A 57,671-nucleotide genomic window follows, 5' to 3' on the forward strand; every position below is an offset into this window, starting at 1 on the left:
GGGGCGCGGCGGGCGGCGGGGGGGGGGCCGGCGGCGGGGGGGGGGGGGGGGGGGGGGGGGGGGGGGGGGGGGGGGGGGGGGGGGGGGTGGGGGGGGGGGGGGGGGGGGGGGGGGGGGGGGGGGGGGGGGGGGGGGGGGGGGGGGGGGGGGGGGGGGGGGGGGGGGGGGGGGGGGGGGGCGGTGGTTTCACGTGAAACCCTAGGCCCGACGCAGCGGTCCAAGCGCCGATGTTGGGAGAAGGCAACTGCGGGTTTGGAACGGCCGCTGAGCCGCGCCGTGCCGCCGCCAAGTCGGCGTGGCCATGTGGGACGGCGGCCGACATAGGCAGGACAGGGATCTGCGCGCTTTCGCGGTGTGCTGGATGCCGGGACGTATGGATCGATCGCGCCGGCTCGACACGAGGGCGGTCCTAAATCAACGCCGTGGGCACGGTGTGCGCCGGGGTGAGGCGGCCTGGTCCTCGATGCGGCCGGCCCACTCTTCGACCGGGTTAGGGATGGCTGTCGCCCAGGTATGTAGGCGTCCCGCGTGGTTGAGGCGTAGGCGCTCGCCAGAGGAGCATGGCCAGGCCGAGCCGAAACTGTCTCGCTCCTGCGATCACTGTGGGGGCCGGGTTCGTGCGACGCCAACACGCTGTCGCCAGCCCGGTGGAGCGGTCCGTTGGTCACCCGTCATGCCGGAGCGAGTCGACTCCTCACCTACGCTCGCGCAATCTGGGAGCTGGTAGCAGTCGGACCTAGATCGCAAGCCATTGGCACCGGCGCCGATAGCCACGCCGACAGCGACGCCCAAGGCGAGGGACAGAGCCGAGGGGCAGGGCGAGGGGCTGAGCCGAGGAGCTGGGTCGAGGGGGCAGGGCGAGGGGCTGAGCCGAGGGGCTGAGCCGAGGGGCTGAGCCGAGGAGCTGGGTCGAGGGGGTAGGGCGAGGGGCTGAGCCGAGGGGCTGAGCCGAGGAGCTGGGTCGAGGGGGTAGGGCGAGGGGCTGAGACGAGAGGCTGATCCGAAGAGCTGGGTCGAGGGCTAAACCGAGGAGCTGAGACGAGAGGCTAAGCCGAAGAGCTGGGTCGAGGGGCTAAGCCGAGGAGCTGGGTCGAGGGGTAGGGCGAGGGGCGGAGCCGAGGGTGAGAGCGCCGCCTATGCCGATGGCGCTGGGGTTGCCGATGGAGGTGTGGTGGTTAGGCATGAAGAACTTCGACCCTCCAATCTCTCAGTCGAAGAGAGCGGCCGACCGACGGCAGTCCTCCGGCGTTGGCACTCCGGACGGTCGGCATCGGCGATGCTTTGAGGCGGCCAGTTCTGCTGGAGCGCCGACGTAGAGATCGGCGGACGGCAGTATCCACATGGTGTGCGCAACGCCTGTTGATGAGATGGCCTCCCTGGTTTCACGTGAAACGACGCCGATGTTGTGGGCGCTTTCCACGGCGGTATCCACAGGGCTCGCAAGCCTGCGACATGGTGTTTCACGTGAAACGGGGCGGGCTGTGGATAACTCTTGTGGATAACTTTGGGGAGCGGTGGGGCCCGAGGGACGGTGATCGACTTCTACGGGTGGGTGTTGCCTGAACGGTGGAGGTTGGCTTGGCGGGTTCGGTGAGAAATTGACCCGGGACAGTGCCGCGGTGACTGCATTAGGGTCAGCGTCGTGCCCGAGAACAGTCCCTCGCTACCCGACTTCACGCGCTGGCCTTCCTTTCCTTTCGAGGGCGACATGCGAGTCAAGCGCCTCGCTCCCCCCGTTGAAGTCGAGCCTCCTCGGAGCGGCGAGGACGCTGCCGACTGCGTCGCCTGCAATACGCCGGATGACGCGTACATCTGGGTCAGTGAGCGGTGGCGGGTCCGGGCCATGGACCGGCCCACCGGGCTGCCCATGGTTCTCATCCTGGAGTGCCGGTCGCACCTCGATCTGGGCGACCTTCCCAATCTCCTGGCGGCGGAACTCGGTGTCATGACGGTGCGCCTCGAGCGGGCGGTTCGGTCCCTCGACGGCGTCGCTCGGGTTCACGTGAATCGGTGGGGTGACGGCTCCGCCCACTTGCACATGTGGTTCCTGGCGCGTCCGTACGGGCGGCTCCAGCTGCGGGGCACGTTCCTCTCGCTCTGGGACGACATCCTGCCGGTGATTCCCGAGGAACAGTGGCGCGGGAACCTGGCCCTCGTCGCCGCTTGGCTGGCCGAGTTCGGAGGGCGGGCGATCGCCGAGCCGCCGCACATTCATTGGGAGGCGCCTGCCACCTTCGGAGATCAGCCGACGGTGGCTGCCCCAGGCGGCCTAGAGGAAGATGCCGATCCCACCGCCGACCTCGCTAACCGCGTTGACGTCACCGTATCCGGGCCGGCTACCGCCGGCGGAGGCAGCGCTGCCGCGGGCGGTAGCGAGCCGGAGAAACCGTCGCGGCCGGCTTCCGTTGCCGCCGTTGTTGTGAACGAGGCTGGCCCGGGCGGCGTTACTTCTCCAGCTGACGAGGCTTCCCGTGACGACGCTGAAGGACGTCAAGAGCCGGCAGACGTCCAGAGCAGCAGCAGGGACGAGTCGGCGGACGCCGGTGGGGACGCCGGTGACGTTGTGCCGGTCGACCCCGGCGAGAGCGCCGCCTCCCTTGCGACGGCTACTGCGGCAGAAGGCTTCGGACGAGCCGAACGGGGCATCGCCGGTGAGGGTGCTGGCGACGCCGGTTCGGACGTACGTGGTGAGGGTGCTGGCGGGGTTGTTGGGTCAGCTGCCGTTGAGCGCTCTGCTGGGGTCGAGCCGGTGGGTGCCACGCGAGACAGCGGCGGGCTCGAGCGAGACCTCCCCCCCGCTGAGGTGGGGCCGAGGGCTACGGACGGGGGTGCCGACGAGGTCCAGCAGAGCGAGCTTGAGGACGGGAGTCAGGTCGCCGGCCGACCTTCCGAGTCCGACGCCGGTCAACGCGCGGGCGAAGTCCGGCTGCCCGACGACGGGGACGGTGCAGAGCGAGGGGATGGCTCCAGCGACGGGGACGGTGCTGACGGCGGGGATGGCTCTAGCGACGGGGAGGGTTCCGGCGTCGCGGACGCCATGGTCGAGGAGACGGCCGACTCCGCCCGTGGCGGTCCGATGTTCCGTGAGACGAACGCTCGCACTTTCGATGACGGTGAAACGCGCGACCTTTCGGCGTATGCCAAGAAGCTGACGGGTACGGCGGATGAGCCGTCGCCGAGCGGCGTCGGCGACGGCAATGCTCCGCACAACGACACCAGCGAGGACGAGGACCTGGACAGCGCGGAGCTCGACGACGCGAAGAACATAGGCGGGAGTGGCGAGCCGGCGGGCCTTTCCGACGCCGTTCCGGCTGAGCCTGTTCCGGACCTCAGCGCGGATACCGGCGGTTCACCGGACGTCCCGCGTGGACCGCGCACCCTCCGGTAACTCGCACGAAGACGACCGCGCGGCGTGGAAGTCATGGGTTGGTGTTGGACGCGAGAACGAGTTCCACCGTGGCGGCTCGCCTGATGGGCATCGTGCCGGCTCGACCTGGACGGGCATCGCGGGTGTCTCAGCTTGGCGGCCCGGCTTGGACGGGCATCGCGGGTGGCTCAGTCGGCTTGGAAGACACGGGGCGGCCGGGCTTGCACGAACGCGGGAGTGACCAAGCCCGGACCGGCACGAGGGTGCCTCGGTGTTGACCAGGTCGAAATGGGTGACGCCGAAGGCGTGGCCGTCAGGCGCGATGGTGGAGCGCGCGTCCAAGCGACAGCGTCGCGGCTAGGTAGGCCCGCATTCACGCCGCGCCCACCGACCCCCCGGGGTCGGGCGGACCGGCTGTTCGGGCGGAGCTATACCGAAGGACCCCGCCCGAACGGCGTACCGGCTACGCGCTCCCGCGAGCCACGGCCCGCTCCACCAACGTCTCGAGCATCTTCCCGAAGTCCAGCCCCGCCGCCTGAACCGCCAACGGCAGCAACGACGTCTCCGTCATCCCCGGCGACACATTGACCTCGAGCACATGCGGCACCCCGTCCGCATCCACGATCAGGTCCACCCGCGAAAGGTCTCGCAAGCCCAACGCTTCGTGCGCCGCCAGCGCCGTGGCCGCCACCGATTCCGCCACTGGCGGTGTGAGGCGGGCCGGGGTGTGCCAGGTTGTCAGGCCTGCCGTGTACCGGGCCGCGTAGTCGTACACGCCGTTGCTCGGCACGATCTCCACGGCCGGCAGCGGGACCGGCCCCTCCCCCAGGTCGATGACCGACACTGCCACGTCCATGCCGGGGACGTAGCGTTCCACGAGGGCTGTCGAGTCGTACGCGAAGCAGCTCACCATCGCCGCCGGGAGGGCTGCTGCCTCCGGGACCACGCCTGCTCCCAGGCCCGAGCCGCCCTGGGCCGGCTTGACCATCAGGGGGAGGCCGAGGCGGTCGGCGATGCGGTCGAGCACCGCGACCGCCCCGAGCTCCGAGAAGCGGTCGTGGGGCAGTGCCACCCAGTCGGGGGTACGGATGCCGTTCTCGCGCAGCATCGACTTCGCCGACGGTTTGTCCCAGGCGAGGCGGGAGGCCGCTGCGGTGCAGCCGACGTACGGGACTCCGCACAGGTCCAGGACTCCGCGGAGCGACCCGTCCTCGCCGGTCGCCCCGTGGAGTGCGATCACCACCGCGTCCGGTGGGTCTTCCTGGAGCGTGGGGAGCAGGGTTACGTCCGCGTCACGCAGTTCCGCCGACAGGCCTACCGCTCGCAGGGCGTCGAGGACCCGGCGGCCCGAGCGCAGGGACACGTCGCGCTCGTAGGAGAGGCCGCCGGCGAGGACGAGGATGTGCGGTTCTGTGGACGTACCCATGGAGGTGATCATGCCAAGTCGGGGCCGGGAGCGTCCGCGGCGGCCGGGCCACGACGGTGGTGGGGAGTTGTCGGGCCGAAGACCGCGCGCATGGCGAGCTCCTGCTCCATGACGCCGGCGAGGCGGCGGACGCCTTCGCGGATGCGGGCCGGCGGCGGGAAGGAGAAGTTGAGCCGCATGTGGCCGGCGCCGGTGCCGTCCGCGAAGAACCCGGTGCCCGGCACGTAGGCGACGCGGGCGGCGATGGCGCGCGGCATCATCGCCTTCGAGTCGAGGCCTTCGGGGAGGGTGGCCCAGACGAAGAGGCCGCCTGCCGGGCGGGTCCAGGTGGTGCCCGCCGGCATCAGGTCGTGGAGGGCGTCGAGCAGGGCGTCGCGGCGTTCGCGGTAGATCTCGCGGTAGGACTTGATCTGCTCGCGCCACGGCATCGTCGACAGGTACTGCGTGACGGCGGCCTGGGAGAACGCGCTCGGGCACAGGATGGTCGCCTCGCTGGCCATGACGAGCTTCTCGCGTACGGCATGAGGGGCCAGGACCCAGCCCACCCGCAGCCCCGGCGCCAAAGTCTTGGAGAACGTGCTGATGTAGAAGACCCCGTCGCGGCGGCGGGCGCGCAGCGGTCGCGGCGCCTCACCCTCGAAGCTGAGCAGACCGTAAGGGTCGTCCTCGACCACCAGCAGCCCGTGCCGCTCGCAGATGTCGAGGATCTCCTCGCGGCGTTCCTCGCTGAGCGTGACCCCGGCCGGGTTCTGGTAGGTCGGGATCGTGTAGAGGAACTTGGCCCTCCCACCTGCTTCTGCTATCGCCGCCTCGAGGGCCGCCGGGATCAGGCCGTCGGCGTCCATGGCGACGTGCCGCACCTGTGCCTGGGCGGCCTGGAACACGCCGAGTGCGCCGACGTACGTCGGCCCCTCGGCGAGCACCACGTCGCCCGGGTCCAGGAACAGCCGTGCCACCAGGTCGAGCGCCTGCTGACCGCCGACGGTGACCACCACGTCGTCGGGGCTCGCGCCGTTGGACGCGTCGATGCCGGAGAGGGCCATGACCTCGCAGATGCCTTCGCGGAGCTCGGTCGTGCCCTGGCCGATGCCGTACTGGAGGCTGGTCGTGCCGAGCTCGGACCCGAGCCGCCCCATCATCTCGCCGACGGCGTCGAGGGGCAGCGCGGCGACGTACGGCTGGCCGCCGGCCAGCGACACCACCTCGGGACGGCTCGCGACGGCGAACAGGGCGCGGATCTCCGACGCGGCCATCCCCTGTACGCGCTTCGCGTAGCGATCGGTGTAATCGTCTTGAGTAGTGCCGGACATGCGGCTTCACCTCATCCGTGAACGGGACACATCGGCGTCCATGCTAAACAGCGGATGCATCGGGCCACCTCTGTAAACCAGCCAGCGGGACGGTGGTGGCACACCCGTTGGAGTCCGATCCGCTCCCGTTCAAGGCGAATGCGGCGTAGGATCCGTCCGGGGGCGCGGACGAGCACGTGAACAGGACCGTGCCGCAGAGTCCGGATTCGCACCGACTTCTCGAGGGGTCCCGCATGTCGCGACGCCTGGTCAACCTGACCCTCGACACGCTCGAAGACCTGCCCCGGCCATGCCGCGGCTGCGTCTTCTGGGAGCTGGATCCGGTCTCGGCCGAGCGGGCCTGCGCCACCGGCGACCCCGGGCTCGAGAAGGAGGCGTGGGTTTCCCAGACGCTGCTCGAGTGGGGCTCCTGCGGCAAGCTGGCGTACGTCGACGGCATGCCGGCCGGGTTCGTGATGTTCGCCCCGCCCGCGTACGTCCCGAGGTCGATGGCCTTCCCCACCTCGCCGGTGAGTGCGGACGCGGCCCTGCTGATGACGGCGCACGTGGTGCCCGCGTTCGCCGGGGGTGGGCTGGGCCGCATGCTGGTGCAGGGGGTCGCCCGTGACCTGACCAAGCGCGGGATCAAGGCGATCGAGGCGTTCGGCGACGCCAAGTTCGGCGAGGACGGCGAGGGCTGCGTGGCGCCGGTCGACTTCTTCCTGTCCGTGGGCTTCAAGACCGTACGCCCGCACCCGCGCTATCCGCGGCTCCGGCTGGAGCTGCGGACGGCGCTGTCGTGGAAGTCGGACGTCGAGTACGCGCTGGAGAAGCTCCTCGGCTCGATGAGCCCCGAGACGCTGCTCCGCCCGGTGCGGCCCGTCACCGCGACGACGTCGACCGAGAGCTAGGAGTTCCGGGAGGCGAGCGCGAGGCGCAGCTGCCGTACGTCGATCGACCCGGTCGGCACGTCGGCCTCCACCGGGAAGTACATCCGCTGCACCGCCGCGAGGATCGCCTCGACCATCTGCTCGCGGGACAGCGGGTCGATGAGCCGTTCGCGGTCGGCCGGCGAGGTCAGATAGCCCAGGTCGACCCGGACGGCCGGCATCTGGGTCAGGCGCAGCAGCTCCCACGTCTTGGAGTGGATGCGGCAGTCGCGCATGCCGGTGCGGACGACGATCTCGCGTTGGACCAGGTTGGCCAGCCGCTCCCCCACCGTCGACGTGGCGCCGTTGCCGGTGCCGTAGTGGTAGCTCGCCACCCCGTCGGCGGTCGGCGTCTCCTGGCCGTCCAGGTGCAGGGAGATCAGCAGGTCGGCACCGAGGCTGTTGGCGAGCGCCGCCCGCTCCTGACCCGTCATGGCCTGGGCCGGGGCGGGGCCGCGGGTGAGGTGTACGCGCATGCCGGCGGCGGCGAGGCGGCCCTCGAGGCGGGTGGCGATGTCGAAGACCAGGTCGGCCTCGGTCCAGCGCAGCTGCCCGTCCGGCACGACGACGCCGAGGTCGTCCGGGCCGCCGTGGCCGGGGTCGATGACGATCGTCTTGCCGACGAGGCTGGATCCGGACTGCCGGAACGCCTCGGCCTCGCGCAGCCAGTTGGGGCGGCCGCCGACGACCTTGCGGCCGAGCCGGCGCAGCGCCTTCATCGTGTGCGGGCCGCACGAACCGTCCGGGGTGAGGCCGACCTCGCGCTGGAACTGGGCGACCGCCCGGGCCGTGCGCGGGCCGTAGATGGCGTCCGCCCGGCCGGTGTCGAAGCCCATCTCGAGCAGGCGTTCCTGCAGCGCGCGCACATCCTCGCCGACCAGCGACGTCGGCACCGAGTGGAACAGGGTCCGCGCGCCGAGCTTCCAGCGGGCGCCGTCGAGCGCGGACCAGGTCTCCGGGCCGACGAGCCCGTCGACGCCCAGGCCGCGGCTCTGCTGGAAGGCGCGTACCGCGTTCTCGGTGACGGCGTCGAACTCGGTGCCGCCGGTCTCCAGGAGGTCGAGGCCCACCAGGATCGACCGGATCTCCTCGACCGCCGGTCCGGTGTCTCCACGTCGGATCGAGCGCACGCGCGGCTCCTAGAACGTCAAGGGTTGGGCAGAGGGCAACTCCCGGAGCGTACTCCTCGGCGTCGCGGGTGGCCCGGCGTCGATGTGCGCTCCGTGCGTCGCATCACGAAGAACAACGCCCCGCATCCGGGTGGATGCGGGGCGTTGCGAAAGTCGGTCAGAGGGCGGATTCGATGAAGTTCACCAGGGCGCCCTTGGGCTTCGCGCCGGCCACCGAGTTGACCGGCTCACCGCCCTTGAACAGGGTCAGCGTCGGCACGGACATCACCCGGTAGGCGCGGGCGGTCTCCGGGTTCTCGTCGATGTTGACCTTGACGATCTCCACCTTGTCGCCCATCTCGGTGGCGATCTCCGCCAGCAACGGGTCGACCTTCTTGCACGGTGCGCACCATTCAGCCCAGAAGTCGACAAGCACCACCTTGTCGGACTGCAGGACGTCACTGGCAAATGTGGCGTCGGTGACGGCCTTGGTAGCTCCCACTAGGACCTCCTGGTCACAGCTCTACGAATGATGCGATGAAGCGCTCGGCGTCCAACGCGGCCGCGCAGCCGGTGCCGGAGGCCGTGATGGCTTGACGGTAGGTGTGGTCGACGAGATCTCCGGCGGCGAACACGCCGGGAATGTTGGTGCGCGTGCTCGGGTGGTCGACCTTCACGTAGCCCTCGTCGTCCAGCTCGACCTGACCCTTGAACAGCTCGCTGCGCGGGTCGTGACCGATCGCGACGAAGACGCCGGTGACGTCCAGGACCTTGGTCTCGCCGGTCTGCACGTTGCGCAGCCGGGCGCCGACGACCTTGCCGTCATCGCCGAGGACCTCCTCGACGACCGAGTTCCACTCGACCTTGATCTTCGGGTTGTCCAGCGCGCGCTTCTGCATGACCTTGCTGGCCCGGAACGAGTCACGCCGGTGCACGATCGTCACGCTCTCGGCGAAGCGGGTGAGGAAGGTGGCCTCCTCCATCGCCGAGTCGCCGCCGCCGACCACGATGATGTGCTGCCCGCGGAAGAAGAAGCCGTCACAGGTCGCACAGGACGAGACACCGTGACCGAGCAGCTCCTGCTCGCCGGGCACGCCCAGCGGCCGCCACGCGGAACCGGTGGAGAGGATGACCGCGCGGGCGAAGTACTGCTTGTCGCCCACCCAGACCGTCTTGAGGCCCTCGGTGCCGGCGGCGGTCGGCTTGTCGCCCAGCTCGACGCGGGTGGCGTCGTCGGTGATGAACTCGGCGCCGAACCGCTCGGCCTGCTTGCGCATGTTGTCCATGAGCTCGGGACCCATGATGCCCTCGGGATGACCGGGGAAGTTCTCGACCTCGGTGGTGGTCATCAGCGCACCACCGGACTGCACACCCTCGATGACCAGCGGCTGAAGGTTGGCCCGGGCCGCGTAGAGCGCCGCGGTGTAACCGGACGGTCCCGAGCCGATGATGATCAGGTTTCGGACCTCGTCCACTGCCGACTCCTCAGTCTGGGTTCGCCGGGACACCGGCGACATCGCACGCTAGAACGTCATGGTAGGAGAGCAACATTCCCCCGCGTCATGGGCATGTGGGCCCCGGCATAGTGGGGGTCCTCACCACGGGCGGGAGTCCGCTCAGCCTACCTTCGACGACCCCAGCTTGTCGGCGCCGGAACCGCGCGCGCCACAGTCCGCGCCGGCCGCCCAGACCCACGTACCGTTGCCGGCGGTGAACTGCACGATCACGGCAGGCGAGCCCTCGTACCGGGCGTAGTCGACGCTCTGCGCGGTGACCGGCCCGGCGTCGTTCGCCGCGGAGATCGCATCGAGGCAGGCCAGCAGGGCTTCCTGCACCTTCAGCCGGTCGAGCGGGTCACCGTGACCGGCCCGCACGCCCGGGCTCGGTGCGGCCTTGTCCTCCGTCTGCGGCAGCGCAGGTCGCAGCTGGACCCCGGGCGCCTCGGATTGACCGTCCTTCGCCGCCCCGGCCACCGCCCGGGTCGCGGCCTGAGCGAGTGTCTGCCGGGTGTAGTCGGTCCCGCTGGCGAACGCCTGCGCCGGACCGGCCGGAAGAGCGAGGGTGGTGTTCTGCTCGGTCGCCGACTGATCCGCGAGCCCGGCGGCCGACGAGGGACTGTCGTCCGAGTCCCGCGCCCCGAACTGCTGGATCCCGAACCCGAGGAACGCCACCAGCCCGGCAGCGATCCCGACCGGCGCGGCCCACCTCAACCGCCGCGCCCGCTTCCGGGCCGTCGTGGGTCGCGCATCATCATTCGGTACGGCGACCAGATGCCGGCCAGACGCAACACCATCACTATGCGTCAGGACACGATCACTCCCGCTGTGCGCACCCGCAACATCGGCCCCCGCGGCGTGCTCTGGCCCGCTAGCCGCACCGCCCAGCTCAACCCCCGCGGCGAGTGCAGGCCCGCTAGCCGCACCGCCAACCGCACTGCCGCCGTCGAGCCCCACCGCATCTTCGGATCCATCCGAGGCGACACCTTCCGAGCTCGGGACCTGCCCGGCCACGACAGCGAAGGCGGCGTCCAGCCGAGCCACCACGTCCGCCGGCATCGGCTCCGGCTCATCCCCCCAGGCCCGCAGCTCCGCCGCCATGACCCCGGTCGCCTCGACCAGCTCCGCATGGGCCCGCCGCCACCCCGGATGACCGACGATGAGGGCGGCGACGACGGCCTCGTCCGGGGTGCCGTCCAGCGCGCCGCCGACATAGTCGGCCAGCAGGTCGAAGTCGACCTCGCTGAACTCTGCCCCGGTCACGCCTGGTCCCCTCTGTCACCCGAAGCCGGTAGCGGCCCCGGCGCCGGAAGCGGCACGCTCGCACCCGACCCCGATGAGACGCGCCCACCGGCCTCCCGGTTCCCGTCGTGACCGCCGTCTCCTGAGGTTTCCCCTGTCCCCGCTGCGCTACGCCCGGCCCCGGCGCGGCCGTGCCGCCCGTCCACGCCCGACTCCTCCCGGTCCCCGGCGCCGCCTGCAGTCACCGAGCCGCCATCCCGGCCTGCGGCCAAGCCGCGCCCAGCGTCAACCGAACCGCCTCCGCGGTCCAGACCGCCGCCGCCCTCGTCCGTGATGCGGCCCGCAACGCTCGATCCACCACCGCGACGACCCGCCTCTGCTGAACCGGCCGCCGCTCCCGTTCCGATCCGCAGGTGGCCGAGAGCCAGCGCCATCCGGGCCCGCCCCCGCGCACACCGGCTCTTGATCGTTCCCTCGGCCACCCCGAGGATCTCCGCGGCCTCGGCGACCGGGTAGCCCTGCACGTCGACCAGCACCAGGGCGGCCCGCTGCTCCGGCGGCAGGGCGGCGAGCGCTGCGCGTACGACGAGGGCGGTGTCGTGGTCCTGGGCGGGTGCGGCCGGCTCGGGGCCGGTGCCGGGGCCGCCGTCGTCGGTGTGCGTGCCGTCGGGGAGGGGGACGGTGGGGTGGGCCTGCCGGCGGCGGATGCGGTCGAGGCAGGCGTTGACCACGATGCGGTGGAGCCACGTCGTGACCGCGGAGTCGCCTCGGAACCGGGCGGCGCCGCGGTGTGCCGAGAGCAGCGCGTCCTGGACGGCGTCGGCGGCTTCCTCGCGGTCGCCGATCGTGCGGAGCGCCACGGCCCAGAGCCGGTCGCGGTGCCGCCGGACGAGCTCGGCGAACGCGGTGGGGTCGCCGGTGACGTGGGCGCGCAGCAGCTCGGCGTCGGTCGGCGCCGGAAGGTCCGTACCGGCGGGCGTACGGCCAGTGGTCACGACAGCAATGTAGCCGAGGCGTACCGCAACGGTGGGGCCCGGCGGTGCGGCACGGTGCGCGGCGCCCGTACCCGAATGCAACGATCCCCCCGTCGGAGGGACCGAAGGGGGGATCGTCGTCGGGTCTGGGCTCAGTCCGTCCCGTACACCTCGATGTCGGTGACCTTGACCTTGTAGCCGCCGGCGCCGTCGTCGGCGGGGGGCAGGTCGCTGAGGAACACCAGGAGGTACTGGTAGGTCTTGGTGTCGTCGAAGTACGGGAAGATCGAGTTGGTGCCTGTGGTCTTCTCGGTGTCGCCGTCGCCGAGCTTCTTGTAGGTCTTGTAGATCTGTTCGTCGCCCGCGGAGTTGTCGCCCGGGTCGCTGTTGCCGGAGCGGATGTCCATGGCGATGCCGGGGGCGGACGCCTCGACGCGGATCTCGCTCACGTGCTTCGGCGTGCCGAGGTTGATGAGGACGCCCATGCCGGGCTTGAGGTTGCCGAAGTTGGAGCGGTTCTGGAAGCGCTGCGTCTCCCAGCCGGTCTCCTTGCTGTCGTCGACGGTGAGCTTGGCCTCGCCCGTGTCGTTGCGCTCGCCCTTGGGCGGGTCGACGATGCGGACCATGTCCCCCGTGAGCTGCAGCTTCTTGATCGCGCCCTGCGCGTTGTCGTCGGGCTTGCCGGGGTTGGCCGGGTTGCCCTGCGTGCCGCCCTGCGGGGTGGTGTTGGCCTGGTTGGTGCCTTCCGGCTGGTTGTTGCCGGAGTTGCTGATCGCGCGGATGCCGAAGATGAGGCCGATCACCGCGATGACGGCGAGCGCCGCGATGCCCAGCACGATCTTGCGGGCGCTGCGGACCGGCTCCGCCGAGGTGCCCTGGGTGAAGCGCAGCGGCCCGACGTCCTCGTACTCCTCCTCGGCGGCGGCGTCGAGGCGCGCCAGCTCGGCGGCGAGGGCGTCCGCCTCGGGGGCCTGGACCCGCTTGTCGAGCAGGTCCATCGTCAGGTCGTCGAGGTACGCCGGGACGCCCGCGCGGATCTGGCGCGGCGTCGAGAGGGCGCCGTTGCCGTCGCGCATGGCGTCGGGCAGCGCGGACGTCCTGCCGATCTCCGCCTGCGGCCAGTGACCGGTGAGCGCGAAGTAGAGGATGCCGCCGACCGCGCGGACGTCGAACTCGGTGCTGTCCGACGAGTCGGCGCGGGCGTCGGCGAGGACCACCCGGCCGTCGTCGCCGATCAGGGTCGTGCCGGGGTGAACGTTGCCGTGCACCATGCCGGTGGCGTGCACAGCGGCGAGCGCGTCGGCGATGGCGTGCGCGATCGAGGTGGCGCGGGCCGGGTCGAGCGGGCCCTCCTGGGCCACCAGCTCGCGCAGCGCCTCGCCGTCGACCCACTCGCGGACGACGTAGGCGCGCTGGCCCTCGTCGATCGCGTCGTAGACGCCGACCAGATTGGGGTGGATCACGCGGCTCGCGTCGACCGCCGCCTGCAGCATCTCGGCCGCGGACTCGCCGCCCGGGTGCCGCAGCACGACCGCGACGGGACGCCGGAGAATGACATCGATGCCCCGCCAGACCTGCCGGCCCGCACTGTCGTTGTTGACGTGCTCCTCGAGCTGGTACCGCTCGGCCAGGATCTCACCGACGGTGGGCGCACCGAAGGTCATGACCGGACCGGCCTCGTCGGCCGCGGTCTCGTGGCCTTCGCCGACCTGGGTCACCCGTCCTCCCTCGGTGAGTCCGCTCGTGTCGCCCCCGACCTTACCCGCCCATGGCCAAGGTCCCACAGGTCATCCCCGGGCGCGGCACTCGTCCGAGGCCGTACGCCGAGGCGGTTCGAGCCGCTCGGCGTCCGTAAATTAGCTGTTCAGCGGGTTATCCACAGCGTTGTCCACAGCGGTTAGCGCCCGAGTTTGCGGCGCACCATCCCGACGACCTGATTCACCTCGTGGACCTTGAACAATGTAGCCGCCACGAGGTAGGTCAGCATGATCGCCCCACCCCCGACGACCACCTGCAGAGCGGCGGTCGGACGCCCGGGCGTGTCACCTCCGGGCAGGAAGTGCATGACCAGCAGGCCGGCGGCGGTCGCGACGGCCGCGGCGGCGAGCACCTTCAGCAGTGCGGCCGCGACCGACCCGAGATTGAGCCGGCCGATCCGGCGCCGCAGCACGGCCAGTGAGATCAGCGCCGAGACGAGGTAGGAGATCGCGTTCGCCGCGGTCATGCCGGCCGCGGCCAGCGACTGCGACAGCAGCTCGGCGAGCACGAGGTAGCCGGCGATCCGTACGGCGACCACCGGCAGGTTGATCAGGGCGACCGTCTTGTTGCCTTGCAGGGAGTAGAAGGCATAGGTGCAGAGGTAGCTGACAGACAGCGGGATGACCGCGAACGCGGCGACGACGAGTACGCGGCCGGTGGCGAACGCCTGGTCGTAGTTGAGCGCCCCACCCTGGAACAGCGTGACGGCGATCGGCACACCGAGCACGCCGTACGCGACGGCGATCGGGGCGAGGGCGGTGGTGGTGAGCCGGATGCCGCGGCTGAGGTCGGCGCTGACGTCGGCGTACCGGCCCTCGGCGGCGGCCGCGCTCATCTTCGGCAGCAGCGCGGTCATGACTGAGACGCCGATGATGCCGTGCGCCATCATCGTGAGCAGGAAGACGTTGTTGAAGGCCAAGGTGCTGGCCTTGCTGCCGTCGGACACCCCGCCGAGGACCCGGACCACGAGGAACACGGCCAGCTGGTTGGCGCCGACGTAGCAGAGCATCCACCCGGCGAGCCGCCCGATCTCACCGAGACCGAGCTCGCGCGGCGCCCACCGCCACCTCCACGAGAAGCCCACCTTGCGCAGGGCGGGCAGGAGGCCGACCGCCTGAACCACCATGCCGAGCAGGGTGCCGCCGCCGATCAGGAGGATCTCGCCGCGGCTCATGTCCTCGGGCTTGAGGCCCGCCGTACCGAAGACCGCGATGAAGACGCCGCACGTCGCGATGACGACGAGGTTGTTGAGGATCGGCGCCCACATCGGCGCGGCGAAGTGCCCGCGGACGTTGAGCACCGCGGCGATCAATGCGGACAGACCGGTGAAGAAGATGATCGGCAGGATCAGGTACGCCAACGCCGTGACCAGGTCCCGGTAGCCCGGGGTGGTCTGCGAGCTGGACTGGATCTGCGTGATCCAGTAGGCGGCGGCCGTGACCAGGATCGTCGCGATGCCGAGCGACACCACGGCGAGGGAAAGCAGACGCTGGGTGAACAGCTCGCCGCCGTCCGTGTCGGCTTTGCGGCGCCGTACAAGGAGCGGGATGAGGACGCTGGACAGGATGCCGCCGAGGAGCAGCTCGTAGATCTGGTTCGGAAGGAACTGCGCACTGGTGTACGCGTCGCCGACGCCCGCGCCCAGCGTCATGCCGATGAGCATGTTGCGCACGAAGCCGATCAGGCGGCTGACCAGGCTGCCGGCCGCCATGATGGCGCTGTTGCCGGCCGTGCTGCGGGCCTCGTCGGCAGGCGCTTCCTCGGCCTCGGCGCGCGCCGCACTGCCGTAGACCGTGCCGCCCCCGGCGGATCCGGACGGGATGACCTCGGGCGGAAGGGCCTGGTCGGCGGCCGCCGTGGGAAGCGTGCCCGTGCTGTCGACGGAGATCAGCATGGCGCCGTCGGACGGCTCCGGCTCACCGTCGGGCGCGGCGTGCGCGCTGCGGTACAGGCCGCCGCTCACCAAGACCTCCCCAGGGGTACGGACACAGACGCCACCCTAGTCAGGGCGTGCTCAGGTGTGCTGCCGGACCAGGGTGCCAGGCGGCGCGCCGGCCAGCGTCTCCACCATCCAGCAGGCCTCGAGGGGAACGAGCGGCTCGCTGAGTGCGTCCAGCACGGTCGGGTGGTCGCAGCCGGCTTCGGTCAACACCCCGAGCAGCGTGGCGACCGGGCGGAGGTCACCCGTGTCCGCCATGTGCCGGGCGAGCGGGCGGACCTCGGCGTACCACTGCTCCTCGGGCATGCGGGACAGCCGGCGTGCTGCCCGCCGTACCAGCTCGGCAAGCCCTTCGTGCGGAAAGCGCGAGCCGCCCCGGACCTGGAGATGCGCCGGAGCCGGCGCGGTGTAGGCCGCGATCGCGGCCTCGTCGAGGACCTGCGGCGACGGCACCGGCGGTTGCGGCCACCAGTCGGCGCCGGCGAACAGCGGCAACGGTGTCTGCTCCGGAGCAACCGGCGCAGGCTGCGGCACGTCGCGGCGCAATGACCTATATGCGGCTTGTCGCACTGCGGCGACCGCGCTGCCGTCGTCGTCTGCCGTGGCCGGCGCGAACGGCGCGAGCAACGCCACGACCAACCCGGGATGCGGCAGCGTCGGATCCTCGAGGGCGATGACGCGGGCACAGAGATCCAGCTCGTCCCAGCGCAGCGCGGCCGGGTACGGCCGGCCGGGAGCCGCCCAGCCCAGCTGCACCGGCTCGCTGGTCGCCGGCTCGCGCAGGCCGAGCGTCTGCTCGCCGGTGACCAGGTCGAGGTCGAGCACGAGGCCGTACCCGCCGGTCACCGGCAGGCTCACCCGCAGCTCGGCGGGCTCGGGGTCGTCGGTCGCGCTCCCGTCCGCCCGCAGCAGGGACCAGAAACCGGGATCCTCACTGAGGCGGCGCAGCGCCTCGGGTACGGGCACGGAACCATCCTGCCACCCCACCCACCGACCATGACCTCTCCACCAGGCCGATACGCTGGTCGTCCCATGTCTGTGTTGAATACGGCCCAGCGCAACGCCGTCCAGGAGCTGCTGCGGGTCTCCCCCGTCGCCGACGAGCTGGGGCGCCGCTTCGGTGCCGCCGGCCATGAGCTGCACCTGGTGGGCGGCTCGGTGCGCGACGCGCTGCTCGGCCGCCTCGGCGACGACCTCGACTTCTGCACCGACGCCCGGCCCGAGCAGACCCTCGACGTGGTCAAGGGCTGGGCGGACGCGATCTGGGAGACCGGGCGCGAGTTCGGCACGATCGGCATCCAGAAGAACGGCCTGCGGCTGGAGATCACCACGTTCCGCGCCGAGGCGTACGACGGGGTCACGCGCAACCCCGTCGTGGAGTACGGCGACAACCTCCTCGACGACCTGCGCCGCCGCGACTTCACGATCAACGCGATGGCGGTCAGCCTGCCCGGCCACGTCTTCACCGACCCGTACGGCGGGCTCGAGGACCTGGCCGCCGGCCTGATCAAGACGCCGTCGCGGCCCGAGGAGTCGTTCGGCGATGATCCACTTCGGATGCTGCGCGCCGCCCGGTTCGCGGCGAAGCTGAAGTTCACTGTGGACCCCGCCGTGCTGTCCGCGATGCGCGCCATGGCCGCCGACCTCGACCGGATCACCGCCGAGCGGATCCGCGACGAGTTCACCAAGCTGCTGTGCGGCCAGGACCCCGTCGGCGGCCTGCGCCTGCTCGTCGACACCGGTCTCGCCGACCGCTTCATCCCGGAGATCTCCGGGCTCAAGCTGGAGATCGACGAGCACGCCCAGCACAAGGACGTCTACGAGCACACGCTGATCGTCGTCTCCAACGCCGTCCGCCTCGAGGGCGACGCGGGCCCGGACTTCGTCCTGCGCATGGCGGCGTTGATGCACGACATCGGCAAGCCGGCCACGAAGGCGGTCGGCCGCGACGGACGGGTCAGCTTCCACCACCACGAGGTGGTCGGCGCCCGCCTCACCAAGCAGCGCATGAAGGCGATGAAGTACCCCAAGGACATCACGTCCGCGGTGGTCGAGCTGGTCGCGCTGCACCTGCGCTTCTACGGGTACGGCCGGGGCGAGTGGACCGACTCGGCCGTCCGCCGCTACGTCACCGACGCCGGCGAGCTCCTCCCCCGCCTGCACAAGCTGACCCGCTCGGATTGCACGACGCGGAACAGGCGCAAGGCCGCGGCGCTGGCCGCCGACTACGACGCGCTCGAGGAGCGGATCGCCCGCATCCAGGCCGAGGAGGACCTGGCGCGGGTCCGGCCCGACCTCGACGGTAACGCGATCATGGAGCTGCTCGGCGTGCCGCCGGGGCCGATCGTGGGCCAGGCGTGGCGCCACCTCAAGGAGCTGCGGCTCGATCGCGGGCCGCTGGACCGGGACGAGGCGGAGGCGGAGCTGCTTCGCTGGGCACGCGAGCACGGCCACATCTCGTAGTTGTCATACCCCGGGAGCACAATCGGCTCGTGCGGCTCCTCATGGATTCCCCCATCGGCCCGCTCGGCGTGGAGCTCGACGCCGGCACGGTCATCGGCGTCCGCTTCGGCGCCTCCTCGGCGTGGGCAGGTGACGCCGGTGCGGGTCATCGCGTGCTCGAAGACCTCGCCGGCTATTTCGCCGGGACGTTGACGGACTTCCGCGTGCCGTTCGAGCTGCGTGGTGGTTCGGAGTTCGAGCGGGCGGTGTGGGGGCAGATCGCTGCTATTCCGTACGGTGAAATGCGCACCTATGGCGCGATTGCCACCGCCTTGGGGGATCCTGGAGCGGCCCGGGCCGTCGGCACAGCGTGCAACCGCAACCCGGTGCCGGTGATCGTGCCGTGCCACCGCGTGGTCGGCGCCGGCGGCAAGCTGGTCGGGTTCGGCGGCGGGCTGCCCCGCAAGCGGCAGTTGCTCGAGCTGGAGGCCCGTGTGGCGCTGGAGAGGGCCTGGGGCTGAACCCTCAGCCCGGGCAGGAGCCGTCGGCGTTCCGAGGCCCGAGCTCGAAGGACGGCCCGGTGTCGGGGAGCGTGCCGTAAAGACAGGCCGCACCGACCATGCCGGTGAAGGAGAAGTCCGTGCTGACGGCGGCTTTGAGGCCCTCGCGGGCGAGATGGTCCCGGAGCCGCTGTGGGGTGATGTTGCCGCTCATGGCGAGGAGGGTGAGCTCCGGGCGCAGCAGTCGCACACAAGCCTCAGCGGCCGGCAGAGCCCGGGCCGGAACCGGCGCGCGTTGGGGCGTCGGCGGGTTCCCCGCCTTGAGGGTGAGTTCGGCGCGCTTCTGCGCCTCGCTGAGCGGCCCCGTCGGCTGCGGCCGACTCACTGGTTGATCGCCGCAGTGCCGGACCTCCGTGCTTGGTGCGACGGCCACCCTCGAGGGGCGGCCCACCCCAGCGGAAGGGTTGACTGCTGCGGCGCTCCGGTACACCGTCACGGTGCTTGGCGGCGTACCCGTCGGTGTGTTGCCCGGCTGGGCACATGCCGCCGCCGATGCGACCAGGCCCAGCGCGAGGAGCGTTCCCGGAAATCGGGTCATGTCGCGCAGGATATCGACAAACGGCGAAGGCCGGACCGACGCGCGGTCCGGCCTTCGCGGGACAGCTCAGCGCTCGACGTCGCCCTTGATGAACGCCTCGACGGCGGCGTGCGCGTCGTGGTCGTTGTACTGCACCGGCGGGCTCTTCATGAAGTAGGAGCTGGCCGACAGGATCGGGCCACCGACGCCGCGGTCCTTGGCGATCTTCGCGGCGCGGACCGCGTCGATGATCACGCCCGCGGAGTTCGGCGAGTCCCAGACCTCGAGCTTCAGCTCGGCGTTCAGCGGGGTGTCGCCGAAGCTGCGGCCCTCGAGGCGGATGTACGCCCACTTGCGGTCGTCGAGCCACGGCACGTGGTCCGACGGGCCGATGTGCACGTCGCTCTTGACCATCTCGTGGGGGATCTGGCTGGTCACCGACTGGGTCTTCGAGATCTTCTTGGAGACCAGGCGGTTGCGCTCCAGCATGTTCATGAAGTCCATGTTGCCGCCGAAGTTGAGCTGGTACGTGCGCAGCAGCTCGACACCGCGGTCCTCGAACAGCTTCGCGAGCGCGCGGTGCACGATCGTCGCGCCGACCTGGCTCTTGATGTCGTCACCGACGATGGGCAGGCCGGCGTCCTCGAACTTCTTCGCCCAGACCGGGTCGGAAGCGATGAAGACGGGCAGGGCGTTGACGAAGGCGCAGCCGGCGTCGATCGCGGCCTGGGCGTAGAACTTGTCGGCCTCCTCGGAGCCCACCGGCAGGTAGGACACCACGACGTCGACCTCGGCGTCCTTGAGCGCCTGCACGACGTCGACCGGCTCGGCCGAGGACTCCTCGATGATCTCCCGGTAGTACGTGCCGAGGCCGTCGAACGTCGGTCCACGCTGGACGGTGACGCCGGTCGGCGGCACGTCGGTGAGCGTGATCGTGTTGTTCTCGCTGGCGACGATCGCCTCGGCCAGGTCCATGCCGACCTTCTTGGCGTCCACATCGAACGCCGCGACGAACTTCACGTCGGAGACGTGGTAGTCGCCGAAGGTCACGTGCATGAGACCCGGAACGCGGTCGTTGGGGTCGGCGTTGCGGTAGTACTCCACACCCTGCACGAGGGATGAGGCGCAGTTACCCACACCGACGATGGCGACGCGGACGGAGCCCATCGCGTTTGCCTCCTTGTTCATCACGGCCGGTCCTGGTGCGGAGCCGGGTCTTCGGGGGGTGCCACCGCCGGATCGGCGGCGGATGAGGGGGTACGGCCGGAGCGCTCGTTGGTGATGAGCTCCTCGAGCCAGCGGACCTCGCGCTCGCAGGCGTCCAGTCCGTGTCGCTGCAGTTCGAGCGTGTACGCGTCCAGCCGGTCCCCGGCGCGCGACAGCATGTCCCGCAGGCCCTCCCGGCGTTCCTCGATCCGACGCCGGCGGCCCTCGAGGATGCGCAGCCGGGTCGCCCGATCGGTGCGGGAGAAGAAGGTGAAGTGCACGCCGAAGCCCGCGTCGTCGTACGTCTCCGGGCCGGCCTGGGCGAGCAGGTCGGCGAACCGTTCCTTGCCCTCGGCAGTGATCTTGTAGACAATCCGGCCCCGTTTGCTCGTCATCGGCGGCACGATGTCGGTCTCGGTGGCCTGTTCGCTGATCCAGCCGGCGGCGTGCAGCCGCTTGAGCGTCGGGTAGAGGGTGCCGTAGCTGATGGCCGCGCGGATGGTCCCCAGCTTGGTGGCGAGCTCTTTGCGCAGCTCGTAGCCGTGCATCGGGGCTTCCTGAAGGAGGCCGAGGATCGCCAGTTCCAGCATCGAGGGCCACCTCCTTCGCCGCGATGTATCGGCCCGATACATCGTCACCGTAGATCGGCGCCTGTTCGAGCGCAAGGCGGTGTGATGGTGCTTGCCCTCCGATGCCCGCCTCGCGGCCTTCTTCCTGGTGCGGTCGTGTGAGCACAGGAGTCGCCACGCCACGCTGCGTGATGGCGGTCGCCGTTCCGGTGCCGACCGCGTACTCTCTTCGCCATGCGCACGCAGCGGCAGGTCGTCGACTACTCGCTTCAGAAGCGAGCGCTGCTGCGTGACCTGCACAACGGCAAGGTCGGGACGTTCGAGGTCTGCGATGCCTCGCCGTACCTGAAAAACGCAGCTCGGTTCCATGGCGAGCCGACCGACGAACGATGCCCGGTCTGCCGCCGCGACAATCTCACCCTGGTGCACTACATCTACGGCGACGAGCTCAAGCAGTCCGCCGGGCAGGCCCGCAAGCTCGCGGAGCTCCCGGTGCTGGCGATGACCCTGCGTGAGTTCCAGGTCTTCGTGGTCGAGGTGTGCCAGACCTGCGCGTGGAACCATCTGATCGAGCAGTTCCTGCTCGGCAGGGACGCGCTCGTCGACGAACAGCCAAGGGGCGCGGCGGCTGCCGCCTCGTCCGCCTCGGGCCGCCACCGCGAGACAGGGCCGTCGTCACATCGCCGGGAGGGCAGACAGTGATCGCCCTCAACGTCGCTAACGTGGACGCGACCCCGACCGATACGGGCATCCAGCGCCGCAATCGGTCATTCTTGACATCCGACAGGGCGGCTGCGGGGATGCAGCCCAGAATGTCCGCTCGTGGCAGTGTCGGCCGGAGCCCCTCCAGGGCTCCCCGCGCACGCCACCGCGACCGGTAGGTGTAACCGAATGAACTCGTACGGCGATCCGCAGTCTGCACGCGCCCGGGCCCGAGTGCCCGGGCCGTCCGCTGCTTCCACGCCTGACGACGACCCGTCCGGCTACGACGAACGCCCCGCGCCCGACGCGTACCGGCGCCCGGCCGGCGGCCGCGCCTCCGTCAGCGGTTCCGCGCCGCGTGGTGCCGCGTCCGTCGGCTCCGCGTCCGTCGGCGGCCGTGCCTCCGTGGGAGCCGGCCGGGCGTCGGTGGGTGCCGGCACCGGATCGGTGGGCTCCGCCCGGGTGGGCGGCCGTGCCGCGGCTCCGGTTGCCGCCGCCCCGGGGCGGGCTTCCGTCGCCCGCGCCGCGGTGCGGCCCGTGTCGCCCGCCGTGGGTGCCGGGCCGGGCCTGGACGGGCCCGACGGTCACGGCCGCCGGGGCGACGCCCAGAAGATCCTGACCAAGGCCGCCAAGCGGCGCCGCCGGACCAACATCCTGACCGCCGCGGCCGCCGTGGTGGTCATCCTGCTCGGCGTCGGCGTCGTCGGAGGCACCTATATCTGGGACGACGTCGATCTGCCGGCGCAGAAGGAAGAAGCGCAGACCAACGTCATCCTCAACGCCAAGGGCGAGATCCTCGCGAAGCTGGGCGACCAGAACCGGACCATCGTGCCGGAACCGAAGATCAACAAGGTCGTCGAGCACGCCGTCGCCGCCGCCGAGGACAAGAACTTCTACCGGCACAACGGCATCGACATGAAGGGCATCGTCCGCGCCGCCTGGAACAACTTCACCGGTGGCGACACCCAAGGCGCCTCGACGATCACCCAGCAGTACGCCCGGCACGCCGCGGATCTCAAGGAGATCAGCTACAACCGCAAGCTCCGTGAGGCCGTCATCGCCCGCAAGCTCGAGGGCAAGTACAAAAAAGACGAGATCATGGGCATGTACCTGAACTACATCTACCTCGGTAGGGGCAGGTACGGCATCGAGTCGGCGGCGCAGGGCTACTTCGGCAAGTCGGTGCTGACACCCCCCGACGACCCGAAGGCCATCACGCCGTACGAGGCGGCGGTCCTGGCCTCGATCATCAAGCAGCCGGAAGCCACGGCGACGCACAAGGGCTACGACCCGGCCGTCAACCCCGAGGCGGCGAAGGACCGCTGGGAGTACACGCTCAAGAACATGCTCGAGGAGAAATGGATCACCCCCGAGCAGTACGCGGCGCGTAAGTACCCCAAGGTCAAGGGACCCGCGAAGAACGACTGCAAGACCTGCGCGGCCGACAAGCCGGTCGGCATGATCATGCGGCACGTCAACGCCGAGCTGCGGGACATGGGCATCACTGAGGCTGAGTTCCAGCGCGGTGGCATGACCGTCACCACGACGATCGACCCTGTGGTGCAGAAGGCGGCCGAGGACGCCGGGTCGCGTAAGAGCAAAGAGTCGCCGATGCACGACAAGCCGAAGTCGTACCAGGCGGCGGTGATCGGCATCGACCCGACCACCGGGCGGGTGCTCGGCTACTACGGCGGCGACGACCCGAACGGCACGGACTACGGCAGCTACATGAACGGTGAGGGCACCGGCTTCAGCGGACGCGGTCAGTCGGACGGATCGACCAACAAGATCTACACGCTGGCCGCCGCCCTCCGCGAGAACATCTCGTTCGACACGATCTGGGACAGCACGGCGCGGCGCACCAACGGCAAGAAGATCAACAATGCCGGTGCCGATCCCGGCACCATCTGTGGCGGCAAGATCAGGAACTGTGATCTCGAGACCGCCACGATCAAGTCGTACAACTTCCCCTTCTACCACATCGCGAACGGCATCGGCCGTGACAAGGTCATCGAGGCCATGCGCGACGCCGGCATCCGGCACCTGTGGCCGGACGACGGCCCGGTGGTCGACCTCGAACACAGCGAGAAGCGGACCTGGGAGAAGAACTTCGACAACGAGGTCGCCTTCGGTCAGTACCACGTCGTCCCGCTCGAGCACGCCGAGGGCGTGGCCACCATCGTCAACCAGGGCGTCCGCAACAAGGTGCACTTCATCAAGAGCGTCACCTCCGTGGACCCGGACACCGGCAAGAAGAAGACCGAGAAGCAGGAGAAGCTCCTTCCGAAGCGGGTCTTCGACAAGGCCCAGATGTCGGACCTCTCGGGCGTCATGGCGAAGATTCCGGCCCACGCCGGGAACACCCTGCGCAACGGCCGGCCGGCGATCGCGAAGTCCGGCACCTGGGAGTTCGACGACGGCAAGGACGGGCACGTCGGCAGCGGTGACACCTGGTTCGTGGGCGGCATCCCGCAACTCGCCGCCACGGTCTGGGTCGGCGGCGCCGGCAACAAGGTCGAGCTCAAGGACGACGGCGGCGACATGTTCGGCTCCGGCACGCCCGCGGCGATCTGGGAGCAGTTCATCAACACCGTGACCAAGGAGCTCGACTGGAAGCAGGAACCCTTCCCCGAGCGCCAGCACACCGGCGACCCCAACAGCCGGTTCGCGAACGGCGTGGCCCCGCCCCCGCCGCCGGTCGTGGAGCAGCCGGACCAGAACCCGACCTGCCAGTTCCTGCCGCAGCTGTGCCAGAACAACGGTGGCAACAACAACGGCAACAACAACGGGAACAACGGCGGTAACAACGGCGGCGGCAACGGCGACAACAACGGCGGCGGCGACAACACCCAGGACCAGGGCGGTAACGTCACCTTCCCGGGAGTGCCCGGTACAGGCAATGACACCGGTACCGGGGGTGGCCAGACCGACGGTGAGAACACCGAGGACGGTGGCTGACCACCGCACGACCTGAGAGAAGAGCCCGTTGCCTCCGGCGACGGGCTCTTCCCGTACCCGGGTTGACGCGCGCCGCGGCGGAGCTGGAAGGCGGCGGACGGGTGGGATGCGGCATGATGCGAAGTCATGAGCGCGCCTTCGCCGGACACCGACCGGACCGACCTGCCCGCCGAGTCCGACGGGTTCGTCCGCGGCCTCTCCGAGGCGATCGGCGGCCCGGTCGGCGAGCACGCCGTCCGGCCGACGGAACGCCACAACCGGTTCTGGACGGCGCAGCGCATCATCCTCGCGCTCGTCTGCCTGACGCTGGCGTTCAGCTGGGTGCAGAAGTCGCCCTGCCAGGACGGCGACTGGCAGAAGAACATCCAGTACACGCGCTTCTGCTACACCGACGTGCTGGCGCTCTACTACGCCGAGGGCCTCAACGAGGGCAAGGTTCCCTACCGGGACCACCCCGTCGAATACCCGGTCGTCACCGGTTACTTCATGGGCGCGCTCGGGCTGCCGGTGCACGCCCTCGGCGAGAAGTACCCGGAGATCAACCAGGGCAAGTGGTTCTACAACGCCAACGCGCTCGTCCTGTCGATCCTGGCCGTCGCATCGGCGGCGGTCATTCTCGCCCTGCGGCGCCGCCGCCCGTGGGACGCCGCCATCTTCGCGCTCTCACCGATCCTGCTGGTCACCGCCACGGTCAACTGGGACTTCCTGGCCATCGCGCTGGCCATGGGGGGCCTCTACGCCTGGGCCCGGCGCCATCCGCTGACCGCCGGCCTCCTGCTGGGCCTCGGCGGCGCGGCCAAGCTATGGCCCCTGTTCATCCTCGGACCGCTGTTCGTCCTGGCCCTGCGCTCACGACGCATCGTGCCATTCCTGATCGCCTTCGGTGGCGCGGCCATGGCCTGGCTGGCGACCAACATCCCCATCGCGGCCCTCTACCCGACGAGCTGGAACCGCTTCTTCGAGCTCAACGACACCCGCCCGATCGACTGGGGCACCCTGTGGTACATCGGCCGCTTCCTCGACGGCAAGTGGAACAGCGGGACCGCCGGCGACCAGGGCCCGTTCCAATGGCTCAGCGACAACGTGGGCACGCTCAACATCGTCACGTACGCCCTGACCATCGTCGCCTGCGCCGCCATCGGCCTGCTGTGCCTGCTGGCGCCCCGCCGCCCCCGCCTCGCCCAGCTGGCCTTCCTCGTGGTCGCGGCCTTCCTCCTCTTCAGCAAGGTCTGGTCCCAGCAGTACGTCCTCTGGCTCCTCCCTCTCATCGTCCTGGCCCGCCCGCGCTGGGGCGCGATCATCGCCTGGACGGTCGCGGAGATCGGCTACTTCGCGGCCTTCTACGCGGAGCTGCTGGGAGCGGGCGGCAAGCCGGTCATCCCGGAGGGCACGTTCGTCCTCGCCTCCGGGCTGCGGCTGGTCACGGTGGCGGTGCTGTGCGGTCTGGTGGTCCGGGAGATCTGGCGACCGGAGCTGGACGTCGTCCGCCGTACCTATCCCGACGACCCGGACGGTGGGGTCGTGAACGATGCTCCGGATGCCGAGTGGGTGACGGGGCTGCGGCGGCTGTTCCACGTGGAGGCCGGGCCGAAGAAGAACGCGGAGAACCCGCCGCCTGCACCGGTGGAGGCGGCCGCCGGCGGAAGCTGACTCGCCGCGCGAGCGTGGTCAGCTGAGCCGGAAGAGGACCGAGTTGTCGTCGAGGTCCTCGCGGGTGATGCCGAACGCGTCGACCGGCAGATCCCCCGCGCGTTCCCACGGCGTACCGGCGGCCTGCGCTCTCAGCAGCAGCACCGTGCCGATGCCCAGCGTCCGCAGATACTGCACGCTTGTCGCGTCGGGGAAGGTCGCCGCCGAGCGGCGCAGCTCCGCCTGGCGGCGCGGCGCGAATCCACCGCTGCCGTTGGCCAGGTCCTGGAAGCGGGTGGTCGACCAGAGCATCACGGTCTGGTCGGTCAGCTCGGCGGTGGGCAGCACCAGCATCGGGCCGGTCACCGTACGCATCGCCGCGGGCTGGGCCGGAACCACGGGGTGGGCGGTCGCGTTCCAGGTCTCGCCGAGGATCAGCAGCAACGGTACGAACGTGGTCAGGCGCAGCCACGGCCCCGGCCACGACGGTATCCGCGACGCGGCCAGGTGCTCGGCGCGCCGGACGAACTCGGCCACCGCCCCCGCGGCCAGGATGGCCAGGAACAGCGTCACCCACAGCATGAGCCGCCCCGGGATGCGTACGCCGAAGGAGCCGGGCAGGTGCCCGAAGAGCGGCAGATAGGTCCAGCGTCCGTCGAGGACGGTCGTGCCGAGCGTGAAGACGGCGCTGACCAGCACGGCGATGAGCAGCATGAGCCGGTGCCACATGCGCCAGACGGAGAAGACCAGCCCGACGAGCGCCAGTGCGTACAGGACGAAGCCGGGAAGCAAGGTCATCTCCGCCGGCCACGCCAGGGACGCGCGCGCCACGGCGTGGGGCGCACCCCAGATGCGCGACTCGGCGGGCCCGATGAGCAGGCTGCGCACCGGCGGGGAGAAGAAGGCGATCTCCGTACCCGCGGGCCCGGTGTCCCCCACCCGCAGATACGGCACCGCGATGAGCGCGCCGACGCCCGCGACGATCAACACCCCGAGCAGGTCCGTGACGAGCAACCGCCACCCCAGCACGGGACCCGGCGACCGCCGCCGAAGCTTCCGCACCAGCACCGTCGACCCGACGACCACGATGAGCGCGCCCAGCACGTACGCGAAAGGCAACCCGAGTGAGAACCCCAGACTGATCTGCCACGCGACGACGACCCACCCGCCCGCGGCCCACCCCGCATGCCGGCGGCCGGGGCGGAACCCGTACCGAAGCGACCAGCCGTGTCCCCGCGCCAGCATGGCCAGAGCCAGCGGGATCCCCCCGGCCGAGATGATGTCGAGGTGCCCCTCCTGAGCGAGCCGCCACGGCGCGTACGCGAAAGCAACAGCCCCGACCACCGCCCCGGTCCGGCCGGCACCGAGCTGGCGCACCAGGGCATACCCCCCGACGGCCAGCAGGGCGTGAGCCAGCACGAACAAGACGTTGTACCGGAGCACGGCTGCCAGCGGTCCGCTACCGACCATCCCGGCGGGCGCGTACCCGAGCAGGCTGCTCCCGAAGGCGAAGCTGTAACGCTCCGGGTAGAAGGCGTTCGCCTGCCACAACTTGGCGGGCTCGGTGATCAGCACGTGGCCGGCCCAGGAGACCTGCCACGCCTGCCGTGCGGGATCCCAGATGTCCTGCGGAAAAGTGTGCAGCGGGTAGCGCAGGGCGGGCCAGGTCAGCGCCACGGCGAGCAGGAGTGAGCCGTAGACGACCAGGGCGTACTCGTGGATGAGGCCGCGGCCGGTCGCCCGCAGGATCCGGCGGACGCGCCCGGGCTGACGCTCGGAGGTCTGGGCGAAGGCGGTCCAGGGGTCGGGTGGGGCGCCGGGCGGCCGGGTGGTGGGCAGCGCAGCCTTCCGGCGCCGGAACCCGCCCGGCTTGGAGCCCGCGGCCGCCTTGGTGTCGGCGGCCTCGGCGTTTGAGGCAGTCTTCGTGTCGGTGTCCGTGGCGTTTGAGGCAGCCTCAGCGTTCGCCGCGTCGGGGGTGTGAACCTTGTCGGCGTCAGCGCTGCCGGTCTTGGTGGCCTCCGTGGCGCGCTTCTTGGAAGCGCCCGCCGCGTCGACCGTCTCAGCTGGCGCACTGTCCCTTGTGGCCTCGGCCTCCGCGGCAACAGATGCGTCGCCGGCCGGCCGCGGAGGCACCGCGGGCCGGAGGCTCGGTGCGGCACCCGCAGCCTTCCCGCCACGCCCCCTGCGCAGCCCAGCCCAGCGCCGAAGCCTGGGCCGATCGCCAGCCGCCTCCCCGACCCCAGCCTGCGCCTTCTCGTCCCCGGCCGCAGCGCCCTGGACCTCGGCCGGCTTTGCCTCCTCGCCGGCCCCGGCAGCACCCCCGAGGGCGCCGACCCGCGGTTGCTCGGTCGTCATCCCGCTCCCTAGTGCCGCCGCCGGTTCAGCTGCCTGCCCGCTCCCGCAACAGAGCGATGTCCGCCGCCTGGCCGTCCACTCCGCCGGGCGTCTCCACGATGGCCGGGGCTCCGGCCGCCCGGATGGCCGCCACGACCAGGTCCGGGTCGATCTTGCCATTGCCGAGGTTGTCGTGCCGGTCGCGACCCGAGTCGAAGGCGTCCTTGGAGTCGTTGGCGTGGATCAGGTCGATGCGGCCGGTGATGGCCTTGACCCTGTCCACGATGTTCAGGAGCTCCTCTCCGCCCGCGTGGGCGTGGCATGTGTCGAGGCAGAAGCCCGCGCCGAACTCGCCGATCGCGTCCCAGAGGCGGGCGAGGTTGTCGAAGCGCCGGGCCATCGCGTTGTCGCCGCCCGCGGTGTTCTCGATGAGGACCGGGAGAGGGAGGCCGCCTTCCTTCTCCGCGTAGGCGAAGGTTTTGCGCCAGTTGTCGAATCCGACCGCGACGTCGTCGCCGGCGTTGACGTGGCCGCCGTGGACGATCAGGGCCCGGGCGCCGATCGCGGCGGCCGCGCGGGCGTGTGTGAGCAGGAGTTTGCGGCTCGGGATGCGGATGCGGTTGTTCAATGTGGCCACATTGATCACGTAGGGCGCGTGCACGTAGATGTCCACGTCGGACGCTCGCAGCGCGTCCGCGTCCTCCCGTGCGGCGGGTGATTTCCAGCCCTGCGGATCGGCCAGGAAGAACTGGACCGCGTCGGCGCCGCGGGCGGCGGCTGCCTCGAGGGGATCGGCGGGGTCGACATGGGCTCCGATGCGCATGAACCGAGCCTACGACGCGGGTACGACGCTTACCCCTTGTCGCGAAGCGGCCACCGAGCGCGTCACCGCCCCGAACAAGGTGTCGTTAATCGAGGGTATTGCACCGAGACCGGGGAGATGGTGGCATGTCACGGCAAGTCCGACACCGTGTGACGGCGATCGTGCTGGGCGGGTTCCTGCTGGGCGCGGCGGTCGTCACGACGGGTACGGCGAACGCCGAGCAGCTCGACGAGGCCGGCCGCCAAGTCGTCTTCGCGGGCGGCGGAATGCTGGGCCTGTCCTGCCGGTCCACCCCGTCGGTCGGCTCGATGACCGTTCCGGCGGAGAGCACCGTACGCGTCGTGAACCGAACGGGTCACGGCGCCAAGCTGCTGCTCAACGGTGCCTCGAAGGGCTCGATCCCGGACGACGGCGCGACGGAGGTGGTGTTCCGGCGGGGTACGACGGCCGTCACCCTCGACCCGACCTGCGCGGTGACCGACCAGGCGACGCCGGTGCTGGTGACGGCCACGCCGTCGGCCACCGCGATGCCCGGTCCGATCCCGTCCCCCACCGGTGGCGCCCCCGACGGAAACACGTCGGGATCCTCTCAGCCGGGCACTTCGCCCACGTCGCAGCCGGACTCGGGGCCGCCCGCCAGCACGCAGCGTCCGCCGGCTTCGGATGCCGGCGATCCGGTGACCTCGCCGCCGGGATCACGGCCGCGGGTGACCACCGGCCATGCCGCGGTCGGGGGTGCCGGGTCCATGCCGCAGGGCGGCACGACGTCGCGCATCAGGACGAAGGTCATGAGGGGTACGGCGGGCGCCGGCGTACCCACGTTCTCGGGGATGCCTCCGGGCACCGACCAGACGCTGGTCGACGGCGTACCGTCGGTGGATCTGACCACCACCGAGGCCATGCCGGCGCAGGAAGGCGGGCCTGTCTCGGAGATGGCGGCCGCGGAGCCGGTCGCTGCCATGCGGCCGATGCCGGAGTCCCGCCCGATCGGGCTGCTCGCGATCGTGGCCGGGGTGTGCGTGCTCGGCGTCGCAGCCGGGGCAATTCGGGCAATCGTGTCGCAACGTGCATCTCGGGCAACTGTCGCGTAGACTATCCGCCAGAAGCTCCGCGGGGCGGCCGTTCCAACCTCATCGGTGTGGTCGTTCCTCCCCAGGTCCCACCCAGCGAATGCGGACCGGGCGCCCCGCGGCTTTCCTCGAGAGAGCCCCGTCCACCGACGGGGCTCTCTTTTTTACAAGCCCAGCTCGTCGCGGGTATGCTGGCTCGGTTCGCAGCTTCGCCGTGGGACAACCGCCCACGGTTTCTTTCTGCGACAGACACAAGACCTCCTGCCACGGAGAGACCGTGGCCGCTCAGCCCACAGGAGGTGAGAACGTCTTGCGTCATTACGAACTCATGGTGATCCTCGACCCTTCGCTCGAGGAGCGCACCGTCGCCCCGTCGCTCGACCAGTACCTGAACGTGATCAGGACTGCGGGTGGCTCGGTCGAGAAGCTCGACGTCTGGGGCCGTCGCCGGCTCTCGTTCGAGATCAACAAGAAGTCCGAGGGCATCTACGCCGTCGTGGACCTGCAGGCGACGCCCGAGGCCGTGGCGGAGCTGGACCGTCAGCTGCGGCTGAACGAGTCCATCCTGCGTACCAAGGTCATCCGGCCGGAGACCCGCTGACCCTCGTTTTTGTCGTAGGGCTCTGAGAGCCTGTGCGCGAACGAGAGAAAGCGGCGAGGAGAAGATCATGGCAGGAGAAACCACCATCACGGTCGTCGGTAACCTGACCGACGACCCTGAGCTGCGCTTCACCCCTTCGGGTGCGGCGGTCGCCAAGTTCCGCATCGCTTCGACGCCGCGGACCCTGGATCGGCAGTCGGGCGAGTGGAAAGACGGCGAGCCACTCTTCCTCGCATGCAACATCTGGCGTGACGCCGCCGAGCACGTCGCCGAGTCGCTGCAGCGTGGCGCTCGGGTGATCGTGCAGGGCCGGCTGCGCCAGCGGTCTTACGAGACCCGCGAGGGCGAGAAGCGCACCGTCTACGAGCTCGAGGTCGACGAGATCGGCCCGTCCCTGCGCTACGCCACGGCGAAGGTGCAGAAGATGAACAGGTCCGGTGGCGGCGGAGGCGGCTTCGGCGGCGGTGGTGGCGGCCGGCAGTCCGGTGGCGGCGGCGGTGGAGGCGGCAACAACTCCTCCTTCGACGACCCCTGGGCGACGGCGGCCCCGGCTTCTGGCGGCAACCGCTCCGGCGGCGGCAGCAGCTCCTCTTTCGACGACGAGCCACCCTTCTAAGCCCTCACCCGGGCTTTCTTGAGTTCAGGAGTTAGAGCAATGGCGAAGGCTGCGGCACTGCGCAAGCCGAAGAAGAAGGTGAACCCGCTCGACAAGGACGGGATCACCTACATCGACTACAAGGACACCGCCCTGCTGCGGAAGTTCATCTCCGACCGCGGCAAGATCCGTGCCCGCCGCGTCACCGGGGTGACCTCCCAGCAGCAGCGGCAGATCGCCCGCGCGGTCAAGAACGCCCGCGAGATGGCGCTCCTGCCGTACACGGCCACGGCGCGCTGAGGGGAGGCACCAAGATGAAGATCATCCTCACCCAGGAGGTGTCGGGCCTCGGCACCCCCGGCGACATCGTCGAGGTCAAGAACGGCTACGGCCGTAACTACCTGCTCCCGCAGGGCTTCGCGATCCAGTGGACCAAGGGCGCCGAGAAGCAGGTCACGGTCATCAGGCGGGCCCGCGACGCCCGCGAGATCCGCGACCTCGGCCAGGCCAACGAGGTCAAGGGCCAGATCGAGGGCCTCAAGGTCACCCTGACGGCCCGCTCCGGCAACGGCGGCCGCCTGTTCGGCTCGATCACCCCGGCCGAGATCGTCGACGCGGTCAAGGCCGCCGGCGGTCCGTCCCTCGACCGCCGCCGCCTCGAGCTCCCGGGTCACATCAAGACCACGGGCTCGTACCCGGTCAAGGTCAAGCTCCACCCCGAGGTGACCGCGACGTTCCCGGTGAACGTCGTCGCCGCCAAGTAATCCCGCTCCAGGAGAAGCGCGTCACCCTTGTGGGTGGCGCGCTTCTTCCATGTACGGCCGCACACGCAAGCCTTCCGCACAGTGGCCGGCGCCCTTAGGGGCGGGTTTTGCTCCTCAGCTGAGCGATTGGCCGGTGATGGCCGAGGTGAGCACCGTGGCGAGACCGCCGCCCATCACCGCCGCCGCCAGGCCGACACTGGCCGCCTTCCAGGAGCCGCTCGCCAGGCGCAGCCCGACCGCCACCAGCATGCTGAGCACCAGCGACAGGCCGAACTGCGGTGCCGCCTTCGCCAGGGTGCTCAGCGCGTGCGCCTGCTGGGTGCCGTTCAGCACGAGCATGTACAGCACGAAGAGCACCACCGGTACGCCGTACCAGACGACGGTGTACCCCACCGCCGCCAGCGGACCGCCGGTGTCCTCCTCGAGCTCCTCCTCGGGCTCCAGCAGGTCGTTCTGCCGCGCGCCCGCCGCCGTGAACGTACTCACCGGGCGCCGCTCGTACGTGCCCGCGGACGAGGCCATGACGGCGCCCTTCGGCGGCCATTCCGTGTCCGGCGGGTCCTGCCAGCTCACACCCGTACGCTGAATGACCTCGGTGAGCCCCTCGGACGCCGAGTTGGCCGCCGGCACCTTGACCGACGCGGACGCCCCGTTCTTCGACGGCGGCCGGAACGGCACGAAGTCGCTCGTGCCGAAGCGCCGGGACTCCCCGTCGGCGAGGTCACTACCCGCCTTCAGCTCCCGCCGCCAGTCCGCGGACCCGCCCTCGCGGTACGTCGCCGCGCCGCGGGACGCCTGCTCGCGCTCGTCCTGCTGCCACGCCAGCGGCTGACGGATCTCCGTGGCGGCATCGTCCCGAGCCGCCGGCGCCCCGCCTTCCTCGGCGCGCAGCTTGCTCCGCCACGCGTCGGCACGAGCCTCGGCCTGAGCCTCGGGCCGCCAGCCACCCGGCTGGGACGAGGTCGGACGAGCAGCGCCGCCACCGGGCTGCCCCGACCACGCGGCGCCGCCGGGCTGGGCGGATGCAGGCCGGGCAGCTCCGCCGGGCTGGGCGGATGCAGGCCGGGCAGCTCCGCCGGGTTGAGCCGATGCCGGCCGTGTGGCGCCGCCGGTCGCGGCCTCCCCGGGCTGGGCCGATGCTGACCGCGCTGCTCCCCCGGGCGGGGAGGATGCCGACCGGGCTGCGCCCCCGGAGCGGACGGATCCGGGCCGGGCCGGGCCGTCGGGCTCGGACGACACCGGGCGGTCGTCATTCCACGTCCCCGGGGCTGCGGAGATCGGGCGGTCGCTGTCCCAGCTTCCTGGTGCTGCGGAGGCCGGGCGGTCGTCGTTCCAGGCGGGGACCGCGGACCCGGGACGGCTCGTCGGTCCGGCCTCCAGCTCGCGCGGCCGGCCCCGTGGAGCGTCCTCTCGACGTCGGTCGCCTGGGTTCCGGCCGTCGGCCTGGCGCCAACCGTCGTCGCCGGCGTCCTGGCGGTCCCTGCGTCGTCCTTCGCCGCGGCCCGCCTGACGGGCGCCGTCCTCACGCCAGCCGTCCTCGCGGTCCTGCGGGCGGCCGTCGCGGCGCCACGCATCGGGCTGGGGAACGGGGACCGGCCGGCTCGACACCGGGCGGGTGGGCGGTTCGGTGTCGCGGCGGTACACCTCGGGGTCGAGCGGGGCTTCCGCCCGGGCGCCGATCTGCAGCGGTCCTTCCGGAGCGCGACGGCGTCCGCCGCTGCTGCCCTCGTCCGGCGCGCCACGCCGACGCGCGGCCTCGTCCCCAGCCGGCTCGCCGCTCTCGATCGCGAGCGGGCCGCCCGGGACGTTGTCGTCCGGGCGTGCTCGCCGGCGTCGGCGTGGCCGGGGTTCGTCGCCCCGATCGTCCTCGTCGTCCTCGTCGTCGTCGACCTCGGCGCGGTGCCACTGACCGGTGTCGGCGTCGCGGAGCCAGACGTCCGACTCTGGGTCGCGGTGCCAGCTGCCGGACTCGAGCTCGCGCTGCCAGCTGGTGTCGGGCTCGCGCCTGCGGGCGTACGCGGCGGGGCCCTCGCGGCGCGGCGTACCGGGGCCGCGCTGGGCGTCCAGGCCGCGGCGTGGCTCGCGCTGCGTCTCCGGCCCGTGCGGGCGACCGGGGCGGCGTCCGCGTGTGCCCTCCGGGTCCCGCTGCCAGGAGCCGGTGTCGGCACGACCCTGGCGTGCCCCCGATTCGATCTCGCGGCCACCGTCGCGGGTCCGCCACGAGCCCGTGCCGTCCCGTGAGTCGGCATCGCGCTGCCACGAACCGGTGTCGCGCGGGTCGTCCCGCTGCCAGGACCCGGTGTCGCGTGGATCAGCGTCGCGCTGCCAGGAGCCGCTGCGGTCGCGGGCGTCCGCATCCCGCTGCCAGGAGCCGCTGCGCTCGCGAGGGTCCGCGTCGGCGGGCTGGCGTGAGCCGGTGAGCTCCTGAGGGCTGCCGTCGCGCTGCCAGGAGCCGGTGTCCGAGCGGGCGCCTCGGCCCCGCCGGCCGTCGGCGCCATCGCGGGGTCCTTGGCCGGTGTCCGGGCCACGCTGCCACGAGCCGGTGTCCGTGCGGCTCTGCCATCCGCCGGCGTCCGCGTCGCGCGGCTGCAGCGGCAGCGGGATCACGCCGGTCTCGGCGGCGCCCTGCGCCCACGGGTCCGCCGGGGGTCCCGGCTCGGGGTCGCGCTGCCAGGAGCCGGAGTCGCGCCAGCCGTCACGGGAGCCGCGCGCCTGGTCGCCGCTGCGCCAGCCGTCGGTGCTCGAGCTGCCGCCGCGCGTGTCGTCTCCGCCACGCCAGCCGTCGGTGCGGGCGCGGCCACGGGCCTCGTCACCGCTGCGCCAGCCGTCGCTGGTGGGCTCCGCGCTGCGCCAGCCGTCGCTGGTGGGTTCCGGGCCGCGCCGTCGGCTCTCCGTGGCGGGCGGGCCGCTCTGCCAGCCGTTGGTGGTCGAGCTGGTCCGCCAGCTGTCGGTGGCCGGGGACGCGTCGCGGCGCCAGCTCGGGTTGTCGGTCACCGGGTCCTGGAACGCCGGGATGCTGCCCGTGTCCGTGTGCCCGGCCCAGTTGTCGGCGTCGGAGTGGACCGTCCAGCCCGTACCTCCGCCCGTACGGGATCCGGGATCCGAAGCCCGCCGGCGGCCCGCCGAGCGCGACCCGTCGTCGAGACCGGCCTGGCCGGCGGCCGATTCCCGACGCCACTGCGCGCGGTCGTCCTCGCGGACGAGGTGACGGCCGTCGTCGAAACGGCTTCCCTGGTACGGCCCGGGCTGGGCATTTTGCCGGCTCGCCGAGCTTTCTCCCGGAGTGTCGGCGAACTGCCGCCAGCTCGGACGGCTGTCCCACGACGGGCGCGGCCGGGGCGCGTCGGCCGGCTGCTGCTGCCAGGACGGCGCGGGGGTCTCCCACGGGGGCGTCGGCGGGGCGGTCAGCGGCGCGGTGAACTGCTGCCAGCTGGGCCGTTCCTCGATGCGGTGCCAGCGCGGGGCGGCGTCCGCGGGGCGTTGCACCTCCGCCGGACGCTGACTGTCGTTCGGGGGGCCCTCAGCTCGGCGCTGCCAGGATGGGGCGGCGTCGGCGGGGCGCTGCTGCCAGGAGGCGGTGGCGTCCGCCGGGCCCTGCTGCCACGACGCCGTGCCGTCCGCTGGACGCTGCCATGAAGGAGTCGCGTCCGCGGGGCCTTGCTGCCTTGACTCCGCAGGGCCCTGCTGCCATGACGGAGCCGCCTCCGAAGAGCGCTGCCAGGACGGGCTTCCGTCGGCCGGGCGCTGCTGCCAGGACGGCGTCGCGTCGGCGGGGCGCTGCTGCCAGGACGGCGTCGAGTCGGCCGGGCGCTGTTCCCAGGACGGGGTCGCGCCGGCCGGACCCTTCTGCCAGGACGAGGTCGCGTCGCCCGGACCCTTCTGCCAGGACGGGGTCGCGTCGGCCGGTGACGGCTGCTGCCACGAGGGCGTGTCGGCTGCCGGCTGCTGCCAGGTCGAGGCGGGTGGCTGGTCGTTCGCTTCCGGGGTGGGCCAGGCGGTGCCGGAGATGGCCGGCAGCCGGGTCGGTTGCTCGGTCGCCGGGGGTACGAAGCGGTCGGCGTCGCCCGCCTGCCATGCCTCGGTCGTGGTGCGCCAGCCGTGCCGGCCCGAGGCTGAGCGCCACTCGGTGGTCTGCCGCCAGTGGGCGCTGTCCGTGGTAGCGCGCCACTCGGCGGTGGACGTACGCCATCCGACGCCGTCGGCGGGAACCGGCGGCCTGCCGGTCGCCGCGACGTCGGACCACCGGCTCACCGTGCCCGAGTTGGACTTCTCGACCGCTTGATCCTCGTTCTGCGCCCAGGCCTCGGCGCGCAGCGACCACGCGACAGCCTCGGGAATGGGCTGCATGCTGCCGGTGTCGGCGACGGATCCGGTGCCCCAGACGGCGGCCCCAGGATCCACGTTCTGGGACGAATCAGGACTTTCCGGGCCCTTCGGGGGTGACCAAGGCTCCGCACCGCTCCTTTCGCGCGGCAGGCGGGCGCCGTAGTCCCACTCCCGTTGGTCCACCTGAAAAGCGTGACGTGCGTTCCCCGGATCTGCAACGCCCTAGGGCGATGGCTTCGTCACGACCGGCACCTTTTTGTTCTCTCCACACCGTGGGGACGAAGAATTCGCAGGTCACAAAGGCGCAACGGGACGCTGCCCCCAGCGTTGTACACAGGCTGTGCACAAGGCGGCGCACAGGACGGGCCAGGTTGTCCACAGGTTGTCCCGAGACTCGTCCACCGGCCTGCTTGGGCCGATGACGTGCGGGTTCGTATGGTTACCGGCGCCGGATCACGCCCTCGGGCCGATCCGGTCCGGTGGTTCCGGCGTTTTGGGGGGTTTGGTGGTCCGGGTCACCCAGCCGGGGACGCACTCACCCGAAAGTGTCGTACCCAGGTTGTCTGATCGACCGGGGCGGGCGGCCGGCGGGCAACGCAGGCGAGAAGGGGGAGGTCGGAGTGTCGATCACCGATGACGCACGGCCGGAGTCCCGGCCGCAGTCTCCCGGCGGACGCCAGGGCGGTGGACGACCCCCGGGCGGTGGCGCCCCTTCCCCGGGCGACGGCGGCTTCGACAAGACGCCGCCCCAGGACATCGCCGCCGAACAGAGCGTGCTCGGCGGCATGCTGCTGTCCAAGGACGCCATCGCCGACGTGGTCGAGATCCTCAAGACCCACGACTTCTACCGCCCGGTGCACGCCACGATCTTCGACATCATTCTCGACCTGTACGGCCGGGGCGAACCCGCCGACGGAGTCACGGTGGCGGCGGCGCTGGCGGACTCCGGCGACCTCCAGCGCATCGGCGGCGTGCCGTATCTGCACACCCTGATCGAGAGCGTGCCCACCGCGGCCAACGCCTCGTACTACGCGCGCATCGTGTCGGAGCGCGCCGTCCTGCGCCGGCTCGTGGAGGCCGGCACCAAGATCGTGCAGCTCGGGTACGGCGCCAACGGCCACGGGGGCCGTGACGTGGACGACATCGTCGACCTGGCCCAGCAGGCGATCTATGACGTCACCGAGAACCGGGTCAGCGAGGACTTCGCCACGCTGGGCGACATGCTGCAGCCGACCCTCGACGAGATCGAGGCCGTCGGCGCGTCGGGCGGCATGATGACCGGCGTACCGACGGGCTTCGCCGACCTGGACCGGCTCCTCAACGGCCTGCACCCCGGTCAGCTCATCATCGTGGCGGGACGCCCCGGTCTCGGCAAGTCGACCGTCAGCATGGACTTCGCCCGCAATGCGGCAATCCGGTCCAACTGCGCCAGCGCCATCTTCTCCCTCGAAATGAGCAAGATCGAGATGGTCATGCGCCTGCTCTCCGCGGAAGCACGCGTACCTCTGCACTCCCTGCGCTCAGGCCAGCTCTCCGACGACGACTGGACCAAGCTCGCCCGCCGCATGGGCGAGATCAGCGAAGCACCCATCTTCGTCGACGACACCCCGAGCATGAACCTGATGGAGATCAGAGCCAAGGCCCGCCGCCTCAAACAACGCCACGACCTGAAGCTGCTGGTGATCGACTATCTCCAGCTCATGACATCGCCGAAGAAGACGGAAAGCCGCCAGCAGGAGGTCTCCGAGCTGTCCCGAGGCCTGAAGCTGCTGGCCAAGGAGATCGAATGCCCGGTGATCGCGGTCAGCCAGCTGAACCGAGGCCCCGAGCAACGCACGGACAAGCGCCCCCAGCTGTCCGACCTCCGCGAATCCGGCTCGATCGAGCAGGACGCCGACGTGGTCCTGCTCCTGCACCGCGACGACTACTACGACAAGGAATCCCCCCGAGCCGGCGAAGCAGACTTCATCGTGGCGAAGCACCGTAACGGCCCGACCGACACGGTGACGGTGGCAGCCCAGCTCCACCTGTCCCGCTTCGTCGACATGGCCATCGTCTGACGGGCGCGGCCGCCGGCAGCGACGAAGGGCTGCTCACAAGCTGACACTGATCGTCCCCGTGTCGCCCCGCCAGACGACGGAACCGTCATCACCGGTAAAGACGATCAAGCGCTGCTCCGGCCGGGTGTCCCATCCCTGCTGCCGCCAGAACCGCAAGACCTGTCGCATGCCCCGCACAGCCCCGTCGATCGTGAGCCCGACGTCCCGCCCGTCAACGACAACCACAGCGACCCGGGAATCCGTCCCGAACGGCTGCCGCAGCCGCTGCTCCACCCGCCGCGAGAAGTCAGATTCGCCCTGGGTAGCGGGATCGTTCGGATCCAGCCATTGAAGAACACCGTACGATCCGGCATCGGTTCCGTCGGACCGAACGATGACATCCGGTCCGACACCAGGCCCAAGAGCCCGCACATCGTACGAATCCCCGAGCCGCTCGGCCTGCCGGCGTTGGTGCTCGCACTCGAGAAGGTCCAGGTAGTGAGCACCTGGCGCGAAGTCCGAACCGAGCGGGCTGAGCGTCTGTCCGAGCCGGACATTGGTGGCGGTGGAACCAGGGTCTATTGACGAGGAGGGCCGAACTCCCAGCCCATCCGGTCGCCCTCCTCGCACATCTTGAGAAGGGTCTCCTCGCTCGGCAACTCCGTCTGCAGAACGTCCCGCGCGATCTGCTCCGCCGTCTGCCGATCGACCGGCTGAGTTCTGCCCTGGTACTTGTCGTCGTAGAGCATCGGCACCGCCAGACCGGGAGCGTAGATCCACGCCTTCCTCGGAACGCTCCAGATCACGGCCTGGAACGGGCTCTCCGCTAGGACCTGGTAAGCGATCAAGCTCGTGATCGCTCCGGACATATCCGACTTCAGGACCGTCTGATAGTCGAACGGCCTGTTGGTCATCTTCGCCATCCGTCCTGGTCGTGCCGGGTACATCAGCTCGGGTCAGTCCATAGTGCGCGAGTTCCTCGTCGATCGACCTGCCCGACCGCTCCAGGTGGCGAGCGTACTCGCGCCACATCGCCGGTTCCTTCGCCATCGAGCCTCGGATGGTCGTGTCGACGGTCTTCGTGATCGGCAGGCGTTCGAGGTCATCCGGCTGGTGTTCTGCCATTCGAGCAGCACGAGTGGCCCCGACCATCTCCAGCAGTGCTCGAACCCGCCGCACCGCCGGTGCTCGTCTGAGCCGCAGGGTCTCGTACGCCTTATGTGTCGAGATGGAAACCGAGCGGGACAGCGCAGTCGGAAACTGCAGCTCGAACGTGAAACCTGTGGGATCGGTCATCGTCACGTTCAGGCCGTTATGGCGACCTTCGGCATTCCAGAAGTTGACTATCTTGCCCGGCGTGTAACCGGCCGTTCGGAGCTCCTCGAGCGAGGCTTCCACCGCGGCAACGTACTCCTGCTCGGACACCTGGATCGAGAACCGAACGCGGTCCTTGGTATCCGCCACAAAGGCATGCACATCCAGGTCTTCGAACTCGGCCTCGATGGCGAAGGCCCGAGCGAGCGAATGCTCGGTCTTGACGCGATGTTCCTCGCCGACGATCTGGGGTGGCTCGGACCAGCGGCCTGAACGAAGGGCGACCACCGCTTGGTGCAGGCCGGCGGAGATACGACTGGCCGCCTCACGAGCCTCCGCGACAGCGGCGATGATGACGGTGCGATCAGCGTTGCTGAGCGAATCGAGAAGTCGACGTTCCACTCCCTCCGGATCGAAGCGATTATTGTCGTCCGGCGCTACTCCGGGGGTGGTCCGTAGTCCCAGCCCATCCTCTCGCCCTCCGCGCACATCGCTTCCAGCTCCTGCGTCGTCGGCAGGTTCGTGTGGAGGTGCTGGCGAGCCATCTGCTCCGCTGTCGGCCGGTCGACTGCCATGGACTCGTTCGCGGATGAATCGTCGAACAGGAGTCCAGCCGCCAGCGCGGGGGCGTAGATCCATTGTTTCCTCGAGGCGTGCCATATCACCGCTTGGAGGGGTCTCGCTTGGCGGCGATACGCGATCAGGCTCGTCACCTTGCTCGATCCCGGTTCGTCGAGGAACGCCTGGTAGTCGAAGGTCGGCTCGCTCATCGGCCGCTTCCCACCCTTCTATGCCCGGTGCGTCCTCTGGCACCAGTCCCCACTGCTCGAGTGCCTCGTGCAGCGTCATTCCTTCTGACGCTACGGCCGTACGGTATGCGATCCACGCCTTCTGGCCTGGGTCGTGTCTCACCCAACGTGCCAGCGAGGTGTCGACCGGGACGAGGTCGGCGATCGTGATGTCGCTCGGCTGGTGGGCGGGCATGTCGTGCAGCTTGTTGATGGCGAGGATGCCCAGGAATGCTTCGACCTGCTCGATCTCCGTGATGTCCTTCGAGGCCAGGCGCACGATCTCGTAGAGGTCGTGGGTCTGCTTGCCGACGTCGCGCGATCTTTCGGTGGGGAACTGGAGTTCCATCCGGAAGCCGGCGGGGTTCTTCACGGTTAGGTTCAGCCCGTTGTGGCGCCCTCTTCCGTCGCCCCAGAAGCTTGCAGCCTCCAGGACCTCGTAACCCTCGGACTTCAGCAGCGTGATCGCCTTGTTGAGGCGCTCGCCGTAGCCGGACTCGGGCAACTTCACCGAGAACCGGACGCGATCGTTCGCTTCTTCGAGGAATCTGTCGACGGTCGTGGCCTTGCGGGCTTGCCGCTGCGTGAACTTGCGGGCCAACGAGGGCAAAGACTTGACCCGGTATTTCTCGTCCTCGACCTTGCCGTCTACTGCGGCGGCGAGGGATCGCATCGCCGTCAGTTCGAGGTCCGCCACTCGCTGGGCCTCGCGGGTCGAGGCCTCCAACGCGGTCCGCTGTTCCGACGTCAGGCTCGCGAAGAGCTTCTGTTCGGCCACTTGTGCTGCGGTGAGCGGATCGGAAAGCGTCTCCGACGGTTCGTTGGCGGCGCCCGTGGGTTCGAGGTTGGACCGGCTCCACAAGCCTGCTTGGTGGTATGGCAGCGGCGCCGGGCGTCCTGTGTTGTCGACGACCAGGGCGTCCATCGAGACGATGTTGTCCGGGCTTGGGCTTCCGCCGTGCCCGTAGAGCGGGGTGGTCTCTGAGATTCGGCCTGTTTGGGGGTCGAGGAACAGCACGGTGCCGTTCTGGTTGACGGCTGTCCAGGCGTGGGCCGTGCCTTGTTCCGACTCCGTCACGATGAAGGCGAATGCTCCGTGGCCTGCGTTGTAGAGGTGGTTGTGCAGGTTGGTCATGGCCTTGTCGACCGCGGATTTTGCCTGGTCCGGGGGCATTGCGCCGACGTACGGGCAGAGGCCTTGGAATTCGCCGGCGACCGTTTGTTCGATGCGGGACAGGCCGGCTTCTTCGGCGCCGAGGGGGCGGGTCGGGTCGCCTTCTGCGTACGCGTCGAAGGTTCTTGGGGCCGAAACTCGGGGGCGGCCGTGGACGTACGTTTCGAACAGGGAGAGGACGCCGTCGACGCAGTTGATGGATCGGGTGGGGTCGGCTGCTGGGCCGCCGTCGTTGGCCAGGGCGAACCAGGTGCCCGCTCGGGGGTCGGCCAGGCGTTGGATCCGGCCGTCCGCCTGTCGCGGCATTGCCCGCTCCAGGTCTTTCTGGTGTACGGCGAGAGGCGGGCGGAGGCCACCGCGTTTCCCGTACGGGCGGGTGCGGTCGATGGGGGGCGGATCGTCGTCGCCGGTGAGTGCTGACTGGTCGCCGGTTTCTATGCCGGCGTGGGCCGGGGTGCCGATGTCGTCGTTCAGGCGTGCCCAGTCCGGCGGGTCGATGTCGGTGCGGGGCGGTGCGGTTGCTCCCGTGCGTACCGAATCAACTTGGGTCTCGAGGTCTTGCACGTCCTGCCAGGTGCGGCGGGCGTCGGCGCGGAGCTGGTCGGCTCGCACGGTGATGCCCTCGCGGTCTGCGGTGTCGGCCCGGGTCTGCAGGTCGTGGATGGTGGCGCGTTGCGTTTCGGCGAGGCTGATCAGGTAGGCGGCGTGGTCGTCGCGGCGGTTCTGTTCGTGGGCGGCGCGGATGTGGGTGATGAAGTCGCGGTGGTTGCGGCGTTCGGCGTCGTCGTCCGGGGGTGGAGATGCGCGACGGTGGGTGGACGGTGTCGGTGTGAAAGGTTCGAACGCCTCGGCGATCAGGTCGCGGTCGGGGGAAGAGCGGGCTTCGTCGATGGGGTGGCGCGGTGCCGGTACGCGCGGCCAGGGAGGGGTCGGTGGCGGTTCGGGTGGCGGGGCGGGAGCGGGCTCCGGCTCGGGCGGCGGCGCGGGGTCCGGACCCTCGTGTGCCCATTGCGGAGACGACAGCGTGGGGCGCTGGGGGTGCCACAGTCCGTCCGGCTGGTCCGGGAACGGCATCGGGTTACCGCGGCCGTTCACCACCAGGGCGTCGAGCGCGATCACGTTGCCCGGGTGCGGGGTGCCGTGGTGGCCGTACAGGGCGGTGCCCGGCGGGGCGATCAGGCCCGACTGCGGGTCGAGGAACAGGATCTCGCCGTTCTGGTTGACCGCGGCCCAGGCGTGCGCCGCGCCGCCCTCCCAGGCGCCGACCAGGAACGCGAACGACCCGTGTCCGCCGGCCAGCAGCTGTGCGGACACCGCACCGAGCGCCTGGTCCACCTGCCGGCGCGCCGAAACCGGATCATCCGCGGCGACGGGCGGGCAGAGCGACTGCAGACGGCCGCCCGTGGCGTGTTCCACCCGTTCGGAGCCCAGCTCCTCGCCGTACTGGGGTCGCTGCGGATCCCCGTCCCGGTAGGCGTCGAACGTGCGCGGGGCCGAGACGCGCGGCCGCCCATGGACGTACGTGTCGAAAAAGGACAGCACGCAGTCCTGGCAGTTGATCGCGCGGGTCGGGTCGGCCGCCGGGCCGCCGTCGTTGACCAGCCGGAAGTACGGGGTACGCGGGTCCGCCGCCCGCACCGGGTGCCCGGCAGCGTCACGCGGCACGGCGTTCTCGAGATCGAGCTGGTGCCGGGCGAGCGGCGTGCGCAGGCCCATCCGATGCCCGTAGCGGCGCGTCCGGTTGATCGGCGGCGGATGATCGCTTCCCGTGAGCGCGGACCGGTCCTCCAGCGACACGCCGCCCGGCGCGAGCCGCCCGCTGTCCCGGTTGGCGCGATGCCAGTCCTGCGGCTCGACCGTCGTGACCGTCTCGCTACCGGCCGTCTTGGCCGGGTCCCGCAGATCGCTGAGCTGCGCCTCGGCCCGGGCGGCGGCCTGCGTCGCGGCAGCCGCGTCGGCGTCGAGGAACTGTCCCAGTCCGGGATCACGCCGCAGGTACTTCGCGATCCGCGCGGACCGGCGCGCCAGCCGGGCCCGCCGCCGGGAGCTCTCGGCCTTCTGCTGCAGCGCATCGATCCGGTCCTGCCGCCGGAACTCGGCATAAGCGGCCCGCTGCCGCCACGAGAACTCGAAATACCGCGCCGCCTCCGGCGACTCCCCGGCGGTCACGCCAGGATCGGCCGCCGCCAGAAACAACGGTACGGGCACAGCCCCGTTGAGCGCCCCCGGCCGCTCGTCGCGACCCGTTCCCGCAGAGGAGTGGCCGGGACTGGCGGGGTTGGTGGGCGTGGCCGGGTTGATGGGGGTCCCCGGGTTGGCGGGGGTAGCTGGGTTGGCGGGGGTCGCCGGGTTGGCCTGGCCTGCCGGGGTGACGGGGGTAGCCGGGGTGGCGGGGGCGGTCGGGATGGTCCGGTTCGCGGGGGTGGTCGGGTTGGTGGCGGTACCCGGGTTGGTCGGCGTGGGCGGGTTGACCAGGTTGGCGGGGCCTGCCGTGTTAGCGGGGGTGGCCGGGTTAGCCGGCCCGCCCAAGTTGGCAGGGCTGCCCGGGTTGATGGAGCCGCCGGGCCCCATGGGCGCGACACCCACCGGTCTGCCGGACTTTCCGGAGTCGACCGACGCCTGGGATTGCCCCACCGCTTCCCGAGCCGACCCAGGGCCCGAAGGAGGAGCGGCGTCCCGCCCAGACGCTGAACTGTCACGAGACGCAGATGGTGCGGTGTGCATGGTGTCCCGTGGCCCGGACGAGTCCACGGTGGTGTCGCCGGAGTCGAAAGGAGGTGCAACTCCGGTGTCCCGCGCAAGGCCCTGATGCGGGACGGTCCCAGTCGACAGCGCGCCGGTTTCCCGGGCCAGCACCGGTGACCCACCCGCCGGCGAGGTAACAGCGGCCGAGTCATTCGCCGGATGTGCGTGGCCTAGCGCGGTGTGGTCGCCCGACACGGTGGCGTCAGGCTCCCACGATGACCCGGAAAGCGGCGAAAGGGCAGAAGAAGCGGTCGACGGCGAAGGAGAAGGGATCGAGGGCGGAGAGGTCGACGGCGACGATGGCGAGGGAACAGACGACGTGGCGTCCGGCGATGATGCGGCGGCGGGTTCGGTCCCCCACGGAGCTCCGGCCTCCTCCCCCACATCGAGCGGATCCCCCGTCAGCTCAGGAACCTCCAACCCCCCAGCCAGCGACTCCTCCACCCCCGACCTCGTAGCATCCAACGCCGCGCCGGAAGCCCCGGAGCTCGCCGCCTTCGCCACCCCTTCCAGATCCGGAAGATCCCCGCTGACCGCCGCTCCGCCGTACTCCCCGAGCACCTCCGCGCCCATCCCCCGGACCATGCCCGTGCGCGAGCCCGCCCCGACCCCCGCCCCCGACGCCGCGAAGCCTCCGGCGAAGCCGCCCGCCGCCGACGTTCCCAGGTCTTTCCAGTCCAGGCCGTCCGCGCGTCCGGTCGAGTTCTGGTGGAGCTGGATGCCGGCGTTGGTCGCCGCCTCCTCGCGCATCTCGTCGAGGCCTTCGGCGAGCGCTTCGCGGCCGAGGTGTTTGAGGCCTTCGCGGGTGGTCAGCTGTTTCGCCGCGCGGTCGCCCGCTTCCTTGAGGGTCTTCTTGATCGCTTTGCGGCCGAGCTGGTCGGCGAGGCGCTTGAAGATCTGCTGGATGGCCAGGCGGGTGGCGGCGATCAGGCCGCCCGCCGCCGGGGATGCCGCGCCCAGGGTGAGGGCCACGGCGACCGCCATGCCGATGAGCTCGATGAGGAACAGGCCGATCTCGATCCAGGCCTCGAGTTTCGCGCCTTCGATGTCGCAGCCGCATTCCTCGACCAGCCTGCCCAGCTCGTCGGCGATCTCCAGCAGGGAGATCAGGGGGGCGCGGTCCTCGACGGCGACCCGGTCCCAGGCGCCGATGAAGGCTTCCGCCGTCACCCCTGCGCCGCCGTAGCCGGCGATCACCCGGCTTGCCGCGTCGAACGCCTCGTCGCGGGGGGTGGTGAGGCTGCCGGCGATTGCGTACCAGCGGTCGGCGACGTCCCAGGTGGCTTTCTCGTTTCCTTCCGGCCAGTCGAAGCCGACCACCCACTCGAGCGCCTCGTACGCCCAGCCGGGCACGTCGAACGGGCAGTAGTCCAGCGGGTGCGGGATCGGGCTGGGGAGGACCGTCACGACCGTTTCCTGTATGTGTGCTCCACGCGTACCGATGCGTTGTGGTCTGTCTGCGTGGCCTCGCGGACGGCTTGGACCACCGCGTCGCCGAGGCCTTCGACGTAGCCGCCGAGCCTTTCCCAGGCTTGCAGGACCTGCTGTTCGATCGGGCGGTAGTTGCGGTCGAAGGCCTGGCCGATGTCGTCGGTGCCCCAGGGGCGGGCGCCGCTCTGTGCCGCCACGTCCGCGCCGGCGCTGGTGCGCAGCTCTCCGAGATGGCGGCCGGCCGCGGCCAGGTCTCGCCCGCCGTCGGCGGCCCGGTCGGGGTCGAGCCACAGCTCACTCATGGCCGGGGTCCGTCTCGCGCATGAGCTCGTCCTGGCGGTGCAGCAGCGAGCCGAGGTCGTCGTCGCGCAGGAACCGCATCGGGCCCGAGTCGGCGGGCAGGTAGCCCGCCATGAGGTGTTGCACCTCGGCGGCGGCGCGGGCCGCGGCTCGGGCGGTGGTCGTCACGATGGTGCGGCTCAGTTCGGCGGCGTCCATGTCGCGGTAGATGCGGCGGTCGAGGCTCAGGTCGAGGAGCTGGCCGCGGGCGCCGACGGTGGCGCGGACCAGCCCGTCCTCGGAGTCGACGCTGACCCGCAGGCCGGCGAGGCGGCGCTGGATGCCGTCCAGATCGGACCGCAGGCGCTGGTAGCGGCCGTACACGTCGTCGAAGCGCGCCCGCAGGGCGTGGTTGGCGTCGCGGTCCGCGGTCTCGGCCACGGTCTCCCCCTTTCCGCATCCATCGACGGAGATTGACCCTACCGGGCGACGCAACGCGGTGTGGTCCGGTAACTTCACCCCGCACATGGATGGCACACGAGGAGGCCGGATGATCACGCTGGCGGAGGCCGAGGAGATCGCCGCCGGCTGGGCGCGCAGCGAGTCCGAGCGCCGAGGGTACGAGTGCACGCCGATGGTGAGCGAGTTCGACCTCGGCTTCGTGGTGTGGACGAAGCAGCCGCCGACCGTGCTGCCGATTCCCGGTGACGGCGTGCGGACCGTGATCGACCGTGAGACCGGCGCGTTGTCGACGTTCCCGGGGGTGCCCGTCGCGGTCGTCGCCGAGCTCTACCGCCGTCAGCAGCCCGAGGTGGCCGCCCGGCGGCGGACCGTCGATCCCGAGGTGGAGCTGCGACGTAACGCCCGTCGCCGGCCGTCGCCCACCACCGCCGCACACCTCACTGTGGACGGACGCCTCTTCATCGCTCGCGGCGCGAAGGGCGATCAGCGCATCGACCACCATCCGCTGGTCGCGCGCCAGCTGGCCGCCATGGATCCGGGTTCCCGGGTACGCGGCACCGAGCGCCACGCCGAGCTGATCGTGCTGTCGGATGTGCTGCACGAGGCCGATCGCGGGCGTGAGGTCCCGTTGACGCTCGACGAGGCGCGGGCCTGGTTGCGGGGTGCCGACTTCGAGGCGTACCTGATCCGGGAGAAGGGTGATCCGCTGGCCGGGACGCAGGCGCGGCCGTGCGAGTCATGCCTGGTCACTCTGGTGGACTTCGCGCTTCTGCCGTGGTCGCACCTGGCGTTCGTCGAGCCGTTCCGGCCGTACTCGGAGAATGTGGCGCAGCCGGGGCGCTTCCCGGACGTCGTGGCGGGCGCGCTCGCGGACGCCGGCTGGCGACCGACGCATCGGATGGTGGCGGAGGCGCTCGCCGACGGGATCATCGACGATGTCGTCTCCGTTCCGGGCCGGCGCTACCGGCACCGGCTGTTTCCCGCGGCGCGCGCGGCGATCATGGACTTTCCCGGGCTCTTCTGCGGCCTGCGCATGCCGGGTGTGCAGCGGCAGGTGCGGTGGCTGTCGCTCGAGCCGGCGGCGGCCGCGCACACCGCGGATGTGCTGGGAGAGTTCGGCGAGGTGATCGGGGTGCCGCTGTTCCCGCTCGGGGTCGAGGCGAAGGGTGACGCCATCGTGGCGATCGACGAGCGCGGGCGGCTGTTCGCTCTGGACCAGGGCGGCGAGTGGTATCTCGGCGCGAGCCTCGACGAGGGTCTGCTCAGCCTGCTCACCGGCGAGGGGCCGGCGGAACGGGTACGCGACGACGGCACCTGGTAGCGGCCGTCAGCCGAGCACGGGGAACCGCCCGGCGCGCTCGCCCAGCACCTGCCGGTCCGCGGCGGTGAGCTCTTCGCGTCCGGTGCTCTTGCGCAGGGCTTCGGCCGTGGACCATCGCGCCGGGAGAGGACCGGCGAGGCCCTCCATGGTGGACAGGGCGACTCCCACCGCTTCCTCCGACGGCCCGGCGGCGTCCCGCAGGTGCACGATCAGGTCGAGGTGGTGGACGACCGCCTCGGTGACCAGCGTCGCCACGAAGTCCGGCACCGCCAGGACGTGGCCCTGCGTGCTGACGAAAGCCGCCGGGTCGGCGGTGCTCGCCGCGTGGACGGCCGCGCCGGCGGTCTCGGTCCACAGCCTCACGACACCCGACGGCCGTTCGAACGCCGAGGCGGCGCGGCGGACCCACTGCCCGTGGGCCGCCGCGGCGTCGGCGTCGTCACCGCTCGGGAAATCTCGCCAGTACGAGACGAAGTCGACGTCGGGCGGCCCTTCGGCGGGTGTGTGCAGCGCGACCAGCGCCCGCTGCGCGTCGAGGGTGACGTGGAGCAGCAGGTCGGCGACCGTCCAGCCGCGGCAGCCCGTCGGCAGCAGCAGGTCCGCGTCGCCCAGCTCGGCGACCACGGCCGTGATGCCCGGGTAGGCGGCTGCCAGGCTCAACTTAGTCGAAGAGCTCGTTGAGGAAGCTCTTCCGGCGCCGGTAGTGACCGTGGTAGCCGTGGCCGCCGTGCCGGTAGTGGCCGTGGTAGCCGCCGTGGCCGTACTGGGGGCCGTGACCGTACGCCGGCGCGGCGGGCGGGTAGGCGGGCTGCCCGTAGGCCGGAGGCGGCGGGGCCGCGTAGCCACCACCGTGGGCCGGTGGGGGCGGCGGTGGTGCGTAACCGCCCGGGGCGGGTGCGGGCGGCGCCTGGGCAGGGCGCGGCGGCGTGCCGGCCTGTGCCTGGCGGCTGTTCCAGTTGGCCTCGGCCTCGAAGAGCTTCTCCAGCTCACCGCGGTCGAGGAAGATGCCGCGGCACTCGGTGCACTGGTCGACGGTGACGCCGCTGCGCTCGTAGACCCGCATCTCGCCGTGACACTTGGGACAGGTCATCTGCATCTCACAAACGGTACAAGGCCGTGTCACCGCGTGGTGCCGTTGTTCCTGTGCGTCTGCTGAAGATGAGGGCCGGCGACCACACGAGGAACGCCAGCGGGTAGAGCAGGTAGCCGAAGCGGGTCGTCGGCATCAGGAGGATCGCGGCGAGGAGCCCGTACCCGCAGAACAGTGCCGCCGTGGCCGCGGTGACCGGCGGACGGCGGACGAGCAGGACGGCGATCGTCAGGGCCGCCGCGGCCAGCAGCGCGGCCGCGACGTAGCGCCCGCCCGGCAGCGCCTGGGAGATCAGGTAGCCGGGGAAGGGCGACTGCGCCGGGCTGGTCACGAGACCGTGGCCGAGCGGGAAGCGGACGACGTTCTCGACGAGGGCGTTCCCGTCGACCAGCAGAGCCGGCAGCAGGGTGAGCAGGGGCAGGCCGAGCGCGCCCGGCAGGAGGCGGCGCAGGTTGCCGGTGGTGAAGGCGAGCACCAGCAGCACGGCAAGGACTGGCAGCGCGAAGAGCTTCAGCGCGGCGGCGGCGCCCACGGCGATGCCGGCGGCCCGGTAGTGGTCGGTCGCGCAGCACGCCAGCGCGAGCAGGGACAACGCCAGCACGGGCAGGTCGTCGCCGCCGGTGGCGAGGGTCAGCGCGCAGATCGGGAGGACCGTCGCGAACTGCACCGCGCGTACCGGTGAAGACCGCAGCAGGCGCACGGCCGTGACCAGCGCGGCCGCGGTGACCAGCGCAAACCAGATCCGCGCGTCCGTCCACCAGATGTCGCCGAAGGCGGCGCGAGGCAGGCCGAACAGGGCCATTCCCGGCTGGTACGGGGCATAGCCGAGCAGCTGCTCCCCCGGCGGCAACGCGCTGATCGCCTCGGGCCCGAGGTACGGCGTCCCGGTGTGGGCCAGCCGCTCCCCCATGTGCTCGACGACGAGGACCTCCTCCTGGGCCCGGTCGGTGCGCCCCGCCGCCCGCTGTGCGGCCTGCACCACCAGCGGGAGGAGGGCCACGCCGCCCCACACCGCCCAGGTCAGCGACATCCGGAGCGCGGGCCGCCGCAGGACCAGCTGCATCCCGGCCACGAGGAAGGCGGCCAGGTAGCCCCACGCCGCGATGCCGCCCCAGGCCCGGTGCGGCAGCAGCGTCGAGGTCAGCGCCGTGACCAGGGCGAAGATCGCGGCGAGCCCGTAGAGCGCCACATCGGCACCGAGGCCGTCGGCGGCGCTGTCGACCCGGCGGAGCACCCTCACGCAGGCAAGTGTGGCAGAGGTGATCTCGGGGTCCGGTGGCGCGCCATGCGGACCACCGAACCGGCCTTGTGCAGCGGACTCGCGAGGAAGCCCGGCCGGCCGCCGGACCCGCGCTGCAGGGTGGACAGCATCCGGCCGGCCCGCATCGGCCGCGCGAACAGGTGTCCCTGCCCGGTGAGGCAGCCCAGCTCCCACAGCGCGTGCCGCTGCGGCTCGCTCTCCACACCGTCGGCCACCACGATCAGGTGCAGGCTGCGCGCGAGGTCGACGGTCGACCGGACGACCGCGGCGGCCTCCGTGGAGGTCTCCACCGCCACCACGAACTCGCGATCGATCTTGAGCTGGTGCACGGGGATGCGGGAGAGCACGGACAGCGAGGAGACACCGGTGCCGAAGTCGTCGAGGGCCAGCCGGACGCCGGCGTCGCGCAGCTCGTGCAGGGTCCGGTCGACGACCTCCAGCTGGCTGAGCGTCAGCGTCTCGGCGAGCTCCAGCACGAGCCGGTCGGCCGGTACGCCGTGCGAGGCGAGCCGTTCCAGCACCGTGGCCGGGAAGGTGGGATCGAGCAGGCTGCGCGGCGACACGTTGACGGCGACGGGCAGGTCGAAGCCGGCTTCCCGCCAGGAGCCCAGCGCGGTCAGCGACTCCTCCAGGACCGCGTCGGCGAACGCGGGGAGCTGCCCCGAGCGCTCGACGGTCTCCAGGAACTGCATCGGCGTCAGATCGCCGTGCTCGGGGTGGTGCCAGCGGGCCAGCGCCTCGGCGGACACCACCTCGCCGCTGGCCAGGTCGACGATCGGCTGGAAGTCGACGACGAACTCGCGCCGGGTGACGGCCCGGGTGAGCTCGCCGCCCAGCACCAGCCGCCCGACGTCCGCGGTGTCGCGGGCGTGGGCGTACGTCGCGGTCCGGCGGCCGGTCCGCTTCGCCTCGTACATCGCCACGTCGGCGCGGCGCATCAGCTCGTCGACACCGCCGCTGCCGGGCGCGAGCGCGATGCCGCCGGCGGCCTCGATCGTGAGCTGCATGCCGTCGACCTCGATCGTCCGCTCGAGCGTTGCGAGCAGGTCGGCGGCGCGGCGGGTGGCGACAGCCGGGGCGGGAAGGCCGGCCAGCAGCACCGCGAACTCGTCGCCGCCGAGCCGGGCCACCAGGTCGCCGGTCGGAGCGGCGTGCTCCAGCCGGTGCGCCACCTCGCGGAGCACCTCGTCCCCGGCGGCGTGCCCGAGGGTGTCGTTGACCTCTTTGAAGTGGTTGAGGTCGATCAGCAGCATCGCGAACATCCCGTCGGGCGTCCGCCGGGTGAAGAACTGGTTCGCCTCGTCCAGGAGCTTGCGGCGGTTGGCGAGTCCGGTCAGCGGGTCGTGGGTGGCGGCGTACGCGTTCTCCGCGTTGATCCGCTTGAGCTCCGCGTACGCCCGCGCGTTCCCGATCGCGGTGGACAGCGACGAGGCGAAGGTCTGCAGCTTGTACTTCTCGGACTCGTTGAGCTTGACCGGCTTGGGGAGCCGAAGGCGGAACACTCCGGTCGGACCGTCGGGACCGTCGATACCCGCTTCGATGGTGAACCCGTCGCGGGCGGGTGCGCGAGCCACCGTGCCCTCGTACCGCAGCCGTCCGGCGGATCCGCGGACCAGACGCGGCGGGTCCACGTCGGACAGTTCGATCTCGGCCTCGTCCGCGGAGAACAGCTCCGGCGTGAGGGTGACCGCAACGTGCAGGACTGCGGTGAGGTCGGTGACGTTGAGCCGGTCCGTGGTAGCCGCGAGGCGCTGCCAGGCTTCCTGATCCGCGCGCTGGCGGATCTTGTTCTTGGCGGCGAGCTGCAACGCCACCAGGGTGGGCACCATGGTCAGGACGAACAGCTGCTCCCGTTCGACGACCAGCGCGGTGATCAGCGCCAGCACGATGTTGACGCCGCGGATCCGCAGTACCACGTCCCAACTCAGGCGCAGCGCCTGCCGCCAGGGGACACGGGTCGCCAATGAGATCACCGTGCTGCCGAGGAGGTCGTCGACGACGGCGTACGCGAGTGCTGCCGCGGTGAGACCCACGATCAGTAGCGGAACGGACGGCATCCGGATGTCGATGTCCGCAGCGGGCCGGATGCCGATGGCGAACGCGACCCAGGCGGCGGCAGTGGCGGCGATGACGTCCTTACCGACGTTGAAGACCACCTTGATCGGCTCCGGAACGAGCATTCTGGTGGCGAGGACGCCCAGTGTGGTGCAGATGACCACCCACGGCAGCGGCACCGTGGCGATGGCCAGCAGGATCGATCCGGAGGTGGCCGGGAAGGCGCGGATGTCCGACCGGACCCGCAGCTTGATGATCGAGCCGCTGGCGACGGCGATGATGACGGACAGCGCGGACAGGAAGAGGAACTTGTCGGGCGGGACCATCCGGACGTCGGAGACCGATGTGACCAGGCAGCCGACACCCGCACACGCGACTAGACCGACATACAGCCGCAGCTGCTTGCCGGTCTTCGCGTCGTTCACCGCGGACGCCCCATGTCCCCATGGTCCCCCGCTGCCCGTACGGGCTGTCAATGCCTTGGCATCGCTCGGTAGCGAGCCTTCACGGGGGGAAGTCACTCCCAGGTGTGTTCGCGCATTGTGACACCTCCGCTTTCACGAATGGCGAGCTGCCTTTTCTCAGCCGGCCTACGACAAAATCCATCAGATCCGGGTTCCGTTCTCTGACCCAGAGACTAGGAAAAGAACACCGACGATGGAAGTAGGATTTGTCGCTCGTTTCACGAAATGCGAGTAACGCGTGATATGTACCAAATGAGTGACCGGTTAATGACACTCCGCAGTGGTCGGATGCCCTGCCGTCATGCCCCTCAAACGGCATGAAAAGCCTGGACCCCGGGTTGAGCAGGTATGAATGTACGACGTTGCAGGCCGGTCGGCCGAATCTCGAAAGCGCTCCCCGGCTCGATTCACCGCGTAGAACGGATTGCGATCCGAAATGGCTACGGAAAGTGGGAGATCGCTGACGAAGCGCCATTGCCCGGGCACGTCGAATTCCAAGACCACCTGCCGGTCGATAAGCTACCCATGTGACGAACGCAGCGAAATTGACCCATGTCGACGCCCAAGGGGCGGCCCGCATGGTCGACGTATCGGGGAAAACCGTGACCGTCCGCCGCGCCGTCGCGGCCGGACGGCTGGTCACGACCCCGGAAGTCGTCGCCCTGCTGCGCGGCGACGGCCTGCCCAAGGGCGATGCGCTCGCCGTCGCCCGCCTCGCCGGAATCATGGGCGCTAAGCGGACACCCGACCTCATCCCCCTGTGTCACCCGATCGGGTTGCACGGGGTCGCCGTCGATCTCACCGTCACGGAGTCCGGTGTGGACATCGTCGCCACCACGAAGACCGCCGACCGCACCGGTGTGGAGATGGAGGCGCTCACCGCCGTGGCGACCGCCGGCCTCACCCTGATCGACATGGTCAAGGCCGTCGACCCGGCCGCGAGCATCGAGGCCGTCCGCGTCCTGCGCAAAGAGGGCGGCAAGACCGGCGACTGGGTACGCCCCGAGGACCGTCCGTGATCCGCGCCCGCGTCATCATCGCCTCCAACCGGGCCGCCGCCGGCGTGTACGAGGACACCAGCGGCCCCCTGCTCGTCGCCGGCCTGCGCGACCTCGGCTGCGAGGTCGACTCGCCGCCCGTCGTCGTGCCGGACGGGCCGCCGGTCGCCGAAGCGCTGCGCGGCGCGGTCGCCGACGGGGTCGACGTCGTGCTGACCAGCGGTGGCACCGGCGTCACGCCGACCGACCGGACCCCGGAGGCCACCCGGCCGCTGCTGGACTTCGAGGTGCCGGGCATCGCCGAGGCGGTCCGCGCGTACAGCCGGGACAAGGTGCCGGCCGCCGCGCTCTCCCGCGGTCTCGCCGGGGTGGCCGGCCGCACGCTGATCGTCAACCTGCCCGGCTCGACCGGTGGGGCCCGCGACGGGCTCGCGGTGCTGGGCCCGATCCTCGTCCACACCGTGGAGCAGATCCGCGGCGGCGACCATAGGCTGCACGGGTGAGCGCAGACAGCATGCCGATCGACTGGGACAAGGCCCGCACCCTGGCCTACGAGGCCGGCCGGGCAGCGGCCGGACCCGCGGAGATCGTGCCGCTGGCCGAGGCCGACGGCCGCACGCTCGCCGAGCCGCTGGTCGCCCTGACCGACCTCCCGGCCTTTCCCACCTCCAGCATCGACGGGTGGGCCGTGCGGGGGCCGGCGCCGTGGCGTCCGGTCGGACGGATCCTCGCCGGCGACACCGCGCCGTCGCTGGGCGAGGACGGCACGTGCATGGAGATCGCCACGGGGGCCATGGTGCCGAGCGGCGCCGAGGCGGTGCTGCGGATCGAGGAGTCCACCCGCGACGCGCAGGGCAGGGTGAGCGGCACGCCGCGCCCGCAGCCCGAGTGGCGGCTGCCGGGCGAGGAGGCCCATCGCGGCGAGGAGCTGCTGCCGGCCGGCACGCCGGTCGACCCCGCGGTGCTCGGCATGGCGGCCACCTGCGGCCACGACACCATTCCGGTACGCCCCCGGCCACGCGCCGCGTTGCTCGTCTTCGGTGACGAGCTGCTGACCAGCGGGCCACCGGGCGCCGGACGGGTACGCGACTCGCTGACCCCGCTGATTCCCGCCTGGTTGCGCCGCCTCGGGGCGGTCGTGGATCCCGCCGCCGTGCAGGGGCCGGTGCGTGACACCCTCGAGGCCCACGTCGACGCGATCCGGCAGGGGCTCGCCGTCGCCGACGTGGTGTGCACGACCGGCGGCACCATGCACGGTCCCGTCGACCACCTGCACCCTGCCCTGTCCTCCCTCGGCGCCGAGTACGTGGTGAACACCGTCGCGGTGCGGCCGGGCTTCCCGATGCTGCTCGCCCGGGTGCCCGGCCCCGACGGCCGGCCCCGCTTCCTCGCCGGGCTGCCGGGCAACCCCCAGTCGGCGGTGATCGCGCTCGTGTCCCTGGTGACGCCGCTCCTCGCCGGTCTGCACGGGCGGGAGCTGCCGGCGCTGCCGCGGGTCGAGCTGACCGCGCCGGTGCCGGGGCGGGGTGCGTACACCCACCTGGCGCTCGCGGCCCTGGACGCCGACGGCCGCCGGGCCACACCCGTCGGGCACGTCGGCTCGGCGATGCTGCGCGGTCTCGCCCGGGCACACGGCTTCGTCGTCGTGCGTCCCGACCGGCAGGCCGCCGCGGGCGAGCTCGTGTCCTTCCTGCCCCTTCCGCTGGCTCCCGGGGAGCGCCCATGACCGGTTCCGACGCCGTACGGATCGCCGAGGTCAGCGAGACCGCGCTCGATCTCGCCGCGCACGAGAAGGCGGTCGCCGACCCGCGGGCCGGCGCCGTCGTGTCCTTCCAGGGCGTCGTCCGCGACCACGACCACGGCCGCGGCGTGACCCTGCTGGAGTACGAGGGCCACCCCAGCGCGGCCGCGGTCATCCGCGAGGTGGCAGCGGAGATCGCGGCGGATCCCGACGTCTACGCGGTCGCCGTCTCGCACCGGGTGGGCACCCTGGGCATCGGGGACGTGGCGCTGGTGGCGGCCGTGAGCACGGCGCACCGGGCGGCGGCGTTCGCGGCCTGTGCCCGGCTCGTCGACGAAGCGAAGGCCCGGCTGCCGATCTGGAAGCGGCAGGTCTTCACCGACGGCACCGAGGAATGGGTCAACTGCCCCTGACGAGGGGTTCCCGCGGGGGCGGGATGGTCGCCGGGCGCCGGGTCACCCACGGGTCGGCCGGCACGGCCGGTGCCGCGCCCGGCCGCCACGGCAGGGCGTTGACCAGCAGGATCAGGGCCAGCGCGTACGAATTGCCGGAGAACGGGTCGGTCAGGTTCCCCATCGGAGCCAGCACCACGAGCAGGTAGGTGAGCACCGCGGCGGTGGCCAGGCCGGCACCGGCGTGCCGCCGGCGTCCCGGCAACCGATGGCGGACCGAGGCGCGCCGCCGGGCCGCGGCGTCGGCGAGGATCAGCACCGCCGGCAGCACCCACACCAGCTCCTGGGTGCCGGTCACCGGTCCGGCGATCGCCGCGGTCAGCCCCACCACGGTGAAGGCCGCCACCTCGTCGCCGTCCGCGTGCGCCGACCGGGCCCGGATCAGCCCCACCGCGACCAGCAGCATCGAGAACGACAGCCACAGCAGCAGCGGCGTCGTGGCCGAGTCGTACAGCCGCGCCAGCACGCCGGCCAGGGACTGGTTGGCCGGCGCGTCGATCGGCCCGCTGCGGTCGATGCGCCACAGCACCTCGCCGGCCCAGGCGGCCGTCTCGTGCGGGGCGACGAGCAGCGCCCCGGCCCCGACCGTCAGCGTTGTCGCGGCGGCGGTCAGCGCCGCACGCCACTGCTTGGTCACGGCCAGGTACGCGACGAAGAACACCGGACTGACCGTCAGCGCCGTGGCCAGGCCCGTACCGGCCCCCGCCCAGCTCCCGTCGATCCACACCCGGCGCGGCCAGGAAGCCGGCGAGGGGGCGGCCGGGCGGCGCGGCCACCAGCGTGCCCGGCGGCGCGCCCAGGCACCCCGGCGCAGCGCGACGATGTCGGCGGTGACCAGGCCGAAGGCGAGCAGGTCCAGGGTGCCGAGGCCGAGCGCGGCGCGTACCGGCTCGACGGTCAGGGCCAGCGCTCCCGCGGCGAGCACCACCGGCCAGCGCCGGCTGCCGTAGCGGCGGGCGACCGGGCCGGCGAGGACGATCAGCGCGAGGGCCAGCGCCGCCACCTGGGCGAGGGCGAGCGACCAGCCCGCGACGGCGAGCGGCAGGACGGCGGCGGGCGCGACGAGCAGCGCGGCCGGTGGCGGGAGGGCGGTGCCCAGGTGGCTGCCCGCCGCCTGGTACGCGTACAGCCCGTCGCCGGCCAGCCAGCTCGCCACGGCGCCGCGGTCCACGGCGAGGGTGCTGAACCCGTACCGTTGGGCGATCGTGGTGATCGCGGCCAGGATGCCGATGCAGGCGAGCCCGACCACGGCGGCGCGAGAGGTCGCCGGGCGCGCCGATGTCGCGGGCATGCCCGACCTCCCGTTGTTCTGCGGTGCTATGACCGCTTAACGGCGAGAAGTCCGATTTGGTGATTCGGCGGCCGTGCCTCAGATGGGCAGCTTGCGGGCGGCCGCCGCGGAGGCCGCGGCGATCTTCGCCTCGCGCCGCGC

The 57,671-nt window shown here is 71.2% G+C and carries 41 protein-coding genes and 2 pseudogenes (1 of these 43 running past the window's edge); 18 read left to right on the plus strand and 25 right to left on the minus strand.

The window, feature by feature from the left end; genetic code table 11:
- Positions 1 to 1,867 precede the first annotated feature (1,867 nt).
- Positions 1,868 to 2,239 (plus strand): annotated as a pseudogene (locus AB0J80_RS23045) (hypothetical protein); the annotation flags it as partial.
- A gap of 1,591 nt (positions 2,240 to 3,830) precedes the next feature.
- On the opposite strand, the gene AB0J80_RS23050 reads toward AB0J80_RS23045, so the two are convergent.
- Both AB0J80_RS23050 and AB0J80_RS23055 read right to left on the minus strand, forming a co-directional pair.
- A complete protein-coding gene (locus tag AB0J80_RS23050) occupies positions 3,831 to 4,793 on the minus strand; it encodes a D-alanine--D-alanine ligase (RefSeq protein ID WP_364708250.1) in 963 nt (320 codons plus the stop codon).
- Between the two features lie 8 nt (positions 4,794 to 4,801).
- On the minus strand, positions 4,802 to 6,103 hold the full coding sequence (locus AB0J80_RS23055; RefSeq protein WP_364708252.1) for a PLP-dependent aminotransferase family protein: 1,302 nt from the start codon (positions 6,101 to 6,103) through the stop codon (positions 4,802 to 4,804).
- A gap of 233 nt (positions 6,104 to 6,336) precedes the next feature.
- Here AB0J80_RS23055 and AB0J80_RS23060 point away from each other — a divergent pair, with 233 nt between their 5' ends.
- Positions 6,337 to 6,993: a GNAT family N-acetyltransferase gene (locus AB0J80_RS23060; protein ID WP_364708253.1), complete on the plus strand. Its 657-nt coding sequence runs from the start codon at positions 6,337 to 6,339 to the stop codon at positions 6,991 to 6,993.
- Here AB0J80_RS23060 and AB0J80_RS23065 read toward each other — a convergent pair.
- The 8 genes and pseudogenes from AB0J80_RS23065 to AB0J80_RS23100 form a co-directional block, all read right to left on the minus strand.
- Positions 6,990 to 8,141, minus strand: coding sequence for an N-acetylmuramoyl-L-alanine amidase (locus AB0J80_RS23065; RefSeq protein WP_364708255.1), 1,152 nt, complete (start codon positions 8,139 to 8,141; stop codon positions 6,990 to 6,992). The genes AB0J80_RS23060 and AB0J80_RS23065 overlap by 4 nt on opposite strands.
- Before the next feature lie 157 nt (positions 8,142 to 8,298).
- The gene (gene trxA, locus AB0J80_RS23070; protein WP_199513240.1) at positions 8,299 to 8,622 is read right to left on the minus strand and encodes a thioredoxin; all 324 of its coding nucleotides are present in this window, start codon (positions 8,620 to 8,622) and stop codon (positions 8,299 to 8,301) included.
- A 13-nt stretch (positions 8,623 to 8,635) separates the two neighbouring features.
- A complete protein-coding gene (gene trxB / locus AB0J80_RS23075; protein ID WP_364708256.1) occupies positions 8,636 to 9,595 on the minus strand; it encodes a thioredoxin-disulfide reductase in 960 nt (319 codons plus the stop codon).
- A gap of 141 nt (positions 9,596 to 9,736) precedes the next feature.
- Positions 9,737 to 10,879 (minus strand): hypothetical protein, encoded by a 1,143-nt coding sequence (locus AB0J80_RS23080; RefSeq protein WP_364708258.1) that lies wholly within the window; start codon positions 10,877 to 10,879, stop codon positions 9,737 to 9,739.
- A 314-nt stretch (positions 10,880 to 11,193) separates the two neighbouring features.
- Positions 11,194 to 11,853, minus strand: a pseudogene (gene sigM / locus AB0J80_RS23085) (RNA polymerase sigma factor SigM); the annotation flags it as partial.
- A 131-nt stretch (positions 11,854 to 11,984) separates the two neighbouring features.
- Positions 11,985 to 13,550 (minus strand): protein kinase family protein, encoded by a 1,566-nt coding sequence (locus AB0J80_RS23090; RefSeq protein WP_364708260.1) that lies wholly within the window; start codon positions 13,548 to 13,550, stop codon positions 11,985 to 11,987.
- 179 nt (positions 13,551 to 13,729) lie between these two features.
- The gene (gene murJ, locus AB0J80_RS23095) at positions 13,730 to 15,553 is read right to left on the minus strand and encodes a murein biosynthesis integral membrane protein MurJ (protein WP_364708263.1); all 1,824 of its coding nucleotides are present in this window, start codon (positions 15,551 to 15,553) and stop codon (positions 13,730 to 13,732) included.
- Positions 15,554 to 15,604: 51 nt separating this feature from the next.
- Positions 15,605 to 16,495, minus strand: coding sequence for a hypothetical protein (locus AB0J80_RS23100; RefSeq protein ID WP_364708266.1), 891 nt, complete (start codon positions 16,493 to 16,495; stop codon positions 15,605 to 15,607).
- Between the two features lie 66 nt (positions 16,496 to 16,561).
- Between AB0J80_RS23100 and AB0J80_RS23105 the strand changes: the two genes are divergently transcribed.
- Together AB0J80_RS23105 and AB0J80_RS23110 are read left to right on the plus strand one after the other, a co-directional pair.
- Positions 16,562 to 17,992 (plus strand): CCA tRNA nucleotidyltransferase, encoded by a 1,431-nt coding sequence (locus AB0J80_RS23105; RefSeq protein WP_364708269.1) that lies wholly within the window; start codon positions 16,562 to 16,564, stop codon positions 17,990 to 17,992.
- Between the two features lie 41 nt (positions 17,993 to 18,033).
- A complete protein-coding gene (locus tag AB0J80_RS23110) occupies positions 18,034 to 18,492 on the plus strand; it encodes a methylated-DNA--[protein]-cysteine S-methyltransferase (RefSeq protein ID WP_364708776.1) in 459 nt (152 codons plus the stop codon).
- A 4-nt stretch (positions 18,493 to 18,496) separates the two neighbouring features.
- Here AB0J80_RS23110 and AB0J80_RS23115 read toward each other — a convergent pair whose 3' ends face one another.
- The 3 genes from AB0J80_RS23115 to AB0J80_RS23125 form a co-directional block, all read right to left on the minus strand.
- Positions 18,497 to 18,856, minus strand: a complete 360-nt coding sequence (locus AB0J80_RS23115; protein WP_364708272.1) for a hypothetical protein — start codon at positions 18,854 to 18,856, stop codon at positions 18,497 to 18,499.
- A 279-nt stretch (positions 18,857 to 19,135) separates the two neighbouring features.
- On the minus strand, positions 19,136 to 20,215 hold the full coding sequence (locus AB0J80_RS23120) for an inositol-3-phosphate synthase (RefSeq protein ID WP_364708779.1): 1,080 nt from the start codon (positions 20,213 to 20,215) through the stop codon (positions 19,136 to 19,138).
- Between the two features lie 20 nt (positions 20,216 to 20,235).
- Positions 20,236 to 20,844: a PadR family transcriptional regulator gene (locus AB0J80_RS23125; protein WP_364708275.1), complete on the minus strand. Its 609-nt coding sequence runs from the start codon at positions 20,842 to 20,844 to the stop codon at positions 20,236 to 20,238.
- A gap of 213 nt (positions 20,845 to 21,057) precedes the next feature.
- Here AB0J80_RS23125 and AB0J80_RS23130 point away from each other — a divergent pair, with 213 nt between their 5' ends.
- The 3 genes from AB0J80_RS23130 (at position 21,058) to AB0J80_RS23140 (ending at position 26,133) form a co-directional block, all read left to right on the plus strand.
- On the plus strand, positions 21,058 to 21,525 hold the full coding sequence (locus AB0J80_RS23130) for a DUF5318 domain-containing protein (RefSeq protein WP_364708278.1): 468 nt from the start codon (positions 21,058 to 21,060) through the stop codon (positions 21,523 to 21,525).
- 189 nt (positions 21,526 to 21,714) lie between these two features.
- Entirely contained in the window at positions 21,715 to 24,483 is a 2,769-nt protein-coding gene (locus AB0J80_RS23135; protein WP_364708281.1) for a transglycosylase domain-containing protein, read from the plus strand.
- A gap of 126 nt (positions 24,484 to 24,609) precedes the next feature.
- On the plus strand, positions 24,610 to 26,133 hold the full coding sequence (locus tag AB0J80_RS23140) for a glycosyltransferase 87 family protein (RefSeq protein ID WP_364708283.1): 1,524 nt from the start codon (positions 24,610 to 24,612) through the stop codon (positions 26,131 to 26,133).
- Positions 26,134 to 26,151: 18 nt separating this feature from the next.
- On the opposite strand, the gene AB0J80_RS23145 is transcribed toward AB0J80_RS23140, so the two are convergent.
- The gene (locus tag AB0J80_RS23145) at positions 26,152 to 28,245 is read right to left on the minus strand and encodes a hypothetical protein (RefSeq protein WP_364708286.1); all 2,094 of its coding nucleotides are present in this window, start codon (positions 28,243 to 28,245) and stop codon (positions 26,152 to 26,154) included.
- A gap of 247 nt (positions 28,246 to 28,492) precedes the next feature.
- Positions 28,493 to 29,269 (minus strand): deoxyribonuclease IV, encoded by a 777-nt coding sequence (locus tag AB0J80_RS23150; RefSeq protein WP_364708287.1) that lies wholly within the window; start codon positions 29,267 to 29,269, stop codon positions 28,493 to 28,495.
- A gap of 125 nt (positions 29,270 to 29,394) precedes the next feature.
- Here AB0J80_RS23150 and AB0J80_RS23155 point away from each other — a divergent pair, with 125 nt between their 5' ends.
- From AB0J80_RS23155 to rplI, 5 genes are all read left to right on the plus strand, one after another.
- Positions 29,395 to 30,360: a hypothetical protein gene (locus AB0J80_RS23155; protein WP_364708289.1), complete on the plus strand. Its 966-nt coding sequence runs from the start codon at positions 29,395 to 29,397 to the stop codon at positions 30,358 to 30,360.
- Between the two features lie 289 nt (positions 30,361 to 30,649).
- On the plus strand, positions 30,650 to 30,940 hold the full coding sequence (gene rpsF, locus AB0J80_RS23160) for a 30S ribosomal protein S6 (protein ID WP_067509699.1): 291 nt from the start codon (positions 30,650 to 30,652) through the stop codon (positions 30,938 to 30,940).
- Positions 30,941 to 31,007: 67 nt separating this feature from the next.
- Positions 31,008 to 31,556 (plus strand): single-stranded DNA-binding protein, encoded by a 549-nt coding sequence (locus tag AB0J80_RS23165; protein ID WP_364708292.1) that lies wholly within the window; start codon positions 31,008 to 31,010, stop codon positions 31,554 to 31,556.
- A gap of 39 nt (positions 31,557 to 31,595) precedes the next feature.
- Positions 31,596 to 31,835 (plus strand): 30S ribosomal protein S18, encoded by a 240-nt coding sequence (rpsR, locus tag AB0J80_RS23170; RefSeq protein WP_007073789.1) that lies wholly within the window; start codon positions 31,596 to 31,598, stop codon positions 31,833 to 31,835.
- Between the two features lie 14 nt (positions 31,836 to 31,849).
- The gene (gene rplI, locus AB0J80_RS23175) at positions 31,850 to 32,299 is read left to right on the plus strand and encodes a 50S ribosomal protein L9 (RefSeq protein WP_364708294.1); all 450 of its coding nucleotides are present in this window, start codon (positions 31,850 to 31,852) and stop codon (positions 32,297 to 32,299) included.
- A 114-nt stretch (positions 32,300 to 32,413) separates the two neighbouring features.
- On the opposite strand, the gene AB0J80_RS23180 is transcribed toward rplI, so the two are convergent.
- Positions 32,414 to 36,808 carry a hypothetical protein gene (locus tag AB0J80_RS23180; protein ID WP_364708297.1) on the minus strand — a complete coding sequence of 1,465 codons (4,395 nt, stop codon included), beginning with the start codon at positions 36,806 to 36,808 and terminating at the stop codon, positions 32,414 to 32,416.
- A 437-nt stretch (positions 36,809 to 37,245) separates the two neighbouring features.
- On the opposite strand from AB0J80_RS23180, the gene dnaB reads away from it, so the two are divergent.
- On the plus strand, positions 37,246 to 38,685 hold the full coding sequence (gene dnaB / locus AB0J80_RS23185) for a replicative DNA helicase (RefSeq protein ID WP_364708300.1): 1,440 nt from the start codon (positions 37,246 to 37,248) through the stop codon (positions 38,683 to 38,685).
- A 33-nt stretch (positions 38,686 to 38,718) separates the two neighbouring features.
- On the opposite strand, the gene AB0J80_RS23190 is transcribed toward dnaB, so the two are convergent.
- Genes AB0J80_RS23190 through AB0J80_RS23200 form a run of 3 tightly spaced genes read right to left on the minus strand, consistent with a single transcriptional unit; the run spans position 38,719 to position 46,836 of the window.
- Positions 38,719 to 46,092, minus strand: a complete 7,374-nt coding sequence (locus AB0J80_RS23190) for a toxin glutamine deamidase domain-containing protein (RefSeq protein WP_364708303.1) — start codon at positions 46,090 to 46,092, stop codon at positions 38,719 to 38,721.
- Positions 46,089 to 46,418 (minus strand): hypothetical protein, encoded by a 330-nt coding sequence (locus AB0J80_RS23195; RefSeq protein WP_364708306.1) that lies wholly within the window; start codon positions 46,416 to 46,418, stop codon positions 46,089 to 46,091. The genes AB0J80_RS23190 and AB0J80_RS23195 overlap by 4 nt, the downstream gene beginning before the upstream one ends.
- Entirely contained in the window at positions 46,411 to 46,836 is a 426-nt protein-coding gene (locus AB0J80_RS23200; RefSeq protein ID WP_364708308.1) for a YbaB/EbfC family nucleoid-associated protein, read from the minus strand. The genes AB0J80_RS23195 and AB0J80_RS23200 overlap by 8 nt, the downstream gene beginning before the upstream one ends.
- Positions 46,837 to 46,945: 109 nt before the next feature.
- Between AB0J80_RS23200 and AB0J80_RS23205 the strand changes: the two genes are divergently transcribed.
- A complete protein-coding gene (locus AB0J80_RS23205; protein ID WP_364708310.1) occupies positions 46,946 to 48,178 on the plus strand; it encodes an SUKH-3 domain-containing protein in 1,233 nt (410 codons plus the stop codon).
- A gap of 6 nt (positions 48,179 to 48,184) precedes the next feature.
- Here AB0J80_RS23205 and AB0J80_RS23210 read toward each other — a convergent pair whose 3' ends face one another.
- The 4 genes from AB0J80_RS23210 to AB0J80_RS23225 are packed head-to-tail and all read right to left on the minus strand — an operon-like array spanning position 48,185 to position 53,009.
- Positions 48,185 to 48,838: a maleylpyruvate isomerase N-terminal domain-containing protein gene (locus AB0J80_RS23210; RefSeq protein WP_364708312.1), complete on the minus strand. Its 654-nt coding sequence runs from the start codon at positions 48,836 to 48,838 to the stop codon at positions 48,185 to 48,187.
- A gap of 1 nt (position 48,839) precedes the next feature.
- A complete protein-coding gene (locus AB0J80_RS23215) occupies positions 48,840 to 49,274 on the minus strand; it encodes a zf-TFIIB domain-containing protein (protein WP_364708315.1) in 435 nt (144 codons plus the stop codon).
- A 1-nt stretch (position 49,275) separates the two neighbouring features.
- Positions 49,276 to 50,508 carry a glycosyltransferase 87 family protein gene (locus tag AB0J80_RS23220; protein ID WP_364708316.1) on the minus strand — a complete coding sequence of 411 codons (1,233 nt, stop codon included), beginning with the start codon at positions 50,506 to 50,508 and terminating at the stop codon, positions 49,276 to 49,278.
- Positions 50,505 to 53,009 carry a bifunctional diguanylate cyclase/phosphodiesterase gene (locus AB0J80_RS23225; protein ID WP_364708319.1) on the minus strand — a complete coding sequence of 835 codons (2,505 nt, stop codon included), beginning with the start codon at positions 53,007 to 53,009 and terminating at the stop codon, positions 50,505 to 50,507. Before AB0J80_RS23225 ends, AB0J80_RS23220 begins: the two co-directional genes overlap by 4 nt.
- A gap of 566 nt (positions 53,010 to 53,575) precedes the next feature.
- Between AB0J80_RS23225 and moaC the strand changes: the two genes are divergently transcribed.
- From moaC to AB0J80_RS23245, 4 genes are read left to right on the plus strand one after another with little or no spacing between them, the layout of a single operon-like run.
- The gene (gene moaC, locus AB0J80_RS23230; RefSeq protein ID WP_364708321.1) at positions 53,576 to 54,067 is read left to right on the plus strand and encodes a cyclic pyranopterin monophosphate synthase MoaC; all 492 of its coding nucleotides are present in this window, start codon (positions 53,576 to 53,578) and stop codon (positions 54,065 to 54,067) included.
- On the plus strand, positions 54,064 to 54,549 hold the full coding sequence (locus AB0J80_RS23235; RefSeq protein WP_364708323.1) for a molybdenum cofactor synthesis domain-containing protein: 486 nt from the start codon (positions 54,064 to 54,066) through the stop codon (positions 54,547 to 54,549). Before moaC ends, AB0J80_RS23235 begins: the two co-directional genes overlap by 4 nt.
- Before the next feature lie 11 nt (positions 54,550 to 54,560).
- Complete coding sequence (locus tag AB0J80_RS23240; protein ID WP_364708782.1) at positions 54,561 to 55,772, plus strand: molybdopterin molybdotransferase MoeA; 1,212 nt, start codon at positions 54,561 to 54,563, stop codon at positions 55,770 to 55,772.
- Positions 55,769 to 56,200 (plus strand): molybdenum cofactor biosynthesis protein MoaE, encoded by a 432-nt coding sequence (locus AB0J80_RS23245; protein WP_364708326.1) that lies wholly within the window; start codon positions 55,769 to 55,771, stop codon positions 56,198 to 56,200. Before AB0J80_RS23240 ends, AB0J80_RS23245 begins: the two co-directional genes overlap by 4 nt.
- Here AB0J80_RS23245 and AB0J80_RS23250 read toward each other — a convergent pair.
- Entirely contained in the window at positions 56,187 to 57,530 is a 1,344-nt protein-coding gene (locus tag AB0J80_RS23250; protein WP_364708327.1) for a glycosyltransferase 87 family protein, read from the minus strand. The two genes, AB0J80_RS23245 and AB0J80_RS23250, sit on opposite strands and share 14 nt — an antisense overlap.
- A gap of 78 nt (positions 57,531 to 57,608) precedes the next feature.
- A protein-coding gene (locus AB0J80_RS23255; RefSeq protein WP_364708329.1) for a DoxX family protein crosses the window boundary here: on the minus strand, positions 57,609 to 57,671 show its 3' end. Its footprint extends 513 nt past the window's final position; the window shows 63 of its 576 coding nt (coding positions 514-576); the start codon falls outside the window, past its right edge; its stop codon occupies positions 57,609 to 57,611.

This window comes from Actinoplanes sp. NPDC049548 (assembly GCF_040676695.1).
GTDB lineage: Bacteria > Actinomycetota > Actinomycetes > Mycobacteriales > Micromonosporaceae > Actinoplanes.

What these genes read in the sequence shown, in the direction of transcription:
- AB0J80_RS23050 (WP_364708250.1), bottom strand. Translation starts at nt 4,793, where the DNA reads ATGGGTACGTCCACAGAACCGCACATCCTCGTCCTCGCCGGCGGCCTC.
- AB0J80_RS23055 (WP_364708252.1), bottom strand. Translation starts at nt 6,103, where the DNA reads ATGTCCGGCACTACTCAAGACGATTACACCGATCGCTACGCGAAGCGC.
- AB0J80_RS23060 (WP_364708253.1), top strand. Translation starts at nt 6,337, where the DNA reads ATGTCGCGACGCCTGGTCAACCTGACCCTCGACACGCTCGAAGACCTG.
- AB0J80_RS23105 (WP_364708269.1), top strand. Translation starts at nt 16,562, where the DNA reads ATGTCTGTGTTGAATACGGCCCAGCGCAACGCCGTCCAGGAGCTGCTG.
- AB0J80_RS23110 (WP_364708776.1), top strand. Translation starts at nt 18,034, where the DNA reads ATGGATTCCCCCATCGGCCCGCTCGGCGTGGAGCTCGACGCCGGCACG.
- AB0J80_RS23120 (WP_364708779.1), bottom strand. Translation starts at nt 20,215, where the DNA reads ATGGGCTCCGTCCGCGTCGCCATCGTCGGTGTGGGTAACTGCGCCTCA.
- AB0J80_RS23125 (WP_364708275.1), bottom strand. Translation starts at nt 20,844, where the DNA reads ATGCTGGAACTGGCGATCCTCGGCCTCCTTCAGGAAGCCCCGATGCAC.
- AB0J80_RS23130 (WP_364708278.1), top strand. Translation starts at nt 21,058, where the DNA reads ATGCGCACGCAGCGGCAGGTCGTCGACTACTCGCTTCAGAAGCGAGCG.
- AB0J80_RS23135 (WP_364708281.1), top strand. Translation starts at nt 21,715, where the DNA reads ATGAACTCGTACGGCGATCCGCAGTCTGCACGCGCCCGGGCCCGAGTG.
- AB0J80_RS23140 (WP_364708283.1), top strand. Translation starts at nt 24,610, where the DNA reads ATGAGCGCGCCTTCGCCGGACACCGACCGGACCGACCTGCCCGCCGAG.
- AB0J80_RS23150 (WP_364708287.1), bottom strand. Translation starts at nt 29,269, where the DNA reads ATGCGCATCGGAGCCCATGTCGACCCCGCCGATCCCCTCGAGGCAGCC.
- AB0J80_RS23155 (WP_364708289.1), top strand. Translation starts at nt 29,395, where the DNA reads ATGTCACGGCAAGTCCGACACCGTGTGACGGCGATCGTGCTGGGCGGG.
- AB0J80_RS23165 (WP_364708292.1), top strand. Translation starts at nt 31,008, where the DNA reads ATGGCAGGAGAAACCACCATCACGGTCGTCGGTAACCTGACCGACGAC.
- rpsR (WP_007073789.1), top strand. Translation starts at nt 31,596, where the DNA reads ATGGCGAAGGCTGCGGCACTGCGCAAGCCGAAGAAGAAGGTGAACCCG.
- rplI (WP_364708294.1), top strand. Translation starts at nt 31,850, where the DNA reads ATGAAGATCATCCTCACCCAGGAGGTGTCGGGCCTCGGCACCCCCGGC.
- AB0J80_RS23195 (WP_364708306.1), bottom strand. Translation starts at nt 46,418, where the DNA reads ATGAGTGAGCTGTGGCTCGACCCCGACCGGGCCGCCGACGGCGGGCGA.
- AB0J80_RS23205 (WP_364708310.1), top strand. Translation starts at nt 46,946, where the DNA reads ATGATCACGCTGGCGGAGGCCGAGGAGATCGCCGCCGGCTGGGCGCGC.
- AB0J80_RS23215 (WP_364708315.1), bottom strand. Translation starts at nt 49,274, where the DNA reads ATGCAGATGACCTGTCCCAAGTGTCACGGCGAGATGCGGGTCTACGAG.
- AB0J80_RS23240 (WP_364708782.1), top strand. Translation starts at nt 54,561, where the DNA reads ATGCCGATCGACTGGGACAAGGCCCGCACCCTGGCCTACGAGGCCGGC.
- AB0J80_RS23245 (WP_364708326.1), top strand. Translation starts at nt 55,769, where the DNA reads ATGACCGGTTCCGACGCCGTACGGATCGCCGAGGTCAGCGAGACCGCG.
- AB0J80_RS23250 (WP_364708327.1), bottom strand. Translation starts at nt 57,530, where the DNA reads ATGCCCGCGACATCGGCGCGCCCGGCGACCTCTCGCGCCGCCGTGGTC.